The sequence below is a fragment of the Methylomagnum ishizawai genome (genome assembly GCF_900155475.1).
Lineage (GTDB): Bacteria > Pseudomonadota > Gammaproteobacteria > Methylococcales > Methylococcaceae > Methylomagnum > Methylomagnum ishizawai_A.
In genome coordinates, this window is sequence record NZ_FXAM01000001.1 from 4404126 (window position 1) to 4460842 (window position 56717).

The window sequence follows — 56717 nt, forward strand, 5'->3', positions numbered from 1 at the left end:
CGGACTCGATGGCGAGGCATTCCCAATCCTCCAGCGAAGGTGTCCCCGGATGGGGTGGCAAGGCGGTCGGTCCGGCCATTGGAGGCGGGGTCGCGGGCGCTTGGGGCGCGGGGTCTTGGCGCGGGATGAAGCCCATTTCCTCCAGGAAGTCGATGGGCAGGTCGCCCACTTCCAGCACGCCGCGATTCACCACCGACACCAGGTTACGCAGCAGGTTGCGGAGTTCGCGGATATTGCCCGGCCAGGGATGGCCGAGGAACAAGTCCATCAGGTTGGGATCGAGCCGCTTGGGTTCGACCTCGGCCTGGGCGCATTCGCGGACCAGCAGGGACTCGATGAGTTGGCGTTTATCCGGGCGCTCGCGCAGTGGCGGTAGGCGGAACTGGGCACCGTTGAGCCGGTAGTAGAGGTCGCGCCGGAACCGGCCCTGCTCTACCGCGTCCAGCAGCTTGATATTGGTGGCGGCGATCACATGCACATCGGCCTTGATCGGCTTGGCACCGCCCACCGGCACGAACTCGCCGTTCTCCAACACCCGCAGCAAGGTGGCCTGGAGGTCGAAACTCATATCGCCGATCTCGTCCAGGAACAACACACCCTTGGAGGCCAGGAGGAATTTGCCCGGCTTGCCCTGGCTCCTGGCCCCGGTGAAACTGCCGCCCTCGTAGCCGAATAATTCGCTCTCGATCAGGTCGCGGGGGATGGAGGCGCAATTGATGGCGACCATGGGACCGTCGCGGCGGCAACCCGCCGCGTGGATCAGGCGCACCAGATGCTCCTTACCGACCCCGGATTCCCCGGTGATGAGGATGGGGATGTTGCGGGCCTGCAAACGCGCTGCCTGCCGTACCAAATCGTCGGCCAGGGTGTCGCGGTAGATCGTGCCGACCGCCCTATCGGACTCTCCACCGTAGCCGCGCTCCACGAAGCGGAACGCGGTGTCGAAACCGCTGGGGGAACGCAGCGGGGTTTCCGCCTGCAACAAGCGCATGATGAGCCCCATCACGCCCAGCAGCACCGAGGCCGCCACCTCGCAATCGCCCACCAGCCCGATCACCCCGGCCACCCGTCCATCCGGGCCTTCCAGCGGATAACCCACGGTGCAGAAGGCATGCAGGCGCTTGGAGAAATGCTCGCGCCCGCTGAAGGCGGCGGGGATGCCCAACAGGGCGGCGGTGCCGACACCGTTGTTGCCCAGCGCGGCTTCGCGCCAATCGGAGCCACGGCGAGCCAGGTCGCGCATGAGCGGGGAGGCTTCGAGCTGGTTTTCGGCGATATGCAGCAAGCGGGCGTCAGGAGTCGCCACCAACAACGACAGGCGCGTACCCTTGAGCAAGGGGCTGATACGGCCCAGCAAATCGACGAAATCGGCCCCGCCGAACCCGGTGATCATGCCGGGGACGGGCCGGGGTTCGCCCTTGGCCTGGTCGCCACCGGGAGGGAGGCGGTGTTCGATGAGACAGCGCCGCCAAGCATGGCCGATCTCGGGGCGGAGCAGTTCGCCGTCGTCCGGGAGCTTCCCGGTCGCGCTCAGGGTTTCCCAGGCGCGGCGGGCGCGGTCGTCGCCGGTTGGCGGCGCATGGGGGTGGGGATGGGATTCCGACGGATGATCGACCGGAACCGGGGGGCAGGTATTGAGCTGGGTGAACATAGGCGCACAGGAAATAGATCGTGGTGACGATTAAAGCCCATGCATAGCTTCTTTAATTATTATCGTTATTGGGAATCTCGGCGATTCCAGTTTGGGCGGCATGATACTGTCCAAAAAAAAAGGCGGCAATGCGGCGTATTGCCGCGGCTGCCGCCGGAATGGAGTGATCTTAGGGGAGGAACAAGATTACCCCCCGGATACATCCACCAAGTGAGGTAGGTTAAAAATCGAAGCCGGGTATGCGCCAAATCGGGCGGATACCGTGGGTTATCACAGAGCATTAACCGATACCGGCCTCGGGTAATCCCGCTATCGGTCTGGTTTGAAAACGGCGGGGCATGGGGGTTTTACCCACCCCGCCGCCGGAATCACGCCCTGGGGTCTTCGCGGGTGGCCGCAGCCCATTCCGCACTGAATCCCGGCAAATGCGGCAAGCCCGATTGCTCGTTCAAAACCACCGCGCCGCTGGATAGCACGGTGGCGGCGATACCCGCCGCCTGGACCAGGGCCAGGCGCAAGACCTTGACCGGGTCCAAGACGCCCGCCGCCACCAAATCGCCGAACGCGCCGCTGGAAGCGTCGTAGCCGAAGCGGGCGTTTCCGGCGGCTTCGATCCGGGCCAGGGCCGCCACCGGGTTGATCCCGGCATTGCCGACCAGGGCGCGGAACGGCTGCTCCAAAGCCTCCGAGACGATGGCGACGCCGCGTTGCCAATCCAGATCGGTCAGCAATAAGCGGCCCAAGGCTTCCCGCGCCTGGAGCAAACCCACGCCGCCACCCGGCACCACGCCTTCTTCCAAAGCCGCCCGCACCGAGCGGCGGGCGTTCTCGGCCCGTTGCAGACGCTCCTTGATCTCGGGTTCGGTGGTGCCGCCCACCCGTACGGTGGCGATGCGCCCGACCAGGGCCGAGATGCGGGCTTCCAAGTCTTCCAGGTCGTGCAGGTTGCCGGTGGGGGAACCTTCGCCCGGCTTGCGGGCGCGGATCGCGTCCGCTTCCTTCCCCAAACCCGCGACCCGCCGGGCCACGGCGACCGGGTCACCGCCGCAGCCGATGAAGCTGGCGCTGTCGGCGTCGGCCACCACCTTGGCGGCATGGCCGAGCACCTCCGGGGCGGCGCGTTCCAGGTTGTCACCGCGTTCCGGCACCAGCACCCGCGCCCCGGTGGCGGTGGCGAGATCGTCCAGCCAATCGCGGCGGCGGTCGCCATGGCCCGGCGCCTTGACCGCCAGGGCGCGGAACACCCCACGCTTGACGTTCATCACCAAGCCTTGCAGCGGGCGCTCGTCGATGCCGTCGCAGGCGATGACCAGGGCTTGGCCCGCCTCGTTGACCGCTTCCAGCAGCGGGATCAAATCCATGAAATCGGTCACGGTGCCGTGGTATAGCAGCACCCGCGCCCCTTCGATGTCCGCCGCCCGCCGCACCGGGTCGGTCTCGAAACCCGGCGACAGGAAGCCCAGTTCGTAGCGGAAGCCTTCGCCGATATCCAGCGTGTCCGCGCGGGTCCAGCCCGGTTCGACCGTGACGGCCCCATCCGGGCCGACCTCGGCATAGGCTTGTTGCAGCAGGCGGCCCACTTGGCCTTCCTTGCGCATGGACACCTCGGCCACCTGGGCCACCATATCGCCTTGCAGCGGCAGGGCGCGGCGGCGCAGGTCGTCCTCGACCAACTTCACGGCGGCGTCCATGCCTTCGCGCAGGCGGTGGGGATCGGCCCCGGCGGCAAGGCTACGCAAGAGGCCGCGGGCGATGGCGCGGGCCAGCACCACGGCGGTGGTGGTGCCGTCGCCGGCCTCCCGCGACACGGCATTGGCCACATCGCGCAGCATCCTGGCCCCGAGGTCGGCGAGGCGGTCCCCCAGCACCACGGAATTGGCCACCGTCACCCCGTCGCGGGTGAAAAACGGCGGCAAGCCTTGGGTCCGGTGCTGGACCATGACGCACGGCCCTTGGTAGCCATAGGTGGTTTCCACCGCCCGGCCCAGGATATCGATGCCCTTGAGGATGCCGGCGCGAGCCTCGCCGTCGAACACCAAACGCTTGCTCATGCCGGGTACTCCCGGAATCGGATCATCGGAAACATGTTTTTCCCTCAATCGGTGGATTGTTGTCGTTTGAATCATGAACGTGGGGACCGGGACCGTTCAGGCGGAGCCTTCCGGCGCGAACCGCCGCATCATGGCCTGCCCGGCCTCGGCCCTGGCGGAGCGGGCGCGTTTCAAACGCGCCCAGACCCACAGCAACTCCCTTTCCCGCCAGTCCAGTCCGGCGCGGAGTTCGATCTCCTCCGCCCGGCTCAATTCGCCGTCCCAAAGCTCCCTGAGTTGCTCGACCCGGTCCGGGTGCAAGGTCAGCCGCAACTGGCCGTCGCGCTCGCCCAACTGGCCGATGCTCTCCTCCAATTGGCGCACCATCCGGGTCAGGAATTCGGTGTCGTCGGGACTCAGGCGCATGGGGACTCCGGGTCTCAGGCCGTGGCGTGCTGGTGGTGGCCGTGGACCTGGCCGGGATCGCAGGCTTCGCCGCACGGCCCGGAAGGCAGGAATTTCTCCAAGTAAATCTGGTCGGCGGGAATGCCGAACTCGGCGCAGACCGCGTAGGCGGCATCGACCATGCCGGGTGGGCCGCACAGATAGACGTCCGGCTGGGCCGGTTGGGCTTCGAGGTCACGGCGCAGCACTTCGATGGCGTTGCCGCGCTCGCCGTCCCATCCGTCGGTCGGACGCCAGACGCAGACCTTGACCGTGAGGTTGGGCATCGCGGCCGCCAGCGCTTCCAGTTCAGCGCGGAGGAACACCTCCTCCTCGGTGTTGACGCCGAAGTACAGTCGGGTTTGCTGCGGTGCGCCCCATTCCCGCATGTGGCGGACCATGGACAGGACCGGGGCCAAGCCGGTGCCGCCCGCGATGAAATAACGGGGCCGGAAGCCGTTCTCCTTGAGTCCGAAAATGCCCTGCGGCCCCTTGACCTGCAAGGTCTGGCCGGGCTGGATGGCCCCACCGCGCAGGGCGTTGGACATCAAGCCGTCGGGCAGGAGCCGGATCAGGAATTCCAGATCGCCCGCATCGTTGCTGATATTGGCCGGGGAATAGGCGCGGGTGACTGCGCTGCCCGGCACCTGGAGTTCCATGAATTGGCCAGCGTCGAAACGCACCTTGCGCTCGTTGCCCATGCCGGGACGGCGCAGGTGCAGGCGCACGGCATTGCTCGACACCTTGCCGACCGAGACCACCTCGGCGGGGAACTCGTTGGCTTCCGGCTCGAAGGCAATGCGGCTGTAGGTGTAGGGGACTTCCAGTTCCAAATCGCTATCGGGATAGCAGCGGCACAGCAAGACCTGGCCGTCCTCTTCTTCCTCGGGCGGCAGGGCTTGCACGCTGCATCCGACCAGGCGGTAATCGCCCTCGGGGCAGAACGCCTTACAGGTGGCGCAACCGCCCGCACGGCAAGAGGACATCAGATAGATATCCTGGCGGATCGCCGCCGAAATCACGTCCTCGTCGGGACGGCAATCGAAATAGACGGCTTCGCCGTCCTCGGTGATGACTTTGATGCTATGGGTGGCCGCCATGGGCGCTCAGCTCCGAATGCGTGGGTATGGAAAAAGGGGCGCGGACTCAGGCCGGGGTCGGCGGGCTGTCCAGCCGGACGAAGAACGCCAGCACGCGGCGGGCGGACAAATGGGCGGATTCCAGGCTCAGGGCCGGGCCTTCCTGGATATCGCGGCCATCGCGAGCGATGGCCCAGCGCCAAGCGAAGCCGAGGTCTTGGGCATAGGCGGCATAGCGCCCCTGCTGGAACAACTCGGTGCGGGGCGTGCCCGCCGGAACTTGGCTGAGGGAACGCGCCGACAGGAAATCCAGCGCGTCCGGGTCCAAATGGTCGAAGTCGATGGTCATGGCCGGGGTTTCCTTCGATCGGTCACAGCAGCTTGGTGACCACGACCGCCAACGAGGAACCGATCAGCAGGGCGGCGACGGCGACGACGATTTGGCGGATGTTCTTGAGTTCGGAAAGCATGGTGGCCTCCTGGTGCGGGGTGGAGGGGGCGGGCCGGAACCCGCCCCGGAAAACCCGGCCCCCCTTGCGGAGGCCGGGTGCGCGATGCTCAGTGCGGGGCGACCAACACCTTGACGCCGCGCTGCTTGCGCAACTCTTCCAGCGGGGTGTCGTAATAGTTGAGGTTGCGCAGTTCCATCAACTTGGTGCCCAGGACCCGTTCCGCCTCCAGGAAGTAGTTCACCGGCATGATCGGCGGCTTGTTGGCCTGCCGGAAGCCGATGTGGATGCGTTCCGCTTCCCATTTGTCGCCGGTCGCCGCCATCTTGGCGACGGCCTCGGCCAACAGGGTCTTGGCGCATTCGCCGAAGGCGGTCTTGTGGCGGAAGTCCTCGTCGTTGAAGGCGCGGGCCTTCAACACCGCGACCTTCTCCTCCAGCTTGGCTTCGATCCACAGGTAATCGTTGTCCAGCTCGTAGGTCTTGCGGAACGGGGTGGTATGGTCGAGGCGGAACTGCTTGAGCGCCGCCGCCGCCTTGTCCAAAGTGTTCAACTGGCCGATCTTGACGACCCACGCATCGCGGGTTGCGTTGTCATGTACACCGTTCTTTGCCATGGTGGGTCTCCTTAGGCGTGGTAGTCTTCGAGCTTGCGGTCCAGGCCCATCAGTTCCGAGGTGATCGTGAACTTGTTGCCCAGGGTATAGGCGCGGCCAATGGTGGAGGACACGTCCACCAGGAAGTCGTAGACGTTGAAGGACCGGCCCAGCAGTTCGCTCAGCTCGTCGCAGTCCACCTCGATCTTGCCGTTGGCCTTGATCCACCAGTAACCGGCGCGGTCCTCGACGTTGACGGTCGGGTTGACGTGCTTCTTGTAGTCCTCAAGCAGGATTTCCTCGATGAAGGTGTTGATCTCGTCGGACTTCTTGAGGACCAGCACCACGGTGTCGCTCTCATGGACGACCTGGTTCTCGTCGGCGAAGAAGGCCTCGGCGAATTCCTTGCCACTCAGGCCGGTGGTGCCGGCGTAATACGCATTGCTAGAAACGCTCATAATGACTCTCTGAAAATCCAAGCGGTTAAATCAGGCCAGACATGACATGGCGGACAATGGCGTCGCGGTCGACCTTGAAGTCGATCCGGCTGGCATGGTCGGCGGTCCAATCGTCGATCACCCGCTCCAGGGAAGCCTGGATTTCCGCCTTGTGGGTGGTGCCGGTCGGCAGCTTGGCGAAAATGCCCATGAAATCGCGCAGGGCGTTCACGGTGCCTTCCAGCCATTTGGCGGTCCAGTTGCGCAGCACGGTGCGGTTGTAGTCGCCGAACTCGGGATCGTTGGCCAGGCAGGTGTAGTAAAGGTCCTGCACGCCTTGCTTGGCGATGCCGTAGTAGGTCTGGGACTGGTTGATGAAGAACGGGGTCAGGTTGTCGCCGAACTTCGGGGCCAAGCGCTGGAAGAACTCGCGGCGCACGAACTGGCCGAACAGCGAGTCGTAGACGGCATGGACCGAGAAGGCGTTCTCGTTCCAATCGAACACGTCCTGCCATAGCGCCTCGATGGTGCCGCGGGCGCTCTTGTAGACGCTGCCCTGGGTCCATTCGGCCTTGGGCACGGCGGTGGATTCGTCGAAGCCGGGGACGATCTTGGCCAGGAAGCCGCGCTCCAGCTGGATCATCTGGGCCAGGTCGATCTTGTCGAATCCCCAGAAGGTCAGGCTAACGCGGATGGTGTCGGAAAGGGCCTCGCGGGCACCGCCGGAGTGGGCGTTGAACTGGCCGTACTCGTTGAACAGGAACGCGCCCCAGTACTTGTTGATGAACTCGTCGCGCCAGAACGGATCCATGGTGCGGATTTGGCCGTCGGCGGAATAGCCTTGCAGGAAGCGGTCGGTGTAGCGCCATTCCTCGGCCTTGTCCTTGACGTAGGGGGCATGCCAGCGGCGCAGCGGGTCGCGGTGCTTGAACCAGTCCACGGTGCGGAGTTCGGTGGTTTCGTTGCCCCAGGACGGGCGGCCCCCGTGGAATTTCTGGGTCCAATCACCCCAATCGAGACCGCCTGCGATCCAGTCGGCGTTCGGTTGGGCATAGACGGTCAGGGCTTCATACTCGGTCAGGCGCTTCCAGCGGGGGGTGACGAAGTAGCCCATCTTGTTTTGCTTGTCGAGGGGCTCCGCCGGCAAGGCGTTCAGAATCACGGAGGCCCATTCCGGGTCGGTCAGGCCGCGACGCTTTTCATCGAGCAATGGCATGTTGAATCCTCTTGGTTGAGGTGATCGTTGTTATAGAGCCTGGGTGGACACCCAGTCCCCTCCTGAAGGGTTCCGCAGAACAAAAGCCCTCCAAACAAGGGCGCGGCCAGGGAACGCAAGACCGCGCCCTTGATTGGCAGGGCTTCGGCAAGCCGAAGCCCCGCGCCCGCCTCAAGCCTTCAGGGCTTTGGCCGGGTTGGAGAACACGCAGCCGACCCGCTTGATGTCGTCCAGGGTCCACAGCTTGTCGCCGCGCACATGGGGCTGGGCGATCAGGGTCTTGCCATCGCTGCGGACGCCCCACAGCTCGGCGATGACTTCGGATAGCTCGCGGCCTTCGTACTGCTCGAACATGTTCTGGCACTCATAGCGTTCCGGCTCGGCCAGCCACATGCGCTCGCCCCACTGGTCGGCGTGGGTGTGGAGCTGGCCGTTGTACTCGTGGACGCGCAGGGTGGTGGCGTGCTTGGCCAGGGACGGGCAGAACGGCACTTGGGAAGTGCGGTCGATGTAGATGGGATGGTTGTTCTCGATGAACCATTGCAGCGGGATGAAACCGGAGGACGGGTCTTCGCAGCCGCGGGCGCGCCATTCCTCGTAAATCTTGCCGTAATGGTCGTACCAGCCGGGGTAGTTGGCTTCGTACCATTCCATTTCCTCCTGATCCGGCAGGGCCAGGCGGAAGAAGCCGGTCGGCCACAGCGCGTAGGCCAGCAGGTACAGGTCGTGGTGCGCCCAATAAGCGTCCTGCTTGGCGTCTTTCAGGCTGCGCGGGGATTCCACGCCGTACTTGCCCAGGCGGCCGATCCAGATGCCGCCCCAGTCTTCGTACACCCAGCGGTTCCAGGTCTTGACCCAAGGCTCGACCTTGAACTTGGAGCCGTACTCGAACAACATGCCCAACACCGGGGTGAAATACTTCTGCTGGGTCCAGAACGCATTGTTCAGGTCGGTGTTCATGTACTTGGCCGAGGCCGGATCGTTGGCGATGGACACCACGGTCTGGTAGCCATTGGCCATGTGGCGCAGCTCGTCGGTCTCGATGGAGAGGAACACGGTCGGGGTGATCTCGTCGCCGTTGGCGGCGGCCCATTCAGTCACGGCCACGATCAAGGGGTTGGTGAAGCAGGCTTCGCCGACCAATTGCAGGTTGAGGGAGCATTCCACCGCGTCGCCGGAGATGAAGCCGTCGGAGAACACCCGCTTCATGCCCTTCCACAGCGGGCCGAGGGTCCGGGTGCGGCGGGCGTCGTTATGGCCGGCCGGGTCTTGGCCGTTCTTGGCGAAGTAGTAGTTGACGTAGGCGCACTGGTGGGTATGGCGGATTTCGTCCAGCACCTGGGCCAGATAGCCGTTCTTCTGCTCGGCGGCCTGGGCCGAGTCCCAGAGCATGCCGGTGGCGGCGATGGCGTTGTATTCACCCACTTCCAGGAAGTTGGAGACCACCTTCATGGTCTCGTTCCACTTGGGGTGGACGCGGACCGCCGATTGCAGGCGGGTCAGGGCGTCCTGCAAGCTGCCGAACTGGCGCTCGTCCTTGACGGACTCCATCCGCGCATATTCCTTGGCGATCAGCTTGAACTGTTCCTTGGTCTCGTTCGCCATCTTGTACTTGGTGGCGTACTTGGTCCTATTATTCTTGAAATCCCAGTTGAAGCTTTGCAGCCAGCGGTGGACTTCTTGGGCGTTGACGCTAGTGGGCGCACGGTTGGCCGCCAGGGCATCGGTAGCGGCTTTGGTTGCAGCGCTAATAGCCATTTGTTGCTCTCCTGAATGAGATGGATGAATGCGAACCGGCTGCGGCGGACCCTTCCGCCCTTTCCGGTCGCGCACCATCTATAACAAATGGCGTGCCAGCTTTTTTTATAAAAAAAGCTTATTCAAATCATAGCATTATCTTTAAACCCGGAATTGTGTACGGCTATTCGTCCGTTATCAGGACAGCCGCGCCGGGGCGGGTTGACCGGACCGTCTGGAAACCGCACGGGCGCCGTCCCGGACCGCGAATCCCTCCCGGCCTCCCCCGCCGGGCTGACGTCCTCCCCTCCGCTCGGCTATCCTTGCCTTCCATCCCACGCCAGCCCCGGACCCACCGCCATGCCTTACCGCCGCAGCCTCGTTCCCATCGCCGCCCTCCTGCTCCACGCCTGCACCGCGCCACCGCCCAGCCCGCCGGTGCCATCCCCGGCCCGGCCCCAACCCACGCCGCCGCCCGCCGCCACGGCCACGGAACCCACCCTCGCCCTCCCCGAACCCCCGCCGCCCGCCCAGCCCGGCATCACCGACCGCACCGAGGTCCGCGCCTTCATCGCCGAGATGGCCCGCAAGCATGGCTTCGCCACGGCGGCACTGGTCAACGCCTTCGAGCGCACCGCGATTCAACCCGCTATCCTCGACGCCATGGCCAAGCCCTACGAAGCCAAACCCTGGTACGACTACCGCAAGCTGTTCCTCACCGACAAGCGCATCCAGGGCGGCCTGGACTTCAAGGCCCGGAACGCGGCGGCGCTGGCCCGCGCCGAAAGCCGCTACGGGGTGTCCAGGGATATCGTCACCGCCATCATCGGCGTCGAAAGCAGCTACGGCGCGAAGCCCGGCAAGTACAAGGTCATCGACGCGCTGTCCACCCTGGCCTTCGCCTATCCCAAACGGGCGGGGTTCTTCCGCGGCGAACTGGAGCAATTCCTGCTGCTGTGCCGCGAGGAGGGCATGGATTATCTGGAGCCGGTCGGTTCCTACGCGGGGGCGATGGGGATGCCGCAATTCATGCCGTCCAGCTACCGCAAGCTGGCCGCCGACGGCGACGGCGACGGCAAGCGCGATATTTGGAACAACCCCGCCGACGCCATCGCCAGCGTGGCGCGGTATTTCTCGGCCAATGGCTGGCATACCGGCGAACCCATCGCCACCCTGGCCAGGGTCAACGGCGGCGCGGCGGGACTGGCCAGCAAGAATCCCAAGTTCTCGCACAACCTGAACGAATGGGTCTCCCTGGGCGCGGAGCCGGTGGACCCGGTTCCCGGCAATTACAAGGCGGGATTGGTGACTTTGCCGGGGGAAACCGGGCCGGATTACTGGCTGGCCTTCCATAATTTCGACACGATCATGCGCTACAACCACAGCCCGCTGTACGCCATGGCGGCGTATGAACTGAGCCGGGCCATCCGCCGGTAACCCGGACCCGGCGCGGAATCCGGGAAGCGGGCCGGAAATCCAAGCCCCCCGGATTCCATCGCCCGCCCCTGGCTACAGGACCGCTCGCGGTACGCCCGCCGATCATCAATCCGGTAGGCGGATCGTCGCCACCGGCAAGCCGCAGCATTCACCTCCGCGCAACAATCGTCCACGGCCCCGCGACCACGCCCCAAAGCCCCGCGTGCTACAATGCCGGGCATTTTTCCCCGATCCCCCCGCACGAAGGCAAAAAGCCGTGAAATCAACACCGTTCAGCCTGCTGCTCCTCCTCGCCCTGCTCGGATTCATCGGCCTCGCCCGCGCGGCCGATCTACCGCCCGCCCCGCCCATCATCCCGCCGCCGCCCGATGTCGGAGCCAAGGCCTTCATCCTGATCGACCACAACAGTGGCCGGGTGCTGGCCGAGAGCAACGCCGACCAAAAATTGGAACCGGCCAGCCTGACCAAGATCATGACCGCCTACGTGGTGTTCCGGGAATTGGCCAAGGGCAACCTGCACCTCGACGATATGGTCACGGTCAGCGAGAAGGCGTGGCGCACCGAGGGCTCCCGCATGTTCGCCCAGGTCGGGGCCAGCATCGCGGTGGAGAACTTGCTGAAGGGGATGATCGTGCAATCGGGCAACGACGCCAGCGTGGCCCTGGCCGAGCATGTGGCGGGGGACGAAGCGGTGTTCGCCCAGATGATGAACCAGAACGCCGAGCGCCTCGGGATGAAGAACACCCATTACAAGAACAGCATGGGCCTTCCCGACCCGGACCATTACGCCTCGGCCCGCGACCTCGCCCTCCTGACCCGCGCCATGATCGCGGAATTCCCCGAGTACTATAAATGGCACTCGATCAAGGAATTCATGTTCAACAACATCAAGCAAACCAACCGCAACCGGCTGCTGTGGCGCGATCCCAGCGTGGACGGGGTCAAGACCGGCCATACCCAGGGCGCGGGTTATTGCCTGGTGACTTCGGCGGTACGCGACAACATGCGCCTGATCGCGGTGGTGATGGGCACCAAGAGCGACAACGACCGCGCCAACGCCAACCAATCCCTGCTCAACTACGGCTTCCGTTTCTTCGAGACCCGTGCGCTATACAAGGCCAACGAACCCCTGGGCGAGGCGCGGGTGTGGAAAGGCGCGGAATCCAAGGTCGGCGTCGGCCTCAGCCACGATTTCGCCGTGACCTTCCCACGCGGCCAGTACAACAACCTCAAAGCCTCGATGGAGATCGGCACCGACGCCGCCGCCCCGGTCAAACAGGGCGACAAGCTGGGTTCGGTCAAGGTCGTCTACAACAACGAGATCGTGGGCCAACAGGATTTGGTGGCGCTCAAGGCGGTCGAGGAAGGCGGCATCTTCCGCCGCTTGTTCGACCAAGTCCTCCTCATGTTCAACAAGAAATAAGGAGCCCCGGCATGGCCCTCGTTTATCTCAACGGCGAATACCTGCCCCTGGACCAAGCCAAGGTTTCGGTGCTGGACCGCGGCTTCCTGTTCGGCGACGGCGTGTACGAAGTGATCCCGGTCTATGGCGGCCAGCCGTTCCGGCTGCAAGAACACCTGCGCCGCCTGGGCCAGAGCCTCGCGGGCATCCGCATGGCGCAGCCGCTATCCGACGGCGAATGGGCGGCGATCTTCGAGCGGCTCATCGACGGTCCCGGCGACCAGTACATCTATCTACAAGTGACCCGCGGCGCGGCGGACAAGCGCGATCACGCCATCCCGGCCCAAATCACGCCGACCGTGTTCGCGATGGGTTCGCCCATCGCGCCGATCCCCCTGGACGGCATCCGGGCCGTGACCCTGGACGATATCCGCTGGCAATGCTGCCACATCAAAGCCACGACCCTGCTCGCCAACGTGCTGCTGCGGCAGGACGCGGTAGAGCGGGGCGCCGCCGAGGCCATCCTGGTCCGCGACGGCTGCGCGACCGAGGGCGCGGCCAGCAACCTGTTCATCGTCCAGGACGGCAGCGTCATCACCCCGCCCAAGGGCCATGCTATCCTGCCGGGCATCACCCGCGACCTGGTGCTGGAACTGGCCCAACAACACGGCCTGGCGACCGAAGAACGCCGCATCCGCCTGGAAGAGTTGCAAAAGGCCGAAGAAATCTGGCTGACCAGTTCCACCCGCGAAGTGCTGGCCGTGACCGAACTTGACGGCGCGAAGGTCGGCGACGGCCAACCCGGCCCGGTGTGGCGGCGGATACAGGAAATCTATCAGGCGTATAAGCAGGGCTTACGGGAAGGCACCCGCTCCGCCTAGGCCCGGCGGGATCGAAGCCCGCGCCTCCAACCGCCCGCATGGGCACCAGCGGGCCGCCCCCGCTCCCGCACCGCGAACGCAACCGGCGCTTGCCGCCACCTCCCAAGACGCTTCCCAAGCCAGGTGTCCCTATGAGCCACGCATCCCCCCTGCAATTCCCCTGCGAATTTCCCATCAAAGCCTTCGGCCTGGACAACGGCGGCTTCACACAACTCGTGGCCGAAATCGCCCGCCGCCACGCCCCCGGCTTGGACGACGAGGCCGTGACCAGCCGTCCCAGCAAGGGCGGCAAATACCTCTCGGTCACGCTCTTGATCCAGGCCGAGAACCAAGCCCAACTGGACGCCATCTACCGCGACCTCAGCGCCTGCGCCGAGGTGGTCATGGCGCTCTGACGGGCGACGCCCCCGCCGGGCCAGCGGCCCTTCCCCCTCACGGCAACCCGATGGCTGGATTTCCCCATGGCCGACCCGACCACGACGCCCCCCGACGAACACCTGCGCCATCTGCTCGGCGAGATCAGCGAACTCCTGGGCAAGCAAAAACTGGAAGAAGCCATCCTGCACCAGCAGGCCATGCCCCATCACGACCTGGTGGAAACCCTGCTGCACAAACAGCACCAAGTCGCCCTCAAGCACAAGCTGGACGGGCTGCATTCGGCGGATATCGCCTACATCCTCGAAGCCCTGCCGCTGCAAGACCGGCTGGTGGTGTGGAACCTGGTCGGCTCGGACCAGGACGGGCAAATCCTGCTCGATGTTTCCGACGCCGTGCGCGAAACCTTGATCTCGGACATGGACGCCAAGGAACTGCTGTCCGCCACCGAGCAACTCGACACCGACGAAATCGCCGACCTCGCCCCGGACCTGCCGGAAGAGGTGATGCAGGAACTCCTGGAATCGCTCAACGACCAGGGCCGCCAACGCCTGCAATCGCTGCTCTCGCACGAGGAGGATACGGTCGCGGCGCTGATGGATTTCGGCATGGTGACCATCCGCGAGGATGTCACCCTGGGCGTGGTGCTGCGCTATCTGCGCCGCCGCGGCGAATTGCCCGAGCATACCGACAAGCTGTTCGTGGTCGATGAAAACAATGTGCTGAAGGGCGTGCTATCGCTCAAGCGCCTAGTGACCCACAACCCGGACAAGCCGGTGGCCGAGGTCATGGCCAAGGACGTGGTCTATTTCCACCTCGACGACGCCGCCGACCAAGCCGCCCGCGCCTTCGAGCGCTACGACCTGTTATCCGCGCCGGTGGTGGACCGGGACCACCAATTGCAAGGCCGGATCGGCGTGGACGCCATCGTCGATTACATCCGCCAAGCCTCGGACGAGGAACGGTTGGCCGAGGCCGGGCTGATGGAGGAGGAGGACATCTTCTCCGGAGTGTGGAAAAGCGCCCGCAACCGCTGGTTCTGGCTGGCGATCAACCTGGTCACGGCCTTCCTCAGCACCCGCGTGATCGGCATGTTCGAGGACACCATCGTGCGGGTGGTGGCGCTGGCCTCCCTCATGCCCATCGTGGCCGGCATCGGCGGCAACACCGGCAACCAGACCAGCATGCTGATCGTGCGCTCTCTGGCCCTGGGACTCATCAATCCCGGCAATGTCTGGCGGCTGACCCTCAAGGAACTCGGCATCGGCCTGCTCAACGGCACGGTGTGGGGTTCGGTGCTGGGTTTGCTGGCCTATGGGCTATACCACGATATGCACCTGGGCATCGTGATGGCGGGGGCGACGTTGTTGAACCTTTTGGTCGCCGCCATCATGGGACTGGCCGTGCCCTTGGGCCGCCACCGCCTGGGACTCGACCCGGCGGTCGGCACCAGCGTCCTGTTGACGGCGATGACCGATGGCATGGGCTTCTTCATCTTCCTGGGGCTGGCGACGGTGTTCCTGCCATGAGCGGAGGCTTGCTCATCCGTCCGCTGGGACTCAAGGATTACGAAGACACTTGGCGGGCCATGCGCCAATTCACCGAAACCCGCGGCGCGGACACGCCGGACGAGCTTTGGCTGCTGGAACATCCGCCGGTCTATACGCTGGGGATGAACGGCGACCCGGCCCACCTGCTCCGCGCCAGCCCGATTCCCGTGGTCAAGACCGACCGCGGCGGACAAATCACCTACCACGGCCCCGGCCAGTTGGTCGCCTATCTGCTGGCCGACCTCAAGCGCAACCACCTGGGCGTGCGCTCCCTGGTCAGTCTGTTGGAAAACGCCGCCATCGGCCTGTTGGCGCAATACGGCCTCAAAGCTGTGGCCCGGCCCGACGCGCCCGGCGTCTATGTCGAGGGCAGGAAAATCGCCTCGGTGGGGCTGCGGGTGCGGCGGGGATGCAGCTACCACGGCTTGAGCCTGAACGTGGACCTGGACCCCGCCCCGTTCTCGGCCATCAATCCTTGCGGCCATGCGGGGCTAGAAGTCACCAGCTTGGCGGCGCTGGGCATCGGGGCGCGGGTGGTCGATGTGATGGCCCCGTTGGCGGGGAGGATCATGGACGGCTTGGCCGTCTCGCAACAGCAGCGATAGGGTTTTGCCGAACCTTCTTGGCTGTCCTTTTTTATCGACAACCCCACCCCAAAGCGCCAATTCAAGCGCGATTAGTGTATTTTTCCGGCTATCCCAGGCTACCCGGAGAAATCCACGCATGAACACCCCACCGTCCCTCAACACTCCGCCGTCCCGCCGCTGGGTCTGGCATTGCACCGATGCCTCCATCGCCGCCGGGCACATCTCGGTCTTGGCCGTCCTCGAAACCTTGGCCGCCGTGGGTTTGTATTGGTGGCTGTCGTTCCGGTTCGAGTGGCCTTGGTTTTCGATGGTCGGATTGCTGGCCGCGCCTATGTTGCTGTTGCGCTCGGAGGAGTCGGTGGCGTTGGGGGTGGAGATGTTGCGGCGGTGGCATGAGCGCGAGGAAAGCGATTTGGGCCGCTGGGAAATCGCAGTGGTAGCGATCATTAGCGGACTGGCTACCTGGGCGCTCGCTGACTACCTCGCCCAAGCTTGGTTGCCGGGCCATGTTGGATGGGCTTTGTTCTGGCGGGCGGTCGTGATCGGTGCGGTTGCGGTTGCGTTTGCGTTTGCGGGTGCGGGTGCGGGTGCGGGTGCGGGTGCGGGTGCGTTTGAGGTTGCGTTTGTGTTTGCATTTGCGGGTGGGGTTGCGGGTGGGGTTGCGGGTGCGGGTATGGGTGTGGGTATGGGTGCGGTTGCGGTTGTGGGTATGTCAGAAACTTTTTTTACTCTCATATTCTTCCCAGCCGTTGCCTTGGGTGCCTTAATTCGCGCCTTGTTCATCCGCTGGTTTGCCAGCCTACGCTACCTTTTTCGCGGCCTTAAACGCTTGCCGCGCAATTGGCGCGAAAGTTTGCTGGTCATCGACCTCACCCATTCCCCCGAACTGTTGCCGCAGGCAGGAAAAGTGAGTGACGAATTCACCGTCATTGGCCTCTGGCACCGCTTGCCTAAAGAGAAGCCCAGCGATAAAGCCTTCTACTCGATTCTGATCGTCGCTTGGTACCTCCCCGCCCTAAGTTACCGCTGGAGCCTGAAAGCCAGCGCTTGGCTCTGGTGGCCCTTGGCCCTGGCTTTAACGCCGCCCTTCGAGGGCTTGGACGGCCACGCCCAACGCGAGCGCGTGGCGATAGTGAGCCGTGGCGCTTGGTCCAAACTGCTGCTGCTCGGCCTGACAATGTTGGTGCCCTGGCTGCTGTTGTCCTGGTATCCCGGTATCAAGGATTGGTTAGAACCCGTGTGGCCTGCTGCCGCCGAATCGGCGCAAAAGCTCTTGGTTTTATTTCCGCCACCGCCTGCGGGCCTGCGTTATGGGCTAATCTGGCTGGCGGTGGCGTTGGGCGGGCTGCTGGCGTGGCACAGCCACAATCTGCTGGCGGCCTATGACAAGGTACTGGGTTCGCCCAGGGGCTACAGCGAACTCACCCCGGAAGAACAACAGCGCTTCAAATCCAGCGCCCGCCCGGTGGAACGGCTGCGCCTGTGGTTGATCGTCGTCCTGATCCTGCTCGGCCAAGCCGTCGCCTTGGCCTTCATCCACGACCGCAACCCGCCGTTAGCCGAACACTTGGTCCGGCCTTGGCTGCTGCAAGCGCTGTAGCCCGCCCGGCCCGGCTTGACGCCCTTTCGGCCTTTCCCCTACCCTGCCGACTCGCAGACCAAGCCAGGAACCGTCCGATGCTCGACCAAATCGAAATCATTGCTGCATAACGGCCGTGATTTCGATCCCTTCGCCCTGCGTCTGGGCCCGCATGTCATAGAAAGACCGTAGCCCATCCACCGCGACGGATGCGCTGTCCATCCTTAGCCAAACACCACACCCGACCATGACCACCCGAGACCCCTACCGCGCCCCCTCCCGCCTCGACCCCGACAACCACCAGCGCAACGCCGACAAGCTCAAGCGCATCCCCATCCAGGTCGTCCCGGCGGAAACCCCGCTCAGGAAACCCGAATGGATCCGGGTACGCCTCGGGAGCGGCGAGAACGTCCAGCACATCAAACGCACCCTGCGCGAACGCAACCTCCACAGCGTCTGCGAAGAAGCCGCCTGTCCCAACCTGTCGGAATGCTTCGGCCACGGCACCGCCACCTTCATGATCCTGGGCGATATCTGCACCCGGCGCTGCCCGTTCTGCGACGTGGCCCATGGCCGCCCGCAAGCCCCCGATCCCGCCGAACCCGCCCACCTCGCCGACACCATCGCCGAACTGGGCCTCAAATACGTGGTCGTCACCTCGGTGGACCGCGACGACCTCTTGGACGGCGGCGCCGCCCATTTCGCCGCTTGCATCCGCGCCATCCGCGAACGCTCGCCCACCACCCGGATCGAAATCCTGGTGCCCGATTTCCGGGGCCGGATCGAACCCGCGCTGGATATCCTCGCCCAAGAACCGCCGGACGTGTTCAACCACAACCTGGAAACCGTGCCGCGCCTTTACAAAGCCGCCCGGCCCGGTGCCGATTACCGGGGTTCCCTGGCCTTGCTGGCGCGGTTCAAGGCAAAACATCCGGGCGTGCCGACCAAATCCGGCCTGATGCTGGGCCTGGGCGAAACCTTGGAGGAAATCGAGGCGGTTTTAGGGGATTTGCGCGGCCACGGCTGCGATATGCTGACCCTGGGGCAATATCTGCAACCCAGCGCCGAACACCTGCCGGTGGCGCGGTACGCGACGCCAGAAGAGTTCGGGCGCTTGGGGGAACTGGCGCGGGGGATGGGATTCTCGGCGGTGGCGAGCGCCCCGCTGGTGCGCTCGTCCTACCACGCCGATCAACAGGCGGTGGGAATCTTGGGCTGAGGCCGGACGCTTATGGCGTGGGCGGGGAAGTTGCGGCCCGTTCCTCCAGGAATAAGCGCACATCCTCGTTAACCACCCGCGCATAGATTTCCTCGACCGCGAGCGTCAACCCAATGGACTGAAGCAGGATTTGGTCGCCCATGAAGTAATGCTTGGACACCCAGCCCTCGACCCGGCGGCAGACCTCGACATCGACAATATCCTGCTCGATGAGGACGTATTCCAGCAGGGAAGGTATCTCCAGGTAGGCGCGGCGCTTGGTGGTCTCGTCGGTTTTGCGGGTATGGCGGGACAGGACTTCGACGATCAAGACCGGGGATTGGGTGTAATACTCGTGCGGGTCCGGGTCGTGGCAAACCACCATCGCATCGGGGTAGAAGAATTGGGTACCGACCTTCACCTTGATATCGGAGGCGAAGGGTTCGCAGGGCTTGCCTTTTAAATGCGCCCTAATTTCCCCGAACACATTGCCCGCGATGCGCTCGTGGTTCTTGCTGGCCCCGGCCATGGCGTAGACCTGGCCGTCGATATACTCGTGCTTGATTTCGCTGAGCAGCTCGCCCTGGAGATAGTCCTCTTCGCTGATCCAGGACTGGTTGGGCTGGAAATAGGCGTTCATGGCGATACCTCGGGAATTAAGGCGGGGCCGGGAGGCAACCCGGCCCGGCACGGCCTAGCGGCTCAACCCTTGTTCGATGGCCTTCAACACCTCGGCGGCCCTAGGCAAATCGGATTGGCGGAGTTGGTAGAGCGGCATGGCGACCACGTTATCGCAGCGGTACATATGGCCCGAGAAATCGATGCCGGGTACACCGACGGGAATAAATACCTCCGGCTCCTGCTCGAACCGCATCCCGGAGCGACCGATCACCACGGTGGGCACGGCGCTCACCGGCGGCGGCGTCAGCCCTAGGCTGGACACCCACACCAAGGCGTCGGCCTCGCCCCCGGCCAGCAAACGCGCCGCGCTATTGTGGTAGGGATCGTATTCGGGATAGCCCCGCGCATAGCTGACCCGCGTCGGATAGCCGCTGATCCAGGCCGCGACCTGGCTGGCGGTGCGGTCGCCGTCCTGGCCGCCCAAGGGCAGGGCGGCGCAGCGGGTGTGGCGGTTGAGGGCGATCACCGCCTTGCACAATTGCTGCACAGCCAGTTCGGCGTGGGGGAAATCCAGTTGGCCCGCCGCCCAGGTGACGACGCCATAACTCGCTTCCCGCAACCGGGCGATCACGCCGCGCAGGGTGTCCACGGGCACGCCACCCGCTGTTTCCGCCTTCACTTCCACGCCTTGGGCCAGGGCCGACAACACCGCCGCCACCTGCGGCAATTGGGCGCGTTCGCAGGGAATCACCTGGGGAACCCGGCCATCCGGGGCGGTTGCCGCCGCGCCGCTGGGCGTGGCACCGATATAGATGATTTCGCGCTTCGAGGTGTCCGCGCCGAACAGGGTTTCCTCCGTCCAGATGAAGCGCTCGAAGAAACGCGGGAAATGGGCCTCGATATCGGTGCCGAACGACACCAATACGTCCACCCGGTTCTTGAGTTCGCCCAAGGTGGTCGCCATCCAGCCCGAATCGGCCAGCACCAGCAGATTACGCAAACCGCCCTCGGCCCGTTGTTGGTCGAACACGCCGCCGCTGCGCTCGATCAAGGACAGGGCGGCACGGGTCTCGTTGACATCGGTGCCGAAGCCGCTGAATACCGGCAAGTGCGCCGCGCCCAGGATCGCGGCGGCGCGGGCCACGGCTTGTTCCAGGCTGGCGGGTTCGCCGCCGACGCGCGGAGTGGTATCGACGATGGGCGACTCGAAACCCGCCAAGGTGACGGCGTCGCCGTGTTCCAGCACCTTGAGGCGCTGGCCGCTGACTTCGATCTTGAGATCGTCCGAAGCGATACCGCAAAAGGGGCTGGGAACGTTTTCGAAGATTTGGGACGGGGAATTTTCGGCCATGCCCTTGCTCGCTCTGATGGGGGTTGTTCGGTATGGCGAACCCGGTGGTTTATGGCGTATCCGGGAGCCTTGGAAGCGCCACAGGATAGGGATTCCAGGGCGGGTTTTCAACCAAAGTCCCGCTCCGGGAAACAGGCCGGGCACGGGCGGCGCATCGACAAACCGGATGCCATGCCATAGCATTCCCGCCCTGATTCCGCGCCCGTAACCACCGGCCCCAAGGCCACCCGATAGACACGCCTGCCGATGACCATGGATTTCCCCACCGCCCCCAACCACCGCGTCCGCGTGATGGCCCCCGCCCGTTTGCACATGGGTTTCCTCGATATCGGCGGCTCACTGGGGCGGCGTTTCGGCAGCATCGGCGTCGGCATCAACGAGATCGCCACCCGCCTGAGCCTGGAACCCGCCCCGCAGTCGACCGCCACCGGTCCAGGCGCGGAACGGGCCGTCGCCGCCGCCCAGAAATTCGCCCACGCCACGGGACGACCCTGCCCCGCCACCATCCACATCGAGCAAGCCATCCCCGGCCATGCCGGCCTGGGTTCGGGCACGCAATTGGCCCTGGCCGTGGGCATGGGCTTGAGCCAATTGTACGGCCTGGGCTTGGGCGTCCGCGATATCGCTGCCTTGATCGAGCGCGGTGCCCGCTCCGGCATTGGCATCGCGGTGTTCGAGCAGGGCGGCTTGGTGGTCGATGGCGGCCGGGGTGAACACACGAGCATCCCGCCGGTCCTGGCCCGGATGGACATGCCCGCCGACTGGCGCTTCCTCCTGATTCTGGACGACCGCGCCCAAGGCTTGCACGGCGTGGCGGAAATCGAAGCCTTCCGGGCGCTGCCGCCCTTCCCCGCCGAGGAAGCCGCCCGGCTGTGCCATTGGCTGCTGATGAAGGGCTTGCCCGCCCTGGCCGAGCGCGATATCGCGGGTTTCGGCGCGGTGGTGGCCGAATTACAGCGGGCGGTCGGCGATTATTTCGCGCCCGCCCAAGGCGGACGCTTCACCAGCCCGGAAGTGAGCGCGGCGCTGGATTTCCTGGCGGCGCGGGGCGCGGTGGGCATCGGCCAAAGCTCGTGGGGACCGACCGGCTTTTGCTTGGTGGAAAACGCCGCGCGGGCGGAGGCGCTCTTGGCCGAGGTCCAGGCCCGCTTCGCCCACCATGGCGAACTGCGTTTCCTGCTGGGTACCGCCCGCAGTCACGGCGCGGACATCAGCGTGGAACCCCTGGATTCCACCGCCCGCTAATCCGATCCCGTGTCCGCCGTCCCGCCCGATTTGCCCGAGCGCCTGCTGATCGCGGCTTGTGGCGGGCGGATGCTGACCGGGTCCGCCGCCCGCGCCGGCATCCGCCCGGTGGTCCTCGACCTCTACGCCGACCAGGATACCCGCGCCCAGGCCCAAGCCACCGCCGCCATCCCGCCCGGACCCACCGGGCTAGACCCCGCCGCCTTGCTGGATGCCGCCGCCCGGCTCGCGCCCCCGGAATCCGGCTACGCCTTGGTCTATGGCAGCGGGCTGGACCTCGCCCCGGACTTGTTGGAACGCTTATCGTCAGGCCGCGAGGTCTACGGCAACGCCCCCGACACCTTGCGGTGGGCCAAATCGCCCCGGCGCTTTTTCGAGCTACTCCGCCGCCTCGACATTCCCCACCCCGAAACCCGCTTCGAGCCGCCCCCAGACCCACAGGGCTGGCTGGCCAAGCCCGGTTGCGGCGAGGGGGGCAAGGGTGTAGTCTTCTGCGCCCAAGCGCAAGGGGACGACCCGGATCGGTATTACCAGCGGTATGTGGTCGGCCCGCCGTTGTCCGCCCTGTTCCTGGCCGATGGCGCGAACGCCCGCATCGTCGGTTTCAACACCTTATGGACGGCTCGCCTTCCCGGCCAGCCGTTTTTATTTGTCGGGGCGATTAACCGGGCTGGGCTGGACCGGACACAGCGGGCGCAGGTCGCCGCAGTGATCGCCCGGCTGGTGCGGACCATGGGGCTGCGGGGCTTGAACAGCCTGGATTTCATGCGCGACGGGCCGGTGTGCCGGGTACTGGAAATCAACCCCAGGCCCAGCGCCACCCTGGGACTCTACGACGCGGATTTCCCGGAAGGGCTGTTGGCCCGCCATGTCCGGGCCTGCCGGGGCACATTGGGCGAACCCTGGCAGGCGGGCGATACCGTGCGGGCCAGCAAAGCGGTGTTCGCCCCCGGTCCCTGGACCGTGCCCCACGCCTTGGCCTGGCCCGAAGGGTGCGCCGACCGCCCCATGCCGGGCACCGCCATCCGCACCGGCGACCCCCTCTGCACGGTCGAGGCCCAAGGCTCCGACCCCGAACAAGTGGAAGCGATGATCCGGCAGCGCGAGGCCGGATTGATCCAATGGCTGGACCGCGCACGCTAGACCCCCGACCCCGATGCCACCGAACCAACCCCGGCGTCCACCGCCCGCCCCGTCCCCGATTCCCCAACACCGCCTCCCGGCAGCCCAAGCACCGGAAGCGGTTTATCGCCACCCGTCCATCCATGCATAGCCAGGAGAGAACCATGCAGACCAAGGTCAGCGTCAACGCGCTCGCATTGCCCATCGTCAAACACATGATCGCCAACGCCGGCAAGCTCAGGCTCAAAGTCGAGCGGCTCGGCAACGGCTGCACCATCATCGACGCCGGCATCGACGCCGTGGGCGGCTTGGAAGCCGGGCGCTTGATCGCGGAAGTCTGCATGGGTGGCCTCGGCACCGTGACCCTGACCCACAACCCGGCCTTCCCGCGCTGGCCGGTGAGCGTGAACGTGCATAGCTCCAACCCGGTCATGGCCTGCCTCGGCAGCCAATACGCCGGCTGGAGCCTATCCCACGGCGAAGGCAAGGGCGCGTTCTACGCCCTGGGTTCCGGCCCGGCCCGCGCCATGGCCACCAAGCTCAAGGACGGCGCGGAAAAGCCGGTCGAGGAATTGTTCGAGGAACTGGGCTACCGCGACGTGCATGGCGAAACCGCCATCGTCATGGAAGTGGACAAGGTGCCGCCGGTCGAGTTGATCCAGAAGATCGCCCGCGCCTGCAAGGTCGAAACCGACAGCGTGCATGTGATCCTGACCCCGACCTCCAGCCTGGCCGGGTCGATGCAAGTGGTCGGGCGGGTGCTGGAAGTGGCGCTGCACAAGGCCCATTCGCTGCATTTCCCCCTGGGCCATATCATCGACGGCAGCGCCTCCGCGCCGGTGCCACCGCCGCATCCCAACTTCGTGAAGGCGATGGGCCGCACCAACGACGCCATCCTGTTCGGCGGCACGGCCCACTTGTTCGTGAAGGGCGGCGACGAGGCCGCCGAAACCCTGGCCCACGAACTGCCGAGTTCCACCTCCCGCGACTATGGCAAGCCCTTCGCCGAGGTGTTCAAGGAATATAAGTACGATTTCTTCAAGGTCGATCCGATGTTGTTCAGCCCGGCCCAGGTGATTGTCACCGCCGTGGAATCGGGGCGCAGCTTCCATGCCGGGAAATTGGATGGGGAGTTGTTGGAGCGGTCGTTCGGAGAATGATGCGCCGCATCGCCATCGTCACCGACGACCCCGGCTGGCACGGCAAACGCCTACGCGCAGCACTGGCCGCACGGGGCTACGACGACCGCTACGTCTCCCTGACCGCGTGCAAGCTCGATCTTGAAACCGAGAATTTCCCGGTCAGCCTCCCCGGCTTCGCCGACCGATTACCGGACGGCGTGTTCGTGCGCGGCGTGCCGGGTGGCAGCCTGGAACAGGTGGTGTTCTACCTGGATATTCTGCACGCCCTCAGCTTGCTGGGCATCCCGGTCTACAACGAGGGCCGGGCGGTCGAACGCACCGTGGACAAGGCCATGACCAGCTTCCTGCTGCACCGGGCCGGCATCCCCACCCCGCCCGCCTGGGTGCTGGCCGACCCGGACACCGCCCGCCACATCGCCGAGCGCGAACTGAACGCGGGCCACGGCGTGGTCAGCAAACCCCTGTTCGGCTCGCAAGGCCAGGGCTTGCGCCGCTATCAAACCCTGGACGACCTCGCGGGATTCTCGCCCGACAACGGCCTCTTTTATCTACAGCGTTTCGTGCATTGCGGGGAGCAGCCGCACGACTTCCGGGTATTCGTGATCGGCGATAAGGCGGTGGCGGCCATGCGCCGTTGCGGCGTGACCTGGCTCAACAATGTCCACCAGGGCGCCCGTTGCGAGCCGGTGCGGCTCGACAACCGCCTGCTCTGCCGTCTGGCCGAGGACGCGGTGAAGGCGCTGGACATGGGCTACGCCGGGGTCGATATCATCCGCGACGAGCATGGCCGCTATAGCGTGCTGGAAGTCAACAGCATCCCGGCCTGGAAGGGCTTGCAAAGCGTCAGCGAGGTGTCCATCGCCGATCTGTTGGTCGAGGATTTCCTGCGCCGCCTGCCCGCCCGCGACACCGGGGCCGGAGCGTTACCATGAATACCGAGCGCCAAGCGGCTTTGCGGACCGCCTACCTCGAAGCCTGCGAAATGGAACTGCGGGCCTTCAAGCCGGGCAATGTCAGCGTCCATTCCGAAGGCCATGGCATGACGGTGGAGGATTTCCGGCGTAGCGCCGAAGCAAGCGCCCCTTTCCTGTGCGACGAGTCGCTGTCGCTGGGCGAACGGATTTATCGCGCTATCGAAGCCACCCACGCCGCCGTGGGCTGCAACACCAATCTCGGCATCGTGCTACTGGCCGCGCCCTTGATCCTGGCCTACGAGACGCGGCGGGACGGCGAAGCCTTGCGGACGGCCCTGGACCGGGTCCTGGCCGGGACCACCCGCGGCGATGCCGCCTGGGTCTACCGCGCCATCCGCGTCGCCCAACCCGGCGGCCTGGGCGCGGCCCCCGAACAGGACGTCCGCGCCGAACCCGGAGTCACGTTATTGGAAGCGATGCGTTTGGCCGAAGCCCGCGACCGTATCGCTTTTCAATACACCAATTCCTATGCCGATATTCTTGCAGACTCCATTCCACGCTATCATAGTTCGCTGTCCCAATGGGGCCATGAAGAATGGGCAGCGGTGGCTGTCTTCACCGGATTGCTGAGACGCCATCCCGATAGCCACATCGAGCGCAAATCCGGTACCCGCCATCACCGCCGGGTGGCCGGATGGATGGACCGCATCGAGCGGGCCTTGCTCGACTCCGACCAGCCGGAACAAGCCATGCGGCTACTGCGGGAAGCGGACGCCGAGTTCAAATCCCATGGAATCAACCCAGGCACCACCGCCGACCTCACGGTCGCGTGTTTATTGGCTGTGCGCTTGGAAATCCTGTTGATGAAATGAAGGATACGGTGGAAAACCCCAGGGTATCCCGGTCGGAGACCTGAGAGGTAGGATTCGGCGCGGTGTTTCGACAAAACCGCTGCCGATGCTTCCGCTTGGGGGGAGGCATAATAATGTCGCTACTTAAGAAATTTTTTCCTTTATTTACCAAAGAGGAGATTGCAATGGCAAAGATCGATAAATTGTTGGTGGGCGAGTCCTTGGTGTTCACCGGCGACTCCGTTCCGAACGAAGTGGCCCACATCGACCTGATCATGGGTCCGCGTGGCAGCGCCGCCGAAACCGCCTTCGCGAACTGCCTGACCAACAATAAGGATGGTTTCACCAGCCTCCTGGCCGTGGTCGCACCCAACCTGCTCTGCAAGCCGGCCACCGTCATGTTCAACAAGGTCACCATCAAGAACGGCAAGCAAGCCACTCAGATGTTCGGACCGGCCCAGCGCGGCGTGGCCATGGCCGTGGCCGATTGCGTCGAGGACGGCACCATCCCCGCCGACGAAGCCGATGACCTGTTCATCTGCGTGGGTGTGTTCATCCACTGGCTGGCCGAAGACGACACCAAGATCCAAGACTACAACTACGAAGCCACCAAGCAAGCCATCAAGCGCGCCGTGGCCGGCGAGCCGAAGGCCGCCGACGTGGTGAAGCAGAAGGGCGAAGCCGCCCATCCGTTCGCCGCTCACTAAGCAGCGCCGATCCCGGACAAAACGTTGCCCCGCTCCGGGGCAACGTTTTTTTTCGCCCCGGATTCCTCAACCGAACCGCCCCAACACCGCCCCATCCACCGCGCCGGAATGCAAAGCGCTGGCCATCAACACCTGGGACACGCCCAGGACTTCGAGCGCCGCCAAATCCCTGGCGTCGCGCACCCCGCCCGCCGCCACGAAGCGGTGGCCCGGATGGTTCCGTATGAATTGCCCGAGCCGGGCGCGATCCGGTCCCGCGCCGCTGCCCACCCGCGCCAAGCTCATCAAGATCACCCGCTCCGGCCAAAGGTCGGGCCGGTCCGGCAAGGCCGACGGTCCCAGCAAGCCGCCGCCCTGGAAATCCAGCGACAAGATGAACGGCGTGGTCCTGGCATCGGGCAAGGCCGATATCTCCACGCCCAGCGACTCGCTACCGATCACCACCACGCCCCGTCCTTCCGGCCAAGCCCATCCGGGTTCCGGCAGCCCGGCGTCGATCCAAAAACACACGCCGGGAAACGCCCGCAGCAGCCCGGACACCACGGCGGTTTGCCGCGGTTTGCCCATCAGGGCATCGAGGTCGGCCAGATAGACGGTTTTGAAGGCATGCAGCCCCAACAAACCTTCCAGCACGGCGCGGGGTTCGGCGCTAGGGCACAAGGGACTTTGCAAGGGCCGATAGTTTTCGCGCCGACCCCGGACGGCGTGTACGGCGCGGCCATTCATCAGATCGATGACGGGAATGATTTCCATGGGAGATAAGCCTTGAGAATCCTGGTATTCGAGTATGTTACCGGCGGCGGCCTGGCCCCGGAAATCCCGCCCGCTTCGCTGGTGGTGGAAGGCGAATTCATGCTGATGGCTTTGCTGCGGGATTTATCCGGGCTGCCCGGCGTGGATATCCTGGCCCTGCGAGACGCCCGTTTGCCCCCGCCCTCCGGAAATTTCCCCCGGACCGAATGGATCGCGCTCGACACCGGCGGCGACGCCGAACGCCGTTTCGGCGAGCTCGCCGCCGGGTGCGATGCGGTTTGGCCCATCGCCCCGGAAACCGGCGGCATCCTGGAACGGCTGTGCCGGACCGTGGAAACCCTCGGCAAACCACTGTTGACCAGCCCGGCGGCGGCGGTGGGGATCGCGGCCAGCAAATTCGCCACCGCCCGCCACTTGGAAACCCATGGTATCCCGGTGGTGAAAACCCTGCCTCTCGACGCTTGGCCGGACCCGATGTTCCCGATGGTCGTCAAGCCCGACGACGGCGTCGGCTGTGAAGGCTCGCGCATCGTCGCAACACCGGAAGCTTGGCGACACTGCCTGGAGCGGTTCGCGGGCCAAGGCTACGTGGCACAGCCCTTGATCGCGGGCGAGGCGCTGAGCCTATCCGCCCTGTTCGCCCAAGGCGAAGCCATCGCTTTAAGCCTCAACCGCCAGCACATCATCCGCCGCGACGGCGGCTTCGTCCTCACCGGCTGCGGCGTCAACGCCGTGGACGCCGCCACCGCCACCGCTTGCGGAACGCTGGCCCCGGCCATCGCCGCCACACTCCCGGAACTTTGGGGCTACGCGGGCGTCGATTTCATCCTCACCCCGCAAGGGCCGCGAGTCCTGGAAATCAATCCGCGCCTGACCACCTCCTATACCGGCCTCGCCCGCGCCCTCGGCGTCAATCCCGCCGGTTTGATCCTGGACCTCTGGCGGCATGGCCGCTTGCCAGACCCGGCCCGCCTGGACCGCGTCCCAGTCGAAATCACCCTGGAACCCGAGCATGAGCATTGAACTGATAGGCTGGGACATCGGCGGCGCCCATTTGAAAGCCGCCGCCCTGGATGCGTCGGGCCACGTCCTGGCCGTGGCCTTGGAACCCTGCCCGCTGTGGCAAGGACTGGACCGGTTGCATACGGCGCTGGACCGGATATTCCAGCGCTTCGCCCCCGCGCCCGGTTGCCGCCACGCCGCCACCATGACCGGCGAATTGGTCGATCTCTTCCCCGACCGGGCGGCGGGCGTGGCCGCTTTAGTGGACGCCATGGCCGCACGCTGCGGCAGGGATAGGCTCTGGATTTATGCCGGACCCCGAGGTTTCATCGCGGCGGCGGCGGTCCGGCCCGGCGATGCGGGGCATATCGCCTCGGCCAATTGGCTGGCGAGCGGTGCCTGGGTGGCGACCCGGCTCGAAGCGGCCCTGTGGCTCGATATCGGCAGCACGACCACGGATATATTTCCAATCCATGGACACCGGGTTACCGTCCGGGGCTATACCGATTACGAACGAATGCGCTACGATGAACTCATATATACCGGAATCGCCCGGACCCCGGTCATGGCCGTGGCGGAGCGGGCGCCGTTCGAGGGCGAATGGGTCGGGCTCATGGCCGAGCATTTCGCCACCATGGCCGATGTCTACCGGCTGACCGGCGAATTGCCCGAGGACGCCGACCCGCTCCCGGCCGCCGATGGTGGCGGAAAAACCTGGACGGACAGCGCCCGCCGCCTCGCCCGGCTGTTCGGCAGGGACGCGGATTCGGCCCCGCCACAGCGCTGGCGCGATGCCGCCCGCTATTTCCGCGAACAGCAACTCGCCAAACTGCGCTCCGGGGTGGACCGATTAGGGTCGCGGGGCCTCCTCGACGATTCCGCGCCCGTGGTCGGGGCCGGCGTGGGCCGGTTCCTGGCCCAAGAACTCGCCCAACGATTGAAACTTGCCTATGTGGATTTCAGCGATTTGTTTGCCGTCCCGGCCCGTGTTCCCAGGATCGCGGATTGCGCCCCGGCGGTCGCCGTGGCCTTGTTGGCGGCGCGGGAGGTAGGGTCCGATGACCCCCAGGATTGAAGAGCTCCCGTATTTCGAAGATAGCGCCGCCCTGTTCCTGCCCTGGGCGGAACGGCGCTGGGCCGTGTTCCTGGACAGCGGCTTCCCGCACAGCCACCAAGGCCGCTACGACATTATCGCCGCCGACCCCATCCAAACCCTGGTCACGCGGGGAGCCTTGACTGAAATCCGCAGCGGCGGCTCCATCTCCCTCTCGCCGGAAGACCCGTTCTCGCTGGTGCGGCGCGCCTTGGGCGAACCTGCGGCGGCGATCCCCGGCCTGCCGTTCCAGGGTGGAGCCATCGGCTATTTCGGCTACGATCTGGCCCGGCGCTTGGAACGCCTGCCGGAAACGGCCCTCGACGCCGACAACATCCCCGAGATGGTCATCGGCATCTACGACTGGGCGGTGGTGGTCGATCACCAGGAACGCCGCACCTGGCTGGTCGGACAAGGCCGCGGTCCCGCGCTGGAACAACGCTGGCCGCACCTGGTGCAAGCCTTCAGCCAAATCCAGACCATCGGCTGGCAACTCGACGATTTCGCCCTGCATAGCGACGTGGTGTCGAACCTGGACCGCGCCCGCTATGGCCGGGCCTTCGACCGCATCCAACATTACATCCGCGAAGGCGATTGCTACCAGGTCAACCTGACCCAGCGCTTCTCGGCCTATTGCTCGGGCAATCCCTGGTCGGCCTACCAATTGCTGCGGCCCTACAATCCCGCCCCGTTCAGCGCCTATCTCAATTATCCGCAGGTCCAGGTGCTGAGTTCCTCGCCGGAACGCTTCCTCAAGGTCGAGCGCGGCCGGGTCGAAACCAAGCCGATCAAGGGCACCCGCCCCCGCTCGCCCCATCCCCGGATCGACGCCGCCCATGCCCAGGAACTGCGGGACAGCCTGAAGGACCGCGCCGAAAACCTGATGATCGTCGATCTCCTCCGCAACGATATCGGCAAATGCTGCGCACCGGGTTCGGTCCACGTCCCCAAGCTGTTCGAGATCGAGAGCTATGCCACCGTGCATCATCTGGTCAGCACGGTGCGCGGACACTTGGCGGAAGGGCAGGACGCCCTGGATTTGCTACGGGGCTGCTTCCCCGGCGGTTCCATCACCGGCGCACCCAAAATCCGCGCCATGGAAATCATCGAGGAACTGGAACCGCACCGGCGCGGCGTCTATTGCGGTTCCATCGGCTATATCGGCTTCGACGGCGACATGGACACCAATATCGCCATCCGCACCTTCGCCCATTCCGACCACACCATCCGCTTCTGGGCCGGCGGCGGCATCGTGGCCGATTCCGACCCGGAGTTGGAATACCAGGAGTGCTACCACAAAGCCGCCGCCCTGCTGAACCTGCTGGACCAATTCCGCCTCCAGAAAACCGGTGCCTACCCCTTGGGTTATTAAGCTGGGCGGCAGCCTCCACGCCTCGGAACACCTGCCGCGCTGGCTCCATGCCCTGGCCGATAGCGGCGCGGTCCTGGTGCCGGGCGGCGGGCCGTTCGCCGACGCGGTGCGGACGGCGCAGACCCATTGGGGTTTCAGCGACCACGCCGCCCACGCCATGGCGATCCTCGCCATGCGCCAATATGGCCTGATGCTTGGCGACCTTTCGCCCGGATTCGCGGTCTCTTCGGATATCGCCGGTTTGGCCGCAGCCCTGGCCGTTGGGCGCTCCGCCCTTTGGCTCCCCGATCCCGCCGCCATTCCCGAAGCGGAAGTCCCGGCCTCGTGGGCGATCACCTCGGATAGCCTCGCGGCCTGGCTGGCGCGGAAGCTCGGCGTGGAACACCTACTCTTGGTGAAATCGGCGGGGATTCCGACGGGCGAATTCGGTGTCCAAGCAGCGGCGGCGCGCGGCTGGATCGACGCCGCCTTCCCGGCGTTCCTGGCCGGGGGCGGATTGGGGGCTTGGCTGGCGCGGCCGGACCAACACACCCGCCTCGGCCTGGGTCTGCGCGAGCCGCGAACCGTCTTCACCCCTATCGTGCCGGACATCGGCCCCGTCACCCGCGAGAACACGTCTTATGTCGATCACAGTCCGTTATTTCGCCAGCCTGCGTGAAACCCTGGGCCGGGCCGAGGAAACCCTGGCCCCGGACGGCCTCCACAGCGTCATCGAAGTTTGGCAAGCCGTGGCTGCGGGCCGGCCACTGCCGCAAGGACTGCTCTGCGCCATCAACCTGGAATACGCCGATCCCGCCACCCCGGTGCGCGACGGCGACGAAGTGGCGTTCTTCCCGCCGGTCACGGGAGGCTGAAATGGCCATCGCCCTGCGTCCCGATCCCTTCGAGCCCTACGCCGAATTGCTGGAATACCAAGCCGGGCAGCCCAGGCTCTCCGGCCAGTACGGCGCGACCTGCGCCTTCGTCGGCACGATGCGCGATTTCAACGAGGGCGACACGGTACGCGCCATGACCCTCGAACATTATCCCGGCATGACCGAGAACCAGCTCGGACATATCCTGGACGAGGCCCGGCGGCGCTGGACCTTCCTCGACGCCCTGGTCATCCACCGGGTCGGCGATATCCTGCCCGGCCAGCCCATCGTGCTGGTGGCGGTCTGGTCCGCCCACCGCAACGCCGCCTTCGAGGCCTGCCGGTACCTCATGGAAGAACTCAAGCATCGCGCCCCGTTCTGGAAAAAAGAAACCCTCGCCCAAGGCGAACGCTGGGTGGAGCGCAACACGGAAGGCTGAGGCTATAATCCCCCGCAGCCTTCCACCACCAGGAATCCCAACCATGTCCAACCGCGTCTACAAGCTCGTCGAAATCGTCGGCACCTCGCCCACCAGCACCGACGACGCCATCCGCAACGCCATCGCCAAAGCCGCCCAAACCCTGGCCCACCTCGATTGGTTCCAGGTCGTGGAAACCCGCGGCCAGATCGTGGACGGCCAGGTCGCCCATTTCCAGGTCGTGTTGAAGGTCGGCTTCCGCCTGGACGATTGAACCATGAGCGCATCCCTAGAAACCGCCCTCAAATTCGCCCGCGGCCTGAACGCCCGCGCCTATTTCACGCTGGGTGCCCTGTATTGCCTGGGACTGATCCTGATGGCGCTGTACTTCCAATTCCAAGGCGGACTGGAACCCTGCCCCCTGTGCATCTCGCAGCGGATCATGGTGGTGGCGGTGGGCTTGGTCATGCTGGCGGCGGCCCTGCACAATCCAGGCCCGGCCGGTATCCGCCGCTATGCCTGGCTGGGTTGCGCCACCGCGCTGGGCGGGGCCGCCGTTTCCGCCCGCCACATCTGGATACAACACCTGCCCGCCGACAAGGTGCCGGCCTGCACCCCCGGCCTGGAATACATGTTCCATTACTTCCCGCTGACCGACACCCTCAAGGCCATGGTGACCGGCACCGGCGATTGCGCCAAGGTGGATTGGACCCTGCTGGGCCTGAGCATGCCGGCCTGGGTCTTGATCTGCTTCCTGTTCCTCGCGGCGCTCAGCCTCGCCCAACGCTGGAACCGCGCAGCCGGATAACCCAGAAGCGGCGTGGCGCAATCCGGGAACCTGTGCGGGAACCCGCGCCCCGGATTCCGTTCCACGCCATCCAAGCTACAGCTCGGCGCGGGCCTTAACAAAAGCTTCACAATCGGCACGTACAGTAAGCGGTTGATTGTACTAATAGGATTTCGAGGATGACCGCGTTGAACGTACTCGTAGTCGAAGATGAGGATGCTATCCGGGAAATGTTGGGCATGATCCTGGAGCAGGCCGAATTCACCTACCAAGCCGTGGCCGACACCCAACACGCCCAGGCCGTGTTGGGGGAAATCACGCCCGACCTGATCCTGTTGGACTGGATGCTGCCCGGCGTCAGCGGGGTCGAATGGGCGCGGCGCCTGAAGAAGGACAAGAGCCTGGGCGAAATCCCCATCATCATGCTCACCGCCCGCGGCGAGGAAGAGGACAAGATCCGCGGCCTGGAATTCGGGGCCGACGACTACATCACCAAGCCGTTCTCGCCGCGCGAACTGGTGGCCCGGATCAAGGCCGTCCTGCGCCGCAGCAGCAAGTTCGGCAAGTCCGGCCATATCGAACTGGGCGGCATCGCCCTCTACAACGACGAACACCGCGTCACCATCGCCGAGCAGTCGGTGGTGCTGAGCCCCACCGAATACCGCCTGCTGGAATTCTTCCTGACCCATCCCGACAAGGTCTACAGCCGGGGCCAGTTGTTGGACCAGGTCTGGGGCCGCGGCTCGTTCATCGAGGAGCGCACCGTCGATGTGCATATCCGCCGCCTGCGCAAAATCCTGTCCGAGCATGGCCGCGAGGAAATGATCCAGACCGTGCGCGGCTTCGGCTACCGTTTCTCCGAGCAACCCTGATCCCGCCCCGATGAGCCCTTGGCGTTCCGAACTCTCGTTCGTCCTCCTGTCGCTGCTGTTCGGTGCCTTTTTCGCCAAGCTGTTCAACCAAGCTTCCCTGGTCCTGTGGCTGTGCCTCGTATCCTATCTGGCGCGGCATTTGTTCTTCGTCAACCGCCTGCTGGCCTGGTTGCAGGGCGGGCGGGCCAGCCAGATGCCACAGGGCGACGGGGTGTGGGAAGAGATTTATTACCTCATCTTCCGTTTGCGCCGCCGCAACAAGCGCCGCAAGAAGCAACTGATCCAGATGTTGGAACGCTTCCGCACCGCGACTGCCGCCCTGCCGGATGCCACCGTGGTCCTGGGACCCCGGGACGAGATCGATTGGTTCAACGAAGCGGCCGGCCAGTTGCTGGGCCTGCGCCGGGGTGATATCGGCCAGCAAATCGGCAACTTGTTGCGCTATCCGAAATTCACCGATTACCTCAAGCGCAAGGATTACCACCAAGCTACCATCGGCATTCCCTCCCCGGCGGCGGAAAACGTGCAGTTGGAAATCCGGGTCGTGCCCTATGGCGACGACCTGCGGCTGCTGGTGGCGCAGGATGTCACCCAACTCCGGTTCATGGAACGGGTCCGCACCGACTTCATCGCCAACGTCTCCCACGAACTCCGCACCCCGCTCACGGTGCTGAAGGGCTATCTGGAAACCCTGAGCGACGCCGACGCCACCCCGCCCGCCTATCTCAAGGTGTTCCGCCGCATGGAGGAACAAACCACGCGGATGCAAAGCCTGATCGACGGCCTCCTGTCCCTGACCCGGCTGGAATCCGGGGCGCACGCGCTGGTGCCCAAACCGGTGGACGTGCCCGCCCTGCTCAAGCTGATCCGCGAAGAAGCCGGTCTCCTGTCCGACCGCGGCCCCGAGATCGAACTGCGGTTGGAAACCCAAGCCGGCCTGATGGGCGCGGAACCGGAATTGCGTAGCGCTTTCTCCAACCTCGTGGTCAACGCCGTGAAATACACCCCGCCCGAGGGCCGGGTGACCGTGCGTTGGCGCGATGAAGGCCAGGGGGCGCGGCTGGATGTCGAGGACACCGGACCCGGTATCGCCCAGGAACATCTGCCGCGCCTGACCGAGCGCTTCTACCGGGTGGACGTGGAGGGCGGCAAGAGCGGCTCCGGCCTGGGACTCGCCATCGCCAAGCACGTCATGGCCCGCCACGGGGCCGAACTCAAGATCGCCAGCACACCGGGCAAAGGCAGTTGCTTTAGCTGTTGCTTCGGCGAACAGCGGGTGATCCGCGCCCTCCCCCTCGCGGCCCAGGCCACGGCGGCCTGAGCCGCCCGCCCGTTCGCCATTTCCGGCCCACCCCCGGACCTAGCATTTATCCTTACGCGCCCGGCCAGAAAAAACCACGCGCCGCGGTTGCGCGGCCACAGTCCAGCCGCTAACATTCCCCTTGTTGCGGATTCCTCGAAAATTGTTGTTGTTTGGGCTACAAGGAGATGAACATGACGAAAAAGATTTTATTGGCCATGGGTCTCGCCAGCGCGATGACCGGCCTGTCCGCCCAGGCGGACGACGACTACGGCAGTACCAGCACCTTCATGGACGACCGTTTCTATATCGCGCCGTTCGGCAGCTACCTGCATACCGGCGGCGATACCAAGGGCTTCGACGGCTGGGGCGCGGGCGGCGCGGTCGGCAAGATCATCAACGAATACTTCAACGTCGAAGTACGCGGTTTCTGGCAGGGCTATGGGAATAGCATCGGCGGCGGCTCCAATCCGAACTATGCCGGCGGACAAACCGACCTGGCTGGCGGCACCATCGACCTCCAATACTATTTCATGCGCGACGCCTTCTCCCCCTATGCCGTATTGGCCTTGGGCGGCATGAACACCAGCGCCCGCACCGGCGACAATTCCCCATATCATGGGAAGGGCAAGCAGCAAAGTTCCTTCATCTTCGAACTGGGCGTGGGCGCGACCTACGAACTGACCGACAACTTCCTGCTGCGCGGCGATGTGCGCTACCGGGGCAACACCGCCAACGCCTTGAGTGGCATCAACCCGGTGAACGGCGATGCCATGTCCCAGAACACCGACCTATTGAGCGACATGGTCGTCAACCTGGGCTTCGTCATCCCCTTGGGCGAAAAGCCGGGCGCCGTGGCCGAAGCCCCCGCCGCCGCGCCGGTCGATGAATGCGCCAACCGCGACACCGACCACGATGGCGTCAACGATTGCGACGACAAATGCCCCGGCACCATGAAGGGCAGCAAGATCGACGACCAGGGCTGCCCCATCGTGATGGAACTGCGCGGCGTCAACTTCCAGTTCGATTCCGACGAACTGACCCCCGGTGCCAAACGCATCCTGGACGGTGCCGCCGACCAATTGGTCGCCTTCCCGGAAAAACGTGACATCGAAGTGGCCGGTTACGCCAGCGACGAAGGCCGTCCCGACAAGCGCCAGTACAACCTGAACCTGTCGCAGCGCCGTTCCGAGTCCGTGGTGCGCTACCTGAAGGCCAAGGGCGTTGCCAACAAGCTGTACGCCAAGGGCTACGGCGTGGAATACCCCATCGCCGACAACCGCACCGAAGCGGGCCGCGAGAAGAACCGCCGCGTCGAACTGCGCTGGATGGGCGACTAAGCCTCCGGTCCAGGGACGGACTCCGCGCCGTCCCCGCCCGTGCGAACCCGCCCCCGTGGCGGGTTCGCCGTTTCCGGGGAGACGCTTTGTTTTACGCGGTGGCCCGGAACATCGCGTACAATTCCGCCCTTCGCGCCGGACCCGGCGCAGCCCGCTTCCACCCCGGATATCCTGTTTCCACCCCAGAGATAGTCACATGCGAAAACATATCCTCGCCCGCGCGGCGCTTGTTTCCACCGCTTTGCTCAGCGCTTCGGCCTCGGCGGAATTCCAAAGGGGCTACATCTACACGGTGGGTTCGACCACCTTGTTCCCATTCGCCAAGACGGTCGGCGAACACTTCTCCAAGTCCCATAAGAAACAACTACCGCTGCTGCAATCCACCGGCACCGGCGGCGGTATCAAGCTGTTCTGCGAGGGTGCCCAGGGCGAAACCCCCGATATCGTCAACGCCTCCCGCGCCATGAAGCCTAAGGAGCGCGAGGAATGCCAGACCAACGGCGTCGGCGATATCCTCGAAGTCAAGATCGGCTACGATGGGTTGGTCATGGCCCAGGCCAAGAAAGCCCCGCCCATCGCCCTGACCCGCAAGGAAGCCCGCATGGCCCTGGCCAAATGGGTGGCCGGTCCCGATGGCAAGCCGGTCGCCAACCCCAACCATACCTGGAAGCAGATCAATCCCGCCTTGCCCGACAGCCCCATCGAGGTCTTGGGTCCGTCCGCCGCCTCCGGCACCTACGACGCCTTCGTGGACCTGATTTCCGATATGGAATGCAAAGGCGCGCCCTGGGTCGCGGCGGGCAAGACCGAACCCAGCCCGGATATGCTGCGCAAATGCCGCACCCTGCGCGACGACGGCGTCTATGTCGAAGGCCGCGAGCATGACGAAGACCAGCTTTCCCGCTTGAACCACGCGCCGGGCGCGGTCGCCATCATCGACTATAAAGCCTATATCGATAACATGGCCCATATCCGCGCCGTCCCCATCGACGGCCTGGAACCCACCCACGACAGCATCGCCTCGCGCAGCTATGCCGGTTCGCGCCCCCTGTACCTCTACGTCAAAGGCGCCCATCTCGGCCTGACCCCCGGCCTGAAAGAGTATGTCGGCGAATTCACCAGCGAGCATACCTGGGGCGAAAAAGGCTATCTCAAATCCCTAGGGCTGATCCCGCTGCCCGCCGAAGAGCGCACCACCTATGTGGATGCGGTGAAAGCCCAGGGCATCGCGCCGTCCCTGGCCTCCATCACGGACGCGCCCCCGGCCAAGTCCTGGGAGAGATCGGGCAAGTCCACCAAAACGGCGTCCAAAGACACGGCCAAGACCACGCCCCACGCCGCGGAACCCGTCGCCAAAAGCCATAAGCAATAAGCCCGACCGGCGCGGCGACGCGATCCCCGCCGCGCCTCTTCGCGAGGAGACCACCCGCCCATGCCGTACACCGCCTCCCCCGCCCCGGCGGACATCGCCCGTTTCCTGGCCGAGGATGTCGGCGGCGGCGACCTGACCGCCGCCATCATCCCGGCCCAGACCCAGGCCAGCGCCAGCGTGGTGACGCGGGAACCCCTGGTGCTATGTGGCCGGGACGGGTTCGCCGCCGTGTTCGCACACCTCGATTCCGGGGTGGTGGTCAACTGGCGGATCGAAGAAGGTGGCGAAGCGGTGGCGGGCACCGAACTTTGTACCCTACGCGGCCCGGCCCGCGCCCTGCTCACCGGCGAGCGTACCGCGCTCAACCTGCTGCAAACCCTGTCCGCCACCGCCACCCTGGCCCGCGGCTACGCCCAGGCCGTGGCGGGCACCCAAACCAAAGTCTTGGACACCCGTAAAACCCTGCCCGGCCTGCGGGAAGCCCAGAAATACGCGGTGCGGGTGGGGGGTTGCCACAATCACCGCATCGGCCTGTACGACGGCATCCTCATCAAGGAAAACCATATCCTGGCGGCGGGTTCCATCGCGCAGGCGGTCGCCGCCGCGAAAGCCCTGGACGCCGGGGTCATGATCGAAGTCGAGGTGGAAGACCTGGACGAACTGCGCCAAGCCCTGGACGCGGGCGCTCCGCGCATCCTGCTAGATAATTTCACCCTGGAGGCGATGCGGGCAGCGGTGGCGATGACCCAAGGCCGGGCCGAGTTGGAAGTCTCCGGTAACGTGACCCTCGAAGGACTCCGCGCCATCGCCGAAACCGGCGTCGATTATGTTTCGGTCGGTGCCTTGACCAAGAACGTCCACGCCGTCGATCTGTCCATGCGGATCGTACTGGGCGCCTAAAACCGCCGTCCCCATGGAAATCATCGATCATTGGCTGAGCGAGGCCCGGCGGCTGCCCAGCCCCAACCACGACGCCCGGCCCGATCCCGCCGATATCGCCTTGGTCGTTATCCATTGCATCAGCCTCCCGCCGGACGAGTTCGGCGGTCCCTGGATCGACCGGCTGTTCACCAACCAACTGGACCCCGCGGCCCATCCCTATTTCGCCGGGATCGCCCATCTCAGGGTCTCGGCCCATCTGTTGATCCGGCGCGATGGCGAAACCGTGCAATACGTGCCGTTCAACCTGAGGGCGTGGCACGCGGGAGTGTCGAGCTACCGGGGCCGGACGGTGTGCAACGATTTCTCCATCGGCATCGAACTGGAAGGCACCGACCACGGCCCCTATACCGAGGCCCAATACGCACGGCTGAACGCGGTGTTGGCCCTGCTGTACGATACTTATCCGACGCTCGCGCCGGAGCGGGTGGCGGGACACAGCGATATCGCCCCGGCCCGCAAGACCGATCCGGGCCGCCGCTTCGAGTGGTCACGGTTGCGGCCCACCGCCTGAATCCCGGCCCATATTCCCAGGACTCCCGCCATGAAAACCGCCGCCCTGCTCGAAAAATATTGCCAACCGGGACCGCGCTATACCTCTTACCCCACCGCGCCCTATTTCCAGACCGGCTTCACCGACGCCGATTGGCGGACGGAACTGGAAGCGACCCGCCACAGCCCGCGCGGCCTCTCGCTCTATACCCATATCCCGTTCTGCGACACCTTGTGTTGGTATTGCGGCTGCAATATGGTGGCGACCCGCGACTATGGCCGGGCCGAGCGCTATCTGGATTGGCTGTTCCGGGAAATCGACCTCGTCACCGGCTTGGTGGCCCCGGAACGGGTGGTCAAGCAACTGCACTGGGGCGGCGGCACGCCGACCTTTCTACGCCCGGAGGATATCGAGCGGCTGTTCGGACATTTGCTGGCGGGCTTCACGCTGGACCCCCAGGCCGAAATCGGCTGCGAAGCCGACCCGCGCGAACTCAGCCGCGACCATGTCGAGACCCTCAAGCGCCTGGGATTCAACCGCATCAGCCTGGGCGTGCAGGATTTGGACGAGCGGGTACAGCGGACGGTGAACCGGGTGCAGCCGGAAGCCTTGATCCGGGAGGTCTATGGCTGGATGCGCGGGGCCGGGTTCGAGTCGATCAACCTGGACCTGATGACCGGATTGCCGCACCAAACGGTGGAAAGTTTTTCCCGCACCTTGGACGCGGTGATCAACCTGCGGCCTGACCGGCTGGCGGTGTTCACCTACGCCCATGTGCCATGGATGAAACGCCACCAAAAGCTGATTCCCGAGGCCGATCTGCCGGATTTCCCCACCCGCATCGCCTTGCAGGCACTCATCCTCGACCGGCTGGCCGGGGCGGGCTATGTCTACATCGGCATGGACCATTACGCCCTGCCCGACGACGAACTGGTGCTGGCGCAAAAAAGCAAAACCCTGTACCGCAATTTCCAGGGCTACACCACCCACCGCGAGTGCGACATCCTGGCGTTCGGGGCGTCGGCCATCAGCCAGACCGGCGAAGTCTACGCCCAGAACCTCAAGCCGCTGCCAGAATATCGCGACCGGGTATTAGCCGGACGCCTGCCCACCGAGCGCGGCATCCGCACCACCCGCGACGACCGGCTGCGGCGGGAGGCGATCACCTGCATCATGTGCGATTTGGAACTGGATACGGCGGCGTTCGGACGGGAATGGGACGTGGATTTCGAGGACTATTTCGCTTGCCGGGCAGGCTTGGAAAGCTTGGCAGCGGATGGCTTGCTGAGCTTGGAAGGCGGGTTGATCCGGGTTTCCGACACCGGGCGGTTATTCCTCCGCAATATCGCCATGCTGTTCGATGGCCATTTGCAAGCCCCGGCGGCGGACGCGGGGCCGAGATATTCCAAAACGGTCTAGGCTTCCGGCCCCGGCGCAGCGGACGCCTTGCCCAAGGCCACCTCGATAACCTCGGTACGCACGAACGAACGGGCCTCGCTCCGCACGAAATCGGCGAATTCCCGCGCCACCGCCGACAAGCGCTTGCCCGAACGATGGACGATGAACCATTGCCGCCGGATCGGGAAATGCTCCACGTCCAGCACCACCACCCGGCCACTTTCCAACTCGCGTTCCAGGGTGTGGATGGACACGATGGCCAGCCCCAAGCCTTCCTCCACGCCTTGTTTGATGGCCCCGTTGGTGTTCATTTCCATGCTGGCGGTGAGGTGCACCCCGCGTTCGCCGAAATAGCGCTCCGCCGCGCTGCGGGTGCCCGAACCCTGCTCCCGCATGATGAAGTTCTCGTCCTGAAGTTCGCTCAACGGAATCCCCCGCTTGCCCGCCAGGGGATGGCCGGCCGGGGCGATCAACACCAAGGGATTTTCCAGGAAGGCTTCGTATTGCAAATCCTGGTCCTCCGGCGGTTGGCCCATCAGCACCACATCGGCCTCGTTGTCCTCCAACTGCTGCAACAAGCCCTTGCGGTTGGTGACCTTGAAGCTGACCTTGACCTTGGGATAGCGGCGGCAGAATTCGGCCAGCAAGCGGATACCGAAATAATGCACCGTGCTGGCGACCGCGACCACCAAGCGCCCGCCATCGGTGCCCTTCAATTCCTCGATCAGCAACTCGGCGGCGTCCAATTGTTCGGAGATGGTGCGGCTGAGCTGGTACAGTTCCTCGCCCGCACGGGTGAGATAGATTTTCTTGCCCAGGCGCTCGAACAAAGGCAGGCCGATATTCTCCTCGAACTGCTTGATCTGCATGGAAACGGCGGGCTGGGTCAGGTAAAGCTCCTCCGCCGCGCGGGTGAAACTCAGGCGGCGGGCGACCCGCTCGAAAACCTTCAACTGCCGGAGGGTGATGTTCATGGCTGGCTTCCAGGCTTTTTATAAGGGAAATTTTATCCGATGAGTAAAAATCTCTTAGTTTTTCTTATACAATATTCCGCGTAAATTAACCAGCTTATGCCAGCTCGGCATCGAAGCTGTCTCCCCGCCATCCCTCCCGCGCCCCCCTATCTTTTCGAAGTCCCGCAAGTCCTTGGAATGATGGGAAGGTTAGATGACAAAGCCAGCTTTGTTGATAGATAATTCGCAATCCTTAGCCCGATAACAACCAGTTAACCCCGACAACCTTTTAGGAGAAGAACATGCCTTCGCGCCGAGAACTAGCCAACGCCATACGCGCCCTGAGCATGGATGCCGTACAGAAAGCCAACTCCGGCCATCCCGGAGCGCCGATGGGAATGGCGGACATTGCCGAAGTCCTGTGGAACGATTACCTGCGCCATAACCCGGCCAACCCCAAATGGCCGGATCGCGACCGCTTCGTGCTGTCTAACGGCCACGGCTCCATGCTGATCTACTCCCTGTTGCACTTGACGGGGTACGACCTGCCCATCGAAGAACTGAAGCAGTTCCGCCAGTTGCATTCCAAAACCCCCGGCCACCCCGAATACGGTTATGCGCCGGGCATCGAAACCACCACCGGTCCCCTGGGCCAGGGCATCACCAACGCCGTCGGTTTCGCCATCGCCGAGCGCACCTTGGCCGGCCAGTTCAACCGCCCCGGCCACACCATCGTCGACCATAACACCTATGTGTTCCTGGGCGATGGCTGCATGATGGAAGGCATCTCCCACGAAGCTTGCTCCCTGGCCGGCACCATGGGCCTCGGTAAGCTGATCGCGTTCTACGACGACAACAACATCTCCATCGACGGCGAAGTCCGCGGCCACGAAGGCCACACCCCCGGCTGGTTCCAGGACAACACCCCGGCCCGCTTCGAAGCCTACGGCTGGCACGTCATCCCGAAAGTGGACGGCCACGACGCCGACGCCATCAAGGCCGCCGTCGAAGCCGCCCGCGCCGTCACCGACAAGCCGTCCTTGATCTGCTGCCAGACCATCATCGGTTTCGGCTCCCCCAACAAGCAGGGCAAGGAAGAATGCCACGGCGCCGCGCTGGGCAACGATGAAATCGCCCTGACCCGCGAAAACCTGGGCTGGCCGCATGCCCCGTTCGAAATCCCGGCGGATGTCTACGAAGGCTGGAGCGCCATCGAAACCGGTGCCAAGGCCGAGAACGACTGGAACGACCGCTTCGAGAACTATCGCCGCGAATACCCGGAACTAGCCGCCGAATTCGAGCGCCGCATGTCCGGCGAACTGCCCGCCGACTGGGCCGAGAAATCCGCCGCCTTCATCAACGCCGTGGCCGAAAAAGGTGAAACCATCGCTAGCCGCAAAGCGTCCCAAAACGCCCTCAACGGCTTCGGCCCCTTGCTGCCGGAACTGCTGGGCGGTTCCGCTGACTTGGCCGGTTCCAACCTGACCCTGTGGAAAGGCTGCAAGGACGTGAACGCCGCCGGTTTCGACGGCAACTACGTCTATTACGGCGTGCGTGAATTCGGCATGTCCGCCATCATGAACGGCATCGCCCTGCACGGCGGCTTCAAGCCCTACGGCGCGACCTTCCTGATGTTCTCCGAATACGCCCGTAACGCGCTGCGCATGGCCGCGCTGATGAAGGCGCCGACCTTGTTCGTGTACACCCACGACTCCATCGGCCTGGGCGAAGACGGCCCGACCCACCAACCGGTCGAGCAGACCGCCACCTTGCGTATGATCCCCAACATGCAGGTTTGGCGTCCGTCCGACGCGGTGGAATCCGCCGTGTGCTGGGCCGCCGCCATCGAGCGCAAGGACGGTCCCTCCACCTTGATCTTCTCGCGCCAGAACCTGCTGCACGTCGCCCGTACCCCCGAACAGATCGCCGCGATCCGCAAGGGCGGCTACGTACTGCGCGATTGCGAAGGCACGCCCGAAGCCATCCTCATCGCCACCGGCTCCGAAGTCGAACTAGCGGTGAAGGCCCAGGAAGCCCTGGCCGCGAACGGCAAAAAAGTCCGCGTGGTGTCCATCCCCTCGACCAATGTGTTCGAGGCCCAGGATAAAGCCTACCGCGACACCGTGCTGCCGCCTTCCATCACCCAGCGCGTGGTGGTCGAAGCCGGTTCCACCGACGGCTGGTACAAGTATGTCGGCTTCGAAGGCAAGGTCATCGGCCTCGACCGTTTCGGCGAATCCGCCCCGGCCGGCCAGCTGTTCAAGGAGTTCGGCTTCACCGTCGACAACGTCGTGAAAGCGGTCGAAGAACTGCTCTAAATCCATAACGACAACATGGCCCTTCCCCGGCCCCGTCGCCCACGGGACCGGGGAGACGACACACACAAGCGAGGACTACATATGGCACTTATTACCCTCCGGCAGTTGCTCGACCACGCCGCCGAGAACGACTACGGTTTGCCGGCCTTCAACGTCAATAACATGGAACAGGTGCAGGCGATCATGGAAGCGGCGTCCGCCGTCGATTCCCCGGTGATCCTGCAAGGCTCCGCCGGTGCGCGCTCCTACGCCGGCGAGCCCTTCCTGCGCCACCTGATCCTGGCCGCGCTGGAACAGTACCCGCACATCCCCATCTGTATGCACCAGGACCACGGCGCGGCTCCCGGCGTGTGCTTCCGCTCCATCCAATCCGGCTTCAGCTCGGTGATGATGGACGGCTCGCTGCAAGAAGACGCCAAGACCCCCTCCAGCTACGAATACAACGTCCAAGTCACCCGCTTGGTGGCCGATCTGGCCCATGCCTGCGGCGTGTCTGTGGAAGGCGAACTGGGCTGCCTGGGTTCGTTGGAAGAAGGCAAGGCCAGCCTGGATCATTCCCTGCTGCTGACCGACCCGAACGAAGCCGCCGATTTCGTCCAAAAGACCCACGTGGACGCGCTGGCCATCGCCATCGGCACCAGCCACGGCGCGTACAAGTTCAGCCAGAAGCCCTCCGGCAAGGTGCTGCGCATCGACCGCGTCCGTGAAATCCACGCTCGCATCCCCAGCGTCCACCTCGTGATGCACGGTTCCTCCTCCGTGCCGGAAGACTGGCTGGCGATCATCAACAGCTACGGCGGCGACATGGGCCAGACCTACGGCGTGCCGGTCGAGGAAATCGTCGAAGGCATTAAGAACGGCGTCCGCAAGGTCAACATCGACACCGACCTGCGCATGGCCTCCACCGGCGCCATCCGCAAGCACTTGGCGGAAGACAAAAAGAACTTCGACCCGCGCAAGTTCCTGAAGGAAGCCACCAAGGGCATGACCGGCATCTGCAAGGCCCGTTACCAAGCCTTCAACTCCGCCGGCCAAGCCTCGAAGCTCAAGAAGGTCTACAACCTGGAAGAAATGAGCAAGCGCTACGCCAAGGGCGAACTCGACCCGGTCGTGAACTAAGCGATCCGCGTTTTCCCCGGATCAGGATAGGGTGGGCCGGGCCCCACCCTATTTTTTTGCCCGCCGCCGCGGCTTATTCCGGCGGAGATGCTCAATATTCCCATCCCTCGCTTCCGGTGCCCAATCCGGTTTGATACCATCGGCCCTCGGATGAACCCGGCTCCGATCCCACCCCAACCGCACCGCCGCCCCCGATTCCACGCCCCGGCGCGAATCCCCCCACCGAGAAATCAGCGAGACCGCTCAGCATGTCCAAGCAGCACCCCATCATCTCGATCACCGGATCGTCGGGAGCGGGCACGACCAATGCCAAGCGGGCTTTCGAGCGCCTGTTCCGCCGGTTGAATATCCAGCGCCCGGCCATCGTGGAGGGCGACAGCTTCCACCGCTACGACCGGGTGGAGATGCGCCGCCGCGTCGCCGCCGCGCAGAGCCGTGGCGAATATTTCAGCCATTTCGCCATCGAGGCCAACCTGCTGGAAGAACTCGAAGCCCTGTTCCGCGAATACGGCGAAAACGGCACGGGCCGCCGCCGCCACTATATCCACGACGAGGAAGAAAGCCGCAAACACGGCGGCACCAAACCGGGCACCTTCACGCCCTGGGAAGAACTGCCGCCCGATACCGATCTGTTGTTCTACGAGGGTTTGCACGGGGCCGTGCGGCATGGGGATATCGATATCCGCCGCTATGCCGACCTTTCGGTGGGAATCGTGCCCATCGTCAACCTGGAATGGATCCAGAAAATCCACCGCGACACCGCCGAACGCGGCTATAAACCGGCGGACGTGACCGCGACCATCCTGCGCCGCATGCATGATTATGTGCATGTCATCACCCCGCAATTCTCCGAGACCGATATCAATTTCCAGCGGGTGCCGACGGTCGATACCTCGAATCCGTTCGCGGCGCGGGACATTCCCACCGCCGAGGAAAGCTTCGTCATCATCCGCATCAACGAACCCAGGAAATTCGCGGTGGACTTCGGCTATCTGCTGTCGAAGCTACGCAATTCCTTCATGTCGCGGCACAATTCCATCGTGATACCGGGCCGGAAACTGGAACTGGCGATGGAAATCATCTTCCTGCCCATCCTGGAACGGATGATGGAAGAAAAAGCCCGCAGCCGGGATTAGTCCAGCGCCTCGATATCGGCGCGGAGGGCGAACAGCCCGGAAGTTTCCACATCGCCGCCCTGCTCCACCGTCAAACGCAGCAGGTCCGGGCCATAGCCCAGCCATGCGCCGTCCCGCCGGAAACCGCCCGCGATCCGATAAACCCCCGCCGCAAGCCCCAGGAACGGCACCACCACCCGCAAGCGTCCCCGTCCGGCCAAAGCCACCACCGCGCCGTTCAGCGCGGAATCGAGGGTCGCCATCAGCAAATCCGCCGCGCCCCGGAATTCCAGCACCAGCGCGGCCCGCTCCACCGGAGCCTTGGCCGTGTAATCCACCGTCAAGGTCAAAGCCCCGCCGGTCCGCGCCTTGGGCAAACCGGCAATCCCGCCCGCCACCGCCAAGCGGGCGATGGACGCCACATCGCTTGAAACGGCGGGCGGTTCCGGTGCCAATCCCAAGGGCTTGAGCGCCCGCTGGACGAACCCCAAGGATTCGTAATACTTGAGGAACAGGACATCGGTGGTCCCGAACGCCAAGGCTTCGCCATCGAACAGGAGCAGGCAGCGGTCGGCGATCTGCCGCACGTTCATCTCGGAATGGGAGACGAACAGGATCGTGGTCCCCAGGCGCTTGAGTTGGTCCAGCCGTTCCAGGCAGCGCATCTGGAACGCGATATCGCCCACCGCCAGCACCTCGTCGATCAGCAGAATATCCATAGGCACGCAAGTGGCGATGGAAAACTCCAGCCGGGCGTACATGCCGTCGGAATAATGCTTGACCTGGGCATCGAGGGATTTTTCCAGTCCGGCGAAACCGGCGATCCGGTCCAGCACGGCGTCGGTTTCGCGCTTGCCGAGGCCCAGTTCGGCGCATTTCAGATAGATGTTTTCGCGCCCGGTCAGCAAGGGTTGCAGTCCCGCGCCCAGCCGGACCAGGGACTTGACCGCGCCTCGGGTGGCGATGCGGCCCGTATCCGGGCGATATTCGCGGTCCACCAATTTGAGTAGGGTGCTTTTGCCCGCGCCGTTGGGGCCGATGATGCCGATGCATTCCCCGCGTCCGGCGGCGAACGAGACATCGCGCAAAGCCCAGAACTCCTGTTCGCGCAGCCGTTCCGGCGGTTTCCGGCCCACCAAGGCGCGGGCGCAATCCTGTAGGCCATACAGCGCGGCGGAGGCAAGGGAACGGCGGAATTTCTTGCCGACCCCCTCGAACAAGATGACGGACTGGGACACGGGGGAACTCGGTGATGGGCGGGGGAAATCCCCCTCCCGAGCCACGGAAGGGGAAAACAGCGCGGGCCGGGCTCAGGTTTCGGCAGGCGTCGCGGACACTTCGGCGGATTCGGCCACCGCAGCCTCCTGCTGCTCTTCCTCGATGGCGGCCACGGCTTCGTTGGACGCGAACATCAGGCCGTTGCGGTAATAATTGCTGGCGGCGACATAGTCCTTCTGGGCGAACAGCAAATCGCCCATGAGTTGGTAGGCTTCGACGCTGGGTTCGATATCCAGGCTGCCGCGGATATAGTCGCGGGCCTTGTCCCTTTGCTTGATCCGCAGGGCCAGCTTGCCCAGCACCCGCAGCAACACGGGGTCGCGGGGATGCAGTTCCAGCCAGGTTTCGGCATGGTGCAACTGGCCTTCGGTATCGGCCATCTGGATGCAGCCATACAACACCAGCAAGGTCTCGTTCCAATCCCGGCCCAAGGCCAGCCGCAACAACTCCTCGACCTCCGTCCCGGCCCCGGACTCGATCATGGCGGCGCAATACAGGGATTCGAGGCTGGTCAGTCCGCGGATGTGCTGGGGGATATGCGCCCACAGTTCGCGCAACTGCATGGCATCGCGGGTTTCGGCACGGCGGCGCAACAGGGCGGCATAGGTATCGGCCTCCAAGCGGTGGATTTCCGCCTCCATCAAAACCTTGTTCTTGTGCAGGGCCGGAATCAGCCGGTGCAGCGCCTCCCAATCCTCCATTTGCTCGTAGAGCTGATGGGTGAGCCGCAACACCGCCGCATGGCTGGGCGCGATCTGGTTGAGATGGGTCAGGGATTCCAGGGCTTGGTCGAACTGCTTGGTGGACAATTGCAGTTCGGCGCGGGTAAGGGCGACGGCCAATTCGGCCTTGGGCACGGCTTGGCGGGCGAGGTTCAGGTATTCGTCACGCTGCTCGTGGGCACCGCGGGAATGGGCCGCCCGCGCCGCCGTCAGGTAATTGATGAGCGGAAGGCCGCTGTCGGCGGCATGGCGGATCAGGTTGCGCTCGGCTTTTTCCCACTGGCCCTCGGTGGTTTCCAGCAAGCCGGTAATCAAGGCTTCCTGCGAACGGCGGCCGCGTTGTTCATGGCTGCGCTGTTTGAGGGCTTGCGGGAGGCTCAGGGCTTTGGAAATCAGGCGCAGCGCGATGTAGAAGGCCACGAAGCCCAGCACCGTGGTGACCACCATCACATACAGCGAAGTTTCCAACACCCATTGGTTGATCCCGATGATGACATAGCCCGCGTTGCCATGCGCCACCAACCAACGATAGGCCGCCACAATCAGGCCGATGGCGAGCAGGAGCGCGACCGACGAAAAGATGATTTTTCTTTTCACGGCTGCGCTCCCGGTTCATCGGCGTCCTCTTCCGATTCATCTGCGGCGGGCTTGGGCGGTTCGGCGGGTTTCGGCTCTGGAGTGGCTGGCGGTTTGGGTTTCCCCAGGTTTTCCTCGGCTTCCAGCCGTAGCCGTTCGATATTGCGCAGCAGGGTCAGGGACTGGCTGATATCCGGCAGCGGCACACTGAGATCGTGCGCGGCCAAGCCGTTCAACTCGTCCGCGACTTCCTGGGTCGCCGGGACGCCGGTATCGAAATGTTCCTTGAGCCAATCGCTGGCCGAAGCGAGGCTGGTTTTATAGAGGGTTTCGTCGCCGCGCAACAAGGCGGCGCGGGTGGTTTCCAGCTTGAGCAGGAGGATTTGGCGCAGGGCTTCGGCCTGGGCGGGTTCGAGGATTTCCTCTATCGGGCGGTTGGCATGGCGCACAGTGACCAAGCCTTTGATATCTTCCAAGGCCGACCCGTGTTCACCCGTGGCCTCGGGGGCGTTCCCGGCATGCTCCTTGATCGTGCCCGCATGGGGCAGGAACAAGGGCAACTTCTTGGCCTTGTTCTCCAAGGCCAGCAGTTGTGCGGACAGGCCGACCACATCGGGCGCGTCCATCTTCTTGAGCAGGCCGATTTCCTCGGCCAGCGCCTCGCGCACCTTGAATACCGCCGGATCGCCGCTATCATGCAAGCGTTGGTCCGCCGCCTCCAGCGCGGCCAGTACCGCCTTCACATCGCCGACCAGATGCAGCTTTTGATTGGCGATGCTCAAAAGATATTCGGCATCGGCCACCATCAAATCGCCCCGGCTGCGGTTCAGCTGGCGCTGGATGGCCTGCACGGCCCCGCCGATTTCGTTGCGGGTCAGGTCGATGCGGTCGTTCAAGCGGGTGGCTTGTTCGCCGAGTTCGCGCTCGACCTTGGAGTCCTCGGTGACGACCTGGGTCTGGGCGGTGGTGATTTGGGAGTGGAGCGCGGCCATTTCCGCTTGCAGGGCGCTCAATTGCTGGACCACGTTCTGGAGTTGCTGGTCTTTGTTGCTCAATTGCCCGCCCAAGCCTTCCTGCCTGGAACGCAGTTCCTTGAGCAAATACCAACCACCCGCCGCGATCACCAGCACGGCCAACAAGATGATATAGCCCACCCACGCCATGCTGCGGGTCTTTCGGGTCGGGCCATCCGGCGCGGCGGGTTTGGCCACGGCCTCCGGCTCCGCGGTGCCGGCGGAGGGTTCGGTGGCCGACATGTCTAGTTTTTCCTCGTCAACCAATGCTGTATCCCCGTCTAGTTGGTTCTATGGGTCCGTGCTGTATTGTTATGGAAGACCGGGCGGATCGCGCCGGATTCCCCCTTCCCGATAAAAGCCGATGATTGCCGCGACAATGCCGCTATCGCTGGCCGGTTCCGCCACGATCAGCCGCCGCCATCCCCGCTCGCGGGCGTGTTGCGCGATGCGCCCGCCGATCACGGCCAGGGGCGTTCGGGCGGCGAGTTCGGGGCCAGCCTCGCCCAGCAAGTCCATCAGATGGGCCAGGACTTCACCGCTGGTCGCCAGCGCCATATCGACGCCGCCCTTCCGCCACGCTTCGATCAAGGCGGTGGCATCGGTTTGGGGGCAGCGCCGCTGATAGACTTCGGCATAGGCCGTTTCGGCACCACGTTCCGCCAAGGTCCGCGCCAGCAATTCGCGCCCGCCGGCACCGCGCACAATCAGGATGCGCGTGCCCAAAACCTGGGTGAATTCGGGGGTGGCCAACAGCGACTCGCTATTAAACTGCGGTTTGGGAATCAGGTCTACCCGCATTCCGGTTTCGGCCAGCGCCTGGGCGGTGGCTGCGCCGACCGCCGCGATCCGCGTGGAACCCAAGCCGCGCCGGGTCCAGGACTGCAAACCGGCCGCACACCGCACGGCATTGGCGCTGACGAAAACCAGCCAATCCCAGTCCTCGCGGTTCAACAGGGCGAGCGCCGGGGCGGCGTCCCCGACCGGCACGATCTCCAGCAACGGCCAGCGCCACGCCCTGCCCCCGGCGGCTTCGATCAACGCGCACAAACCTTCGGCTTGATCCGCCGGACGGGTCACCAGGAGGGTACGGCCCGCGAGTGGTCCGGTCGCCACCATGGCTCAGCCGTACAAATCCCGGAGGATGCGGTCGGCCCCCCGCGCCAATAATTCATCCGCCAGCGCGATCCCCAATGGTTCCGCCGCGGCGCAATTCCCGGTACTTTCGCCCCGGACCACGACACCACCATCGGGAGAACCCACCAAACCGCGCAGGCGCAGGGTATCGCCCGACAATTCGGCATAGCCCGCGATGGGCACTTGGCAGCCGCCGTCCAGCCGGGTGTTGAAAGCCCGCTCGGCGGCGACGCGGATCGCCGTGGCCGGATGGTGCAGGACACCCAACAGCGCGTTGATCCGCGCATCGTCGCGCCGACACTCGATGCCGATAGCGCCCTGGCCGACAGCGGGCAGGCTGGTTTCGGGTTCGAGGAGTTCGGTGATGCGCCCCGCGAGGCCCAGCCGTTTCAAACCGGCGGCGGCGAGGATGATGGCGTCGTAGCCCTCGCTTTCCAGTTTGGCGAGCCGGGTTTCGACATTGCCGCGCAGGACTTCGGTCCGGCAACCGGGAAACAGCAATTTGAGCTGGCACTGGCGGCGCAGGCTGGAAGTGCCGATCCGTGCCTCGGACGGTAATGCGGCAAGGGAGGCGTGGCGTAGCGAGACGAAGGCGTCGCGGGGGTCTTCGCGCTCCAGGATGGCAGCGAGGTGGAGCCCTTCCGGCAATTCGGCGGGCACGTCCTTCATGGAATGCACCGCCAGGTCAGCGGTCCCCTCGAAAATGCCCTGCTCCAATTCCTTGACGAACAAGCCCTTGCCGCCGACCTTGGCGAGCGGGGCGTCGAGAATCTTATCGCCACGGGTGACCAGCTTCACCAGCTCGATTTCGAGGCCGGGATGGGCCGCTTTCAAGCGCGTGGCGACATGCTCGGCCTGCCAGAGGGCGAGCGGACTTTTACGGGTGGCGATGCGGATCGGGTTTGGCACGCGCGGGATACCCTATGGAAAGTGGCGCATTGTACCAGAGGCGCGGAACCGCGGGATGGTGGACGCAAGGCACCAAACCGGATCGCCGCCACCCCCGCCCTTATCTTTCAAATGTCCGCCCTGCGTCGGAAATCGCCGTGCCGGACCCGTTCGGATTCGGTATGGCCGGGGTACAATCCCCACCATGCCGAATCCACCGCCTTTGAGCCTCTACATCCATCTGCCCTGGTGCGTCCGCAAATGCCCGTATTGCGACTTCAATTCGCACGCGGCGGCGGACTGGCCCGAACGCGCCTACATCGACGCGCTGTTGCTGGACCTGGAAGATGAACTGCCCGCCGTGGCGGGCCGCGCCGTGGCCACCATTTTCATCGGCGGCGGCACCCCAAGCCTGTTCAGCGCCGAAGGCATCGCCCGCTTGCTCGACGGCGTCCGCGAACGCACGGTCCTCGCCCCGGACGCCGAGATCACCTTGGAAGCCAATCCCGGCACGGCGGAAAGCGGCAAGTTCCGGGGTTTCCGGCAAGCGGGCGTGAACCGCCTCTCCCTCGGCATCCAAAGTTTCGACCCCAACCATCTGCGCGCGCTGGGTCGCATCCATGGCCGCGAAGAAGCCTTGGCGGCGGCGGAACTGGCGCGGACCGCCGGCTTCAGCAATTTCAACCTGGACCTGATGTTCGGCCTGCCGGATCAAACCGAAGCCGAAGCGCTGGCCGATATCCACACCGCCACGGCGCTCGGCCCCACCCATCTGTCGTTCTACCAGCTCACCCTGGAGCCCAATACCGTATTCCACAAATACCCGCCGCGCCTGCCGGAAGACGATGATATCTGGGCCATCCAACGCGCCTGCCAATCCGCGCTGGCCGGGCGCGGTTATCGGCAATACGAGGTCTCGGCCTATGCGCGGGAAGGGTGGCGCTGCCGACATAACCTGAATTACTGGCGCTTCGGCGATTACTTGGGGATAGGGGCCGGTGCCCACGGCAAGATCACCGACCCGGCGACCGGCGGCGTGACCCGCACCTGGAAGATCAAGCACCCCCAGCATTATCTGGATGCCGGCGGCCAGCCCGGCCTGCAAGGCGGGCGCGCAACGGTCGCGGCGGACGCCCTGCCCTTCGAGTTCCTGATGAACGCCCTGCGGCTCAAAGAAGGCTTCCCCGAAACCTTATTTTCCGAACGCACCGGATTGCCGCTCGACGCCCTGGCCCCGGAGCTATGCCACTGCCTGGACGAAGGCTTGTTGGAACGGCAGGGCGACCATATCCGTTGCACCGACCTCGGTTTCAACTTCCTCGACAACATCTTGCAGCGGTTTTTACATGCCTAGCGCCCCGCTCCCCGCCGCCATCCGCCCCGGCCTCGACGAATTGATCCGCCTGAGCCAACCCGCCGCCGGGCTGCGCTTGGCCAGCGCCACCGTCCGCGCCTTGCAGAGCGGCCAATACCTGACCGCGTTCAAGGGCCGCGGCATGGAATTCGACGAAACCCGTCCCTACGCCCAAGGCGACGATGTGCGCCAACTGGACTGGAAAGTCACCGCCCGCACCGGCAAGCCGCATACCAAGCTATTCCGCGAGGAGCGGGAACGCCCGGTATTCCTGTCGGTGGATTACCGCGCCGCGATGTTCTTCGCCACGCGAGGCATGTTCAAATCGGCCATGGCGGCGCGTTTGGCGGCGCTGATCGCCTGGAGCGCCCGCGCCCATGGCGACCGCGTGGGCGGGCAAATCTTTTCCGAAGCGGGCCGGGTCGAATTCAAACCGGACCATGGCCACCGCGCCGTGCTGCGCCTGCTCAAAGCCCTGGTGGACCCAGCCGATCCCGCCGCCGGAGACACCGCGGAAACGGCCTTGGAAGACGCCTTGTCGCGCCTGCCGCGCCATGCCCGGCCCGGCAGCCTGGTGTTCGTGTTCAGCGATTTCCGCCATCTCAACGCCCAGGGCGAGGCCGCGCTCAGCCGTTTGGCCCGGCATTGCGATGGCGTGCTGGTGATGATATCCGATCCGCTGGAACAGGCGCTGCCCTTGGGGCGGCACCGCTACGCCATGGCGGGACGGGAGTTGCTGGTCGATGCCAACCGCGACACCGCCGCCGAACACGAACGGCGCTTCCTGGAACGCCAGCAGCGGGTGCGGTCGCTGGCCCTGGGCCACGGGCTGCGCTTCGTGGCCTGCCGCACCCTCGACGATCCCCTGCTGATCCTGCAACAAGGCATTCGACGCCACCCTAATTGAACCATGGAACCCCTGCCTTTACGCGATATACATCTCCCCGCCGCCATTGGTTGGTGGCCCCCGGCACCGGGCTGGTGGCTGGCGTTGCTAGCCGCCATCGGCCTCGTCGCGCTCTCGGTCTGGCTGGTGCTACGTTGGCGGCGGGTCACGCCGATCAAGCTGGCACGGCGAGAACTCGACGCCCTGGCGAACGCCCCGGAACTCGCCCCGGATGAAAAACTGCGCCGCCTCTCCATCCTCCTGCGCCGGACCGCCCTGAGCCTATATCCCCGCCAGCAGGTCGCGGGTTTGACCGGCGCGGCATGGCTGGACTGGCTGGATGCGACCCTGGGCGAACCCCGCTTCAGCCAAGGTCCGGGACGCTCATTGACGGAAGCGCCCTACCGCCCACGGACCGGCACCGACATCGAGCCTTTGCTCGCCTTATCCCGCGATTGGCTGCGGGCGCTCGCCAAAACCAAAGCCGCCCATCGTGCCCTCGCCCCCGTCCGCAAGACTCCCCGCCCATGATCGATTTCGCTTGGTTCTGGATGCTGCTCGCCCTGCCCTTGCCCTGGCTGGTCTATAGGCTGCTGCCCCCGGTGGAGGACGCGGCGGGCGCGGCTTTGCGGACACCATTCCTCGATGAATTGGATGGCTTGCCCAACGCGCAGCGCAACACGGGTACGCCCACCGCCCGGCTCTGGATGGCGGCGCTGGCATGGGCCCTTCTGGTGGTCGCCGCGGCGCGGCCCGTGTGGTTGGGCGACCCTATCGAGCAAGCGGTGAGCGGACGGGATTTGCTGCTGGCGGTGGACCTGTCCGGCAGCATGGAAATGCAGGATTTCGTATTGGAAGGCAAGCCGGTGGACCGGCTGACCGCGACCCAGGCGGTGGCGGGCCAATTCATCGAACGGCGGGTGGGCGACCGGCTGGGGTTGATCCTATTCGGCGAGCGGGCTTATTTGCAAGCGCCGCTGACCTTCGACCGCAAGACGGTGGAAACCCTGCTGGACGAAGCCGCCATCGGCCTCGCGGGCGATAAGACCGCCATCGGCGACGCCATCGGCCTCGCGGTCAAGCGCCTGCGGGACAATCCAGCCGGGCAAAGGGTGTTGATCCTGCTCAGCGACGGGGCCAACACCGCCGGGACGGTCGCGCCCTTGCAAGCCGCCGATCTGGCCGCCAGGGCCGGGCTGAAGATATACACCATCGGTATCGGGGCCGACGAAATGGTGCTGCGGGACCCCTTCTTCGGCAGCCGACGGGTAAATCCCTCCAAGGATTTGGACGAACCCACCATGCGTGGCATCGCCGAGAAAACCGGTGGACGCTATTTCCGGGCGCGGGATATGGCGGAGTTCGAGGAGATTTATCGGCTGCTGGACCAATTGGAACCCGTGGAGCGGGATAAGCGTTATTACCGGCCCCACACCGAATTATATCCTTGGCCTTTGGGGGTGGCTTTGCTGGTGGCCACCGGCTTGGGGATATGGATGAACCGGGGACAGCCTTAAGGACACTAGAAAACCAGGAAATCCGTCATCAAGGCCACCGGCCGACCGGCCCGGTCGAGCCCGAAGAACGAGGGATAGAGCCCATCGCCCCAGCCGCTGGAAAAGCAAGCGATATTGCAGGGGGAATCTGCATCAGGCGTGAAAACCAGCCACGACTCCATCGCGCCGAGGAGTTCGTCGAAATAGCTAGGATCAATATCCATTCTGGACGACAAAGACCGGCCCGCTTCCACATCCATGAAGCAGCCCGTCCCGGTATCCACCCCGTAGCCGAAATAGCCGTCCTCCCCCAGTGTCGCCACATCTTGCCCGGCGGCCACCGCCATTTCCCAGCGCTCGATATGCCCATCGGCTTGGAACACCAGCCGGGCGAACGCGACCCGTTCGTCGCCGTCGGAGAGCCGCGCGATGGCCAATTGGACCGGGTAGTTACCCGGCGGCACCGCGCGGGTGAACGCCGGGGGCGCGGGATCGACGAACGGGTCCGACGCGGCGACCCAACCGGAAGTCACCGTCAACAATCCGATATCGACGACCTCGAAACCGTATTCCTCGCTCGCCATCGACGCTCACCAGACGCCCCGCGAACGCCGCGCCGACCTGGGAATCCGATAATTGGTAGCTCATAAACCCACGCCCCGTTGAACCACCGCCTACGTCACATAGAAACTCGCCGCCAAGGTTTCCACCACCAAGGACCAGCCATCCACCAACACGAACAGCATCAGCTTGAACGGCAGCGAGATCACCATGGGCGAGAGCATCATCATGCCCATGGACATCAACACCGTCGCCACCACCAGATCGATGATGAGGAAGGGCAGGAACAACAGGAACCCGATCTGGAAGGCGGTCTTCAACTCGCTGATCATGAAGGCCGGGATCAACAGCGAGAACGGGGTTTCCTCCGGGGTGTCGATGGTCTTGCCGGACACGCGGACGAACATTTCGAGGTCGGTTTCCCGCGTCTGCCGCAGCATGAATTGGCGGAACGGCACCCCGGCCCGTTCCACCGCCTGCTCGGGCGTGATCTTCTCTTGGATATAAGGCTGGTAGGCTTGGTCGTGGACCTGCTCGAACACCGGCAACATGGTGAACAGCGTCAGGAACAGCGAAATCCCCAGCAGGACTTGGTTGCTCGGGGTCTGACCGGTGCCCAGGGCTTGGCGCAGGATCGCCAGCACCACCATGATGCGGGTGAACGAGGTCATCCCCAGCAGCAAGGACGGCAACAGGCTCAAAGCCGTC

Annotated in this window: 56 protein-coding genes (2 of these 56 cut by a window edge); 36 read left to right on the top strand and 20 right to left on the bottom strand. The window is 64.7% G+C overall.

What is annotated here, in order from left to right; all coding sequences use genetic code 11:
- The 9 genes from B9N93_RS19820 to mmoX all read right to left on the bottom strand — a co-directional run.
- Positions 1 to 1651 carry the 5' portion of a sigma-54-dependent Fis family transcriptional regulator gene (locus B9N93_RS19820; RefSeq protein ID WP_085215935.1) on the bottom strand. The gene continues 146 nt to the left of window position 1, outside the view, so only the first 1651 of its 1797 coding nucleotides appear in the window; its start codon is at positions 1649 to 1651; the stop codon falls past the left edge of the window.
- 368 nt (positions 1652 to 2019) lie between these two features.
- On the bottom strand, positions 2020 to 3702 hold the full coding sequence (gene groEL / locus B9N93_RS19825) for a chaperonin GroEL (protein WP_085215936.1): 1683 nt from the start codon (positions 3700 to 3702) through the stop codon (positions 2020 to 2022).
- Between the two features lie 96 nt (positions 3703 to 3798).
- Positions 3799 to 4107: a hypothetical protein gene (locus B9N93_RS19830; RefSeq protein ID WP_085215937.1), complete on the bottom strand. Its 309-nt coding sequence runs from the start codon at positions 4105 to 4107 to the stop codon at positions 3799 to 3801.
- Between the two features lie 14 nt (positions 4108 to 4121).
- Positions 4122 to 5225 carry an aromatic/alkene monooxygenase hydroxylase FAD-binding subunit MmoC gene (gene mmoC / locus B9N93_RS19835; RefSeq protein WP_085215938.1) on the bottom strand — a complete coding sequence of 368 codons (1104 nt, stop codon included), beginning with the start codon at positions 5223 to 5225 and terminating at the stop codon, positions 4122 to 4124.
- A gap of 46 nt (positions 5226 to 5271) precedes the next feature.
- Positions 5272 to 5553, bottom strand: a complete 282-nt coding sequence (locus B9N93_RS19840; RefSeq protein WP_085215939.1) for a hypothetical protein — start codon at positions 5551 to 5553, stop codon at positions 5272 to 5274.
- Between the two features lie 209 nt (positions 5554 to 5762).
- The gene (gene mmoZ, locus B9N93_RS19845) at positions 5763 to 6269 is read right to left on the bottom strand and encodes an aromatic/alkene monooxygenase hydroxylase subunit gamma (protein WP_085215940.1); all 507 of its coding nucleotides are present in this window, start codon (positions 6267 to 6269) and stop codon (positions 5763 to 5765) included.
- Positions 6270 to 6280: 11 nt separating this feature from the next.
- On the bottom strand, positions 6281 to 6706 hold the full coding sequence (locus tag B9N93_RS19850; protein WP_085215941.1) for an MmoB/DmpM family protein: 426 nt from the start codon (positions 6704 to 6706) through the stop codon (positions 6281 to 6283).
- A gap of 25 nt (positions 6707 to 6731) precedes the next feature.
- Positions 6732 to 7901 carry an aromatic/alkene monooxygenase hydroxylase subunit beta gene (gene mmoY, locus B9N93_RS19855; RefSeq protein ID WP_085215942.1) on the bottom strand — a complete coding sequence of 390 codons (1170 nt, stop codon included), beginning with the start codon at positions 7899 to 7901 and terminating at the stop codon, positions 6732 to 6734.
- Between the two features lie 171 nt (positions 7902 to 8072).
- Complete coding sequence (gene mmoX, locus B9N93_RS19860; RefSeq protein WP_085215943.1) at positions 8073 to 9659, bottom strand: aromatic/alkene monooxygenase hydroxylase subunit alpha; 1587 nt, start codon at positions 9657 to 9659, stop codon at positions 8073 to 8075.
- A gap of 339 nt (positions 9660 to 9998) precedes the next feature.
- Between mmoX and mltB the strand changes: the two genes are divergently transcribed.
- From mltB to lipA, 8 genes are all read left to right on the top strand, one after another.
- A complete protein-coding gene (mltB, locus tag B9N93_RS19865; protein WP_085215944.1) occupies positions 9999 to 11075 on the top strand; it encodes a lytic murein transglycosylase B in 1077 nt (358 codons plus the stop codon).
- A 256-nt stretch (positions 11076 to 11331) separates the two neighbouring features.
- Entirely contained in the window at positions 11332 to 12498 is a 1167-nt protein-coding gene (locus B9N93_RS19870; RefSeq protein ID WP_085215945.1) for a D-alanyl-D-alanine carboxypeptidase family protein, read from the top strand.
- A gap of 11 nt (positions 12499 to 12509) precedes the next feature.
- A complete protein-coding gene (locus B9N93_RS19875; RefSeq protein ID WP_085215946.1) occupies positions 12510 to 13358 on the top strand; it encodes a D-amino acid aminotransferase in 849 nt (282 codons plus the stop codon).
- A gap of 131 nt (positions 13359 to 13489) precedes the next feature.
- Positions 13490 to 13753 (top strand): YbeD family protein, encoded by a 264-nt coding sequence (locus B9N93_RS19880; protein ID WP_085215947.1) that lies wholly within the window; start codon positions 13490 to 13492, stop codon positions 13751 to 13753.
- A 66-nt stretch (positions 13754 to 13819) separates the two neighbouring features.
- Positions 13820 to 15262, top strand: a complete 1443-nt coding sequence (gene mgtE, locus B9N93_RS19885; RefSeq protein ID WP_085215948.1) for a magnesium transporter — start codon at positions 13820 to 13822, stop codon at positions 15260 to 15262.
- Positions 15259 to 15888, top strand: coding sequence for a lipoyl(octanoyl) transferase LipB (lipB, locus tag B9N93_RS19890; RefSeq protein ID WP_085215949.1), 630 nt, complete (start codon positions 15259 to 15261; stop codon positions 15886 to 15888). The genes mgtE and lipB overlap by 4 nt, the downstream gene beginning before the upstream one ends.
- A 736-nt stretch (positions 15889 to 16624) precedes the next feature.
- A complete protein-coding gene (locus B9N93_RS19895) occupies positions 16625 to 17470 on the top strand; it encodes a hypothetical protein (RefSeq protein WP_125469079.1) in 846 nt (281 codons plus the stop codon).
- A 226-nt stretch (positions 17471 to 17696) separates the two neighbouring features.
- A complete protein-coding gene (gene lipA, locus B9N93_RS19900) occupies positions 17697 to 18668 on the top strand; it encodes a lipoyl synthase (protein ID WP_085215951.1) in 972 nt (323 codons plus the stop codon).
- Positions 18669 to 18678: 10 nt separating this feature from the next.
- Here the strand turns inward: lipA and B9N93_RS19905 are convergent, their stop codons facing one another.
- The gene (locus tag B9N93_RS19905) at positions 18679 to 19287 is read right to left on the bottom strand and encodes a Uma2 family endonuclease (RefSeq protein ID WP_085215952.1); all 609 of its coding nucleotides are present in this window, start codon (positions 19285 to 19287) and stop codon (positions 18679 to 18681) included.
- Between the two features lie 54 nt (positions 19288 to 19341).
- Positions 19342 to 20619, bottom strand: coding sequence for a formylmethanofuran dehydrogenase subunit B (locus B9N93_RS19910; RefSeq protein ID WP_085215953.1), 1278 nt, complete (start codon positions 20617 to 20619; stop codon positions 19342 to 19344).
- Positions 20620 to 20871: 252 nt separating this feature from the next.
- Between B9N93_RS19910 and B9N93_RS19915 the strand changes: the two genes are divergently transcribed.
- The 6 genes from B9N93_RS19915 (at position 20872) to fae (ending at position 26600) form a co-directional block, all read left to right on the top strand.
- Positions 20872 to 21864 (top strand): beta-ribofuranosylaminobenzene 5'-phosphate synthase family protein, encoded by a 993-nt coding sequence (locus B9N93_RS19915; protein ID WP_176225344.1) that lies wholly within the window; start codon positions 20872 to 20874, stop codon positions 21862 to 21864.
- A gap of 9 nt (positions 21865 to 21873) precedes the next feature.
- Positions 21874 to 23007, top strand: a complete 1134-nt coding sequence (locus B9N93_RS19920; RefSeq protein WP_085215954.1) for an ATP-grasp domain-containing protein — start codon at positions 21874 to 21876, stop codon at positions 23005 to 23007.
- 143 nt (positions 23008 to 23150) lie between these two features.
- A complete protein-coding gene (mch, locus tag B9N93_RS19925; RefSeq protein ID WP_085215955.1) occupies positions 23151 to 24146 on the top strand; it encodes a methenyltetrahydromethanopterin cyclohydrolase in 996 nt (331 codons plus the stop codon).
- On the top strand, positions 24146 to 25060 hold the full coding sequence (locus B9N93_RS19930) for an ATP-grasp domain-containing protein (protein ID WP_085216351.1): 915 nt from the start codon (positions 24146 to 24148) through the stop codon (positions 25058 to 25060). The genes mch and B9N93_RS19930 overlap by 1 nt, the downstream gene beginning before the upstream one ends.
- Positions 25057 to 25914, top strand: a complete 858-nt coding sequence (locus tag B9N93_RS19935) for a triphosphoribosyl-dephospho-CoA synthase (RefSeq protein ID WP_085215956.1) — start codon at positions 25057 to 25059, stop codon at positions 25912 to 25914. The genes B9N93_RS19930 and B9N93_RS19935 overlap by 4 nt, the downstream gene beginning before the upstream one ends.
- Before the next feature lie 164 nt (positions 25915 to 26078).
- Complete coding sequence (fae, locus tag B9N93_RS19940; RefSeq protein ID WP_085215957.1) at positions 26079 to 26600, top strand: formaldehyde-activating enzyme; 522 nt, start codon at positions 26079 to 26081, stop codon at positions 26598 to 26600.
- Positions 26601 to 26666: 66 nt separating this feature from the next.
- Here the strand turns inward: fae and B9N93_RS19945 are convergent, their stop codons facing one another.
- Positions 26667 to 27353, bottom strand: a complete 687-nt coding sequence (locus B9N93_RS19945; protein ID WP_085215958.1) for a HisA/HisF-related TIM barrel protein — start codon at positions 27351 to 27353, stop codon at positions 26667 to 26669.
- 12 nt (positions 27354 to 27365) lie between these two features.
- Here B9N93_RS19945 and B9N93_RS19950 point away from each other — a divergent pair, with 12 nt between their 5' ends.
- From B9N93_RS19950 to hemN, 15 genes are all read left to right on the top strand, one after another.
- The gene (locus B9N93_RS19950; RefSeq protein WP_085215959.1) at positions 27366 to 28376 is read left to right on the top strand and encodes an ATP-grasp domain-containing protein; all 1011 of its coding nucleotides are present in this window, start codon (positions 27366 to 27368) and stop codon (positions 28374 to 28376) included.
- Positions 28366 to 29430: a hydantoinase/oxoprolinase family protein gene (locus B9N93_RS19955; protein WP_085215960.1), complete on the top strand. Its 1065-nt coding sequence runs from the start codon at positions 28366 to 28368 to the stop codon at positions 29428 to 29430. Before B9N93_RS19950 ends, B9N93_RS19955 begins: the two co-directional genes overlap by 11 nt.
- Entirely contained in the window at positions 29414 to 30820 is a 1407-nt protein-coding gene (gene pabB / locus B9N93_RS19960; RefSeq protein WP_085215961.1) for an aminodeoxychorismate synthase component I, read from the top strand. The genes B9N93_RS19955 and pabB overlap by 17 nt, the downstream gene beginning before the upstream one ends.
- Positions 30798 to 31478 carry an amino acid kinase family protein gene (locus B9N93_RS19965; RefSeq protein ID WP_125469081.1) on the top strand — a complete coding sequence of 227 codons (681 nt, stop codon included), beginning with the start codon at positions 30798 to 30800 and terminating at the stop codon, positions 31476 to 31478. Before pabB ends, B9N93_RS19965 begins: the two co-directional genes overlap by 23 nt.
- Positions 31441 to 31674, top strand: coding sequence for a MoaD/ThiS family protein (locus B9N93_RS19970; protein WP_085215962.1), 234 nt, complete (start codon positions 31441 to 31443; stop codon positions 31672 to 31674). Before B9N93_RS19965 ends, B9N93_RS19970 begins: the two co-directional genes overlap by 38 nt.
- A gap of 1 nt (position 31675) precedes the next feature.
- Entirely contained in the window at positions 31676 to 32113 is a 438-nt protein-coding gene (locus B9N93_RS19975) for a molybdenum cofactor biosynthesis protein MoaE (protein WP_085215963.1), read from the top strand.
- A 43-nt stretch (positions 32114 to 32156) separates the two neighbouring features.
- A complete protein-coding gene (locus B9N93_RS19980) occupies positions 32157 to 32366 on the top strand; it encodes a dodecin (RefSeq protein WP_085215964.1) in 210 nt (69 codons plus the stop codon).
- 3 nt (positions 32367 to 32369) lie between these two features.
- A complete protein-coding gene (locus B9N93_RS19985) occupies positions 32370 to 32900 on the top strand; it encodes a disulfide bond formation protein B (protein ID WP_085215965.1) in 531 nt (176 codons plus the stop codon).
- 158 nt (positions 32901 to 33058) lie between these two features.
- Positions 33059 to 33751, top strand: coding sequence for a phosphate regulon transcriptional regulator PhoB (gene phoB / locus B9N93_RS19990; protein ID WP_085215966.1), 693 nt, complete (start codon positions 33059 to 33061; stop codon positions 33749 to 33751).
- Positions 33752 to 33761: 10 nt separating this feature from the next.
- Positions 33762 to 35072 (top strand): phosphate regulon sensor histidine kinase PhoR, encoded by a 1311-nt coding sequence (gene phoR / locus B9N93_RS19995; protein WP_085215967.1) that lies wholly within the window; start codon positions 33762 to 33764, stop codon positions 35070 to 35072.
- Positions 35073 to 35245: 173 nt separating this feature from the next.
- Positions 35246 to 36391: an OmpA family protein gene (locus tag B9N93_RS20000; protein WP_085216352.1), complete on the top strand. Its 1146-nt coding sequence runs from the start codon at positions 35246 to 35248 to the stop codon at positions 36389 to 36391.
- A gap of 196 nt (positions 36392 to 36587) precedes the next feature.
- Positions 36588 to 37763, top strand: coding sequence for a substrate-binding domain-containing protein (locus B9N93_RS20005; protein ID WP_217807324.1), 1176 nt, complete (start codon positions 36588 to 36590; stop codon positions 37761 to 37763).
- A gap of 60 nt (positions 37764 to 37823) precedes the next feature.
- Positions 37824 to 38663 (top strand): carboxylating nicotinate-nucleotide diphosphorylase, encoded by an 840-nt coding sequence (nadC, locus tag B9N93_RS20010; protein WP_085215968.1) that lies wholly within the window; start codon positions 37824 to 37826, stop codon positions 38661 to 38663.
- A gap of 13 nt (positions 38664 to 38676) precedes the next feature.
- Entirely contained in the window at positions 38677 to 39216 is a 540-nt protein-coding gene (gene ampD / locus B9N93_RS20015) for a 1,6-anhydro-N-acetylmuramyl-L-alanine amidase AmpD (protein ID WP_085215969.1), read from the top strand.
- A 30-nt stretch (positions 39217 to 39246) separates the two neighbouring features.
- Positions 39247 to 40614, top strand: coding sequence for an oxygen-independent coproporphyrinogen III oxidase (hemN, locus tag B9N93_RS20020; RefSeq protein WP_085215970.1), 1368 nt, complete (start codon positions 39247 to 39249; stop codon positions 40612 to 40614).
- Here hemN and B9N93_RS20025 read toward each other — a convergent pair.
- Positions 40611 to 41567, bottom strand: a complete 957-nt coding sequence (locus tag B9N93_RS20025; RefSeq protein ID WP_085215971.1) for a LysR family transcriptional regulator — start codon at positions 41565 to 41567, stop codon at positions 40611 to 40613. The two genes, hemN and B9N93_RS20025, sit on opposite strands and share 4 nt — an antisense overlap.
- A 281-nt stretch (positions 41568 to 41848) precedes the next feature.
- Here B9N93_RS20025 and tkt point away from each other — a divergent pair, with 281 nt between their 5' ends.
- The 3 genes from tkt (at position 41849) to B9N93_RS20040 (ending at position 46119) form a co-directional block, all read left to right on the top strand.
- Positions 41849 to 43864, top strand: a complete 2016-nt coding sequence (gene tkt, locus B9N93_RS20030) for a transketolase (protein WP_085215972.1) — start codon at positions 41849 to 41851, stop codon at positions 43862 to 43864.
- A gap of 81 nt (positions 43865 to 43945) precedes the next feature.
- Positions 43946 to 44983: a class II fructose-bisphosphate aldolase gene (fba, locus tag B9N93_RS20035; RefSeq protein WP_085215973.1), complete on the top strand. Its 1038-nt coding sequence runs from the start codon at positions 43946 to 43948 to the stop codon at positions 44981 to 44983.
- A 248-nt stretch (positions 44984 to 45231) separates the two neighbouring features.
- Positions 45232 to 46119, top strand: coding sequence for a phosphoribulokinase (locus B9N93_RS20040; RefSeq protein ID WP_085215974.1), 888 nt, complete (start codon positions 45232 to 45234; stop codon positions 46117 to 46119).
- On the opposite strand, the gene B9N93_RS20045 is transcribed toward B9N93_RS20040, so the two are convergent.
- The 5 genes from B9N93_RS20045 to hemC all read right to left on the bottom strand — a co-directional run bounded on the left by B9N93_RS20045 (position 46116) and on the right by hemC (position 51733).
- A complete protein-coding gene (locus B9N93_RS20045) occupies positions 46116 to 47336 on the bottom strand; it encodes an ABC transporter ATP-binding protein (protein WP_176225345.1) in 1221 nt (406 codons plus the stop codon). The genes B9N93_RS20040 and B9N93_RS20045 overlap by 4 nt on opposite strands.
- A gap of 72 nt (positions 47337 to 47408) precedes the next feature.
- The gene (locus B9N93_RS20050; RefSeq protein WP_085215976.1) at positions 47409 to 48695 is read right to left on the bottom strand and encodes a heme biosynthesis HemY N-terminal domain-containing protein; all 1287 of its coding nucleotides are present in this window, start codon (positions 48693 to 48695) and stop codon (positions 47409 to 47411) included.
- Positions 48692 to 49930, bottom strand: a complete 1239-nt coding sequence (locus B9N93_RS20055) for a uroporphyrinogen-III C-methyltransferase (protein ID WP_085215977.1) — start codon at positions 49928 to 49930, stop codon at positions 48692 to 48694. Before B9N93_RS20055 ends, B9N93_RS20050 begins: the two co-directional genes overlap by 4 nt.
- A 69-nt stretch (positions 49931 to 49999) precedes the next feature.
- The gene (locus B9N93_RS20060; RefSeq protein ID WP_085215978.1) at positions 50000 to 50806 is read right to left on the bottom strand and encodes a uroporphyrinogen-III synthase; all 807 of its coding nucleotides are present in this window, start codon (positions 50804 to 50806) and stop codon (positions 50000 to 50002) included.
- A 3-nt stretch (positions 50807 to 50809) separates the two neighbouring features.
- Positions 50810 to 51733, bottom strand: coding sequence for a hydroxymethylbilane synthase (gene hemC, locus B9N93_RS20065; protein ID WP_085215979.1), 924 nt, complete (start codon positions 51731 to 51733; stop codon positions 50810 to 50812).
- Between the two features lie 184 nt (positions 51734 to 51917).
- Here hemC and hemW point away from each other — a divergent pair, with 184 nt between their 5' ends.
- From hemW to B9N93_RS20085, 4 genes are read left to right on the top strand one after another with little or no spacing between them, the layout of a single operon-like run.
- Positions 51918 to 53066: a radical SAM family heme chaperone HemW gene (hemW, locus tag B9N93_RS20070; protein WP_085215980.1), complete on the top strand. Its 1149-nt coding sequence runs from the start codon at positions 51918 to 51920 to the stop codon at positions 53064 to 53066.
- Positions 53059 to 53973 carry a DUF58 domain-containing protein gene (locus B9N93_RS20075; RefSeq protein ID WP_085215981.1) on the top strand — a complete coding sequence of 305 codons (915 nt, stop codon included), beginning with the start codon at positions 53059 to 53061 and terminating at the stop codon, positions 53971 to 53973. The genes hemW and B9N93_RS20075 overlap by 8 nt, the downstream gene beginning before the upstream one ends.
- 3 nt (positions 53974 to 53976) lie before the next feature.
- Positions 53977 to 54483 carry a DUF4381 domain-containing protein gene (locus B9N93_RS20080; protein ID WP_085215982.1) on the top strand — a complete coding sequence of 169 codons (507 nt, stop codon included), beginning with the start codon at positions 53977 to 53979 and terminating at the stop codon, positions 54481 to 54483.
- The gene (locus B9N93_RS20085) at positions 54480 to 55469 is read left to right on the top strand and encodes a vWA domain-containing protein (RefSeq protein ID WP_085215983.1); all 990 of its coding nucleotides are present in this window, start codon (positions 54480 to 54482) and stop codon (positions 55467 to 55469) included. Before B9N93_RS20080 ends, B9N93_RS20085 begins: the two co-directional genes overlap by 4 nt.
- Before the next feature lie 5 nt (positions 55470 to 55474).
- Here the strand turns inward: B9N93_RS20085 and B9N93_RS20090 are convergent, their stop codons facing one another.
- Together B9N93_RS20090 and fliP are read right to left on the bottom strand one after the other, a co-directional pair.
- A complete protein-coding gene (locus B9N93_RS20090; RefSeq protein ID WP_085215984.1) occupies positions 55475 to 56032 on the bottom strand; it encodes a DUF4241 domain-containing protein in 558 nt (185 codons plus the stop codon).
- 90 nt (positions 56033 to 56122) lie between these two features.
- Positions 56123 to 56717 carry the 3' portion of a flagellar type III secretion system pore protein FliP gene (gene fliP / locus B9N93_RS20095; RefSeq protein ID WP_085215985.1) on the bottom strand. Its footprint extends 170 nt past the window's final position, so only the last 595 of its 765 coding nucleotides appear in the window; its start codon lies off the right edge, out of view; it ends in the stop codon at positions 56123 to 56125.

Coding starts and splice junctions, on each gene's coding strand:
- groEL (WP_085215936.1), bottom strand. CDS start 3,702: ATGAGCAAGCGTTTGGTGTTCGACGGCGAGGCTCGCGCCGGCATCCTC.
- B9N93_RS19830 (WP_085215937.1), bottom strand. CDS start 4,107: ATGCGCCTGAGTCCCGACGACACCGAATTCCTGACCCGGATGGTGCGC.
- mmoC (WP_085215938.1), bottom strand. CDS start 5,225: ATGGCGGCCACCCATAGCATCAAAGTCATCACCGAGGACGGCGAAGCC.
- B9N93_RS19840 (WP_085215939.1), bottom strand. CDS start 5,553: ATGACCATCGACTTCGACCATTTGGACCCGGACGCGCTGGATTTCCTG.
- mmoZ (WP_085215940.1), bottom strand. CDS start 6,269: ATGGCAAAGAACGGTGTACATGACAACGCAACCCGCGATGCGTGGGTC.
- B9N93_RS19850 (WP_085215941.1), bottom strand. CDS start 6,706: ATGAGCGTTTCTAGCAATGCGTATTACGCCGGCACCACCGGCCTGAGT.
- mmoY (WP_085215942.1), bottom strand. CDS start 7,901: ATGCCATTGCTCGATGAAAAGCGTCGCGGCCTGACCGACCCGGAATGG.
- mmoX (WP_085215943.1), bottom strand. CDS start 9,659: ATGGCTATTAGCGCTGCAACCAAAGCCGCTACCGATGCCCTGGCGGCC.
- mltB (WP_085215944.1), top strand. CDS start 9,999: ATGCCTTACCGCCGCAGCCTCGTTCCCATCGCCGCCCTCCTGCTCCAC.
- B9N93_RS19875 (WP_085215946.1), top strand. CDS start 12,510: ATGGCCCTCGTTTATCTCAACGGCGAATACCTGCCCCTGGACCAAGCC.
- B9N93_RS19880 (WP_085215947.1), top strand. CDS start 13,490: ATGAGCCACGCATCCCCCCTGCAATTCCCCTGCGAATTTCCCATCAAA.
- mgtE (WP_085215948.1), top strand. CDS start 13,820: ATGGCCGACCCGACCACGACGCCCCCCGACGAACACCTGCGCCATCTG.
- lipB (WP_085215949.1), top strand. CDS start 15,259: ATGAGCGGAGGCTTGCTCATCCGTCCGCTGGGACTCAAGGATTACGAA.
- lipA (WP_085215951.1), top strand. CDS start 17,697: ATGACCACCCGAGACCCCTACCGCGCCCCCTCCCGCCTCGACCCCGAC.
- B9N93_RS19905 (WP_085215952.1), bottom strand. CDS start 19,287: ATGAACGCCTATTTCCAGCCCAACCAGTCCTGGATCAGCGAAGAGGAC.
- B9N93_RS19910 (WP_085215953.1), bottom strand. CDS start 20,619: ATGGCCGAAAATTCCCCGTCCCAAATCTTCGAAAACGTTCCCAGCCCC.
- B9N93_RS19915 (WP_176225344.1), top strand. CDS start 20,872: ATGGATTTCCCCACCGCCCCCAACCACCGCGTCCGCGTGATGGCCCCC.
- mch (WP_085215955.1), top strand. CDS start 23,151: ATGCAGACCAAGGTCAGCGTCAACGCGCTCGCATTGCCCATCGTCAAA.
- B9N93_RS19930 (WP_085216351.1), top strand. CDS start 24,146: ATGCGCCGCATCGCCATCGTCACCGACGACCCCGGCTGGCACGGCAAA.
- B9N93_RS19935 (WP_085215956.1), top strand. CDS start 25,057: ATGAATACCGAGCGCCAAGCGGCTTTGCGGACCGCCTACCTCGAAGCC.
- fae (WP_085215957.1), top strand. CDS start 26,079: ATGGCAAAGATCGATAAATTGTTGGTGGGCGAGTCCTTGGTGTTCACC.
- B9N93_RS19945 (WP_085215958.1), bottom strand. CDS start 27,353: ATGGAAATCATTCCCGTCATCGATCTGATGAATGGCCGCGCCGTACAC.
- B9N93_RS19955 (WP_085215960.1), top strand. CDS start 28,366: ATGAGCATTGAACTGATAGGCTGGGACATCGGCGGCGCCCATTTGAAA.
- pabB (WP_085215961.1), top strand. CDS start 29,414: ATGACCCCCAGGATTGAAGAGCTCCCGTATTTCGAAGATAGCGCCGCC.
- B9N93_RS19970 (WP_085215962.1), top strand. CDS start 31,441: ATGTCGATCACAGTCCGTTATTTCGCCAGCCTGCGTGAAACCCTGGGC.
- B9N93_RS19975 (WP_085215963.1), top strand. CDS start 31,676: ATGGCCATCGCCCTGCGTCCCGATCCCTTCGAGCCCTACGCCGAATTG.
- B9N93_RS19980 (WP_085215964.1), top strand. CDS start 32,157: ATGTCCAACCGCGTCTACAAGCTCGTCGAAATCGTCGGCACCTCGCCC.
- B9N93_RS19985 (WP_085215965.1), top strand. CDS start 32,370: ATGAGCGCATCCCTAGAAACCGCCCTCAAATTCGCCCGCGGCCTGAAC.
- phoB (WP_085215966.1), top strand. CDS start 33,059: ATGACCGCGTTGAACGTACTCGTAGTCGAAGATGAGGATGCTATCCGG.
- phoR (WP_085215967.1), top strand. CDS start 33,762: ATGAGCCCTTGGCGTTCCGAACTCTCGTTCGTCCTCCTGTCGCTGCTG.
- B9N93_RS20000 (WP_085216352.1), top strand. CDS start 35,246: ATGACGAAAAAGATTTTATTGGCCATGGGTCTCGCCAGCGCGATGACC.
- B9N93_RS20005 (WP_217807324.1), top strand. CDS start 36,588: ATGCGAAAACATATCCTCGCCCGCGCGGCGCTTGTTTCCACCGCTTTG.
- nadC (WP_085215968.1), top strand. CDS start 37,824: ATGCCGTACACCGCCTCCCCCGCCCCGGCGGACATCGCCCGTTTCCTG.
- ampD (WP_085215969.1), top strand. CDS start 38,677: ATGGAAATCATCGATCATTGGCTGAGCGAGGCCCGGCGGCTGCCCAGC.
- hemN (WP_085215970.1), top strand. CDS start 39,247: ATGAAAACCGCCGCCCTGCTCGAAAAATATTGCCAACCGGGACCGCGC.
- B9N93_RS20025 (WP_085215971.1), bottom strand. CDS start 41,567: ATGAACATCACCCTCCGGCAGTTGAAGGTTTTCGAGCGGGTCGCCCGC.
- tkt (WP_085215972.1), top strand. CDS start 41,849: ATGCCTTCGCGCCGAGAACTAGCCAACGCCATACGCGCCCTGAGCATG.
- fba (WP_085215973.1), top strand. CDS start 43,946: ATGGCACTTATTACCCTCCGGCAGTTGCTCGACCACGCCGCCGAGAAC.
- B9N93_RS20040 (WP_085215974.1), top strand. CDS start 45,232: ATGTCCAAGCAGCACCCCATCATCTCGATCACCGGATCGTCGGGAGCG.
- B9N93_RS20055 (WP_085215977.1), bottom strand. CDS start 49,930: ATGTCGGCCACCGAACCCTCCGCCGGCACCGCGGAGCCGGAGGCCGTG.
- B9N93_RS20060 (WP_085215978.1), bottom strand. CDS start 50,806: ATGGTGGCGACCGGACCACTCGCGGGCCGTACCCTCCTGGTGACCCGT.
- hemW (WP_085215980.1), top strand. CDS start 51,918: ATGCCGAATCCACCGCCTTTGAGCCTCTACATCCATCTGCCCTGGTGC.
- B9N93_RS20075 (WP_085215981.1), top strand. CDS start 53,059: ATGCCTAGCGCCCCGCTCCCCGCCGCCATCCGCCCCGGCCTCGACGAA.
- B9N93_RS20080 (WP_085215982.1), top strand. CDS start 53,977: ATGGAACCCCTGCCTTTACGCGATATACATCTCCCCGCCGCCATTGGT.
- B9N93_RS20085 (WP_085215983.1), top strand. CDS start 54,480: ATGATCGATTTCGCTTGGTTCTGGATGCTGCTCGCCCTGCCCTTGCCC.
- B9N93_RS20090 (WP_085215984.1), bottom strand. CDS start 56,032: ATGGCGAGCGAGGAATACGGTTTCGAGGTCGTCGATATCGGATTGTTG.